The organism is Primorskyibacter aestuariivivens (assembly GCF_028023675.1).
GTDB classification, from domain to species: Bacteria; Pseudomonadota; Alphaproteobacteria; order Rhodobacterales; family Rhodobacteraceae; genus Marinovum; species Marinovum aestuariivivens.
Genome location: NZ_JAQIOZ010000013.1, coordinates 1 through 55,497 on the forward strand (window position 1 = coordinate 1; position 55,497 = coordinate 55,497).

Annotated in this window: 56 protein-coding genes and 1 tRNA gene (1 of these 57 only partly in view); 30 read left to right on the forward strand and 27 right to left on the reverse strand. The window is 61.1% G+C overall.

Annotated features, from left to right (window positions below):
• Window positions 1-40 precede the first annotated feature (40 nt).
• A tRNA-Met gene (locus PGB28_RS13745) sits at window positions 41-117 on the forward strand.
• A gap of 173 nt (window positions 118-290) precedes the next feature.
• Here the strand turns inward: PGB28_RS13745 and tkt are convergent.
• Window positions 291-2,240 carry a transketolase gene (tkt, locus tag PGB28_RS13750; RefSeq protein ID WP_271422204.1) on the reverse strand — a complete coding sequence of 650 codons (1,950 nt, stop codon included), beginning with the start codon at window positions 2,238-2,240 and terminating at the stop codon, window positions 291-293.
• Between the two features lies 1 nt (window position 2,241).
• A complete protein-coding gene (locus tag PGB28_RS13755) occupies window positions 2,242-3,582 on the reverse strand; it encodes an NAD(P)H-dependent oxidoreductase (RefSeq protein WP_271422092.1) in 1,341 nt (446 codons plus the stop codon).
• 186 nt (window positions 3,583-3,768) lie between these two features.
• Here PGB28_RS13755 and PGB28_RS13760 point away from each other — a divergent pair, with 186 nt between their 5' ends.
• Genes PGB28_RS13760 through PGB28_RS13775 form a run of 4 tightly spaced genes read left to right on the forward strand, consistent with a single transcriptional unit; the run spans window position 3,769 to window position 7,337 of the window.
• Window positions 3,769-4,620: a transketolase gene (locus PGB28_RS13760; RefSeq protein ID WP_271422093.1), complete on the forward strand. Its 852-nt coding sequence runs from the start codon at window positions 3,769-3,771 to the stop codon at window positions 4,618-4,620.
• Complete coding sequence (locus tag PGB28_RS13765; RefSeq protein ID WP_271422094.1) at window positions 4,617-5,663, forward strand: transketolase family protein; 1,047 nt, start codon at window positions 4,617-4,619, stop codon at window positions 5,661-5,663. The genes PGB28_RS13760 and PGB28_RS13765 overlap by 4 nt, the downstream gene beginning before the upstream one ends.
• Window position 5,664: 1 nt before the next feature.
• Window positions 5,665-6,552: an NAD(P)-dependent oxidoreductase gene (locus PGB28_RS13770; RefSeq protein WP_271422095.1), complete on the forward strand. Its 888-nt coding sequence runs from the start codon at window positions 5,665-5,667 to the stop codon at window positions 6,550-6,552.
• A 32-nt stretch (window positions 6,553-6,584) separates the two neighbouring features.
• Entirely contained in the window at window positions 6,585-7,337 is a 753-nt protein-coding gene (locus tag PGB28_RS13775) for an SDR family NAD(P)-dependent oxidoreductase (RefSeq protein ID WP_271422096.1), read from the forward strand.
• Between the two features lie 9 nt (window positions 7,338-7,346).
• Here PGB28_RS13775 and PGB28_RS13780 read toward each other — a convergent pair whose 3' ends face one another.
• Genes PGB28_RS13780 through PGB28_RS13790 form a run of 3 tightly spaced genes read right to left on the reverse strand, consistent with a single transcriptional unit; the run spans window position 7,347 to window position 9,884 of the window.
• Window positions 7,347-8,324, reverse strand: coding sequence for a LysR substrate-binding domain-containing protein (locus PGB28_RS13780; RefSeq protein WP_271422097.1), 978 nt, complete (start codon window positions 8,322-8,324; stop codon window positions 7,347-7,349).
• Between the two features lie 40 nt (window positions 8,325-8,364).
• A complete protein-coding gene (locus PGB28_RS13785) occupies window positions 8,365-9,210 on the reverse strand; it encodes a fumarylacetoacetate hydrolase family protein (RefSeq protein ID WP_271422098.1) in 846 nt (281 codons plus the stop codon).
• 11 nt (window positions 9,211-9,221) lie between these two features.
• Window positions 9,222-9,884 (reverse strand): GntR family transcriptional regulator, encoded by a 663-nt coding sequence (locus tag PGB28_RS13790; RefSeq protein WP_271422099.1) that lies wholly within the window; start codon window positions 9,882-9,884, stop codon window positions 9,222-9,224.
• A 258-nt stretch (window positions 9,885-10,142) separates the two neighbouring features.
• Between PGB28_RS13790 and PGB28_RS13795 the strand changes: the two genes are divergently transcribed.
• From PGB28_RS13795 to PGB28_RS13835, 9 genes are all read left to right on the forward strand, one after another.
• Window positions 10,143-11,114, forward strand: coding sequence for a TRAP transporter substrate-binding protein (locus PGB28_RS13795; protein ID WP_408636261.1), 972 nt, complete (start codon window positions 10,143-10,145; stop codon window positions 11,112-11,114).
• Window positions 11,115-11,246: 132 nt separating this feature from the next.
• Entirely contained in the window at window positions 11,247-12,053 is an 807-nt protein-coding gene (locus PGB28_RS13800; protein ID WP_271422101.1) for a TRAP transporter small permease subunit, read from the forward strand.
• Window position 12,054: 1 nt separating this feature from the next.
• Window positions 12,055-13,680, forward strand: a complete 1,626-nt coding sequence (locus PGB28_RS13805) for a TRAP transporter large permease (protein WP_271422102.1) — start codon at window positions 12,055-12,057, stop codon at window positions 13,678-13,680.
• A gap of 182 nt (window positions 13,681-13,862) precedes the next feature.
• Window positions 13,863-14,804, forward strand: coding sequence for a phytanoyl-CoA dioxygenase family protein (locus PGB28_RS13810; protein ID WP_271422103.1), 942 nt, complete (start codon window positions 13,863-13,865; stop codon window positions 14,802-14,804).
• A gap of 30 nt (window positions 14,805-14,834) precedes the next feature.
• The gene (locus PGB28_RS13815) at window positions 14,835-16,325 is read left to right on the forward strand and encodes a UxaA family hydrolase (protein ID WP_271422104.1); all 1,491 of its coding nucleotides are present in this window, start codon (window positions 14,835-14,837) and stop codon (window positions 16,323-16,325) included.
• Window positions 16,325-17,383 (forward strand): Gfo/Idh/MocA family protein, encoded by a 1,059-nt coding sequence (locus tag PGB28_RS13820; protein ID WP_271422105.1) that lies wholly within the window; start codon window positions 16,325-16,327, stop codon window positions 17,381-17,383. The genes PGB28_RS13815 and PGB28_RS13820 overlap by 1 nt, the downstream gene beginning before the upstream one ends.
• A complete protein-coding gene (locus PGB28_RS13825; RefSeq protein ID WP_408636259.1) occupies window positions 17,380-18,291 on the forward strand; it encodes an NAD(P)-dependent oxidoreductase in 912 nt (303 codons plus the stop codon). Before PGB28_RS13820 ends, PGB28_RS13825 begins: the two co-directional genes overlap by 4 nt.
• Window positions 18,288-19,010, forward strand: coding sequence for an SDR family oxidoreductase (locus PGB28_RS13830; protein WP_271422107.1), 723 nt, complete (start codon window positions 18,288-18,290; stop codon window positions 19,008-19,010). Before PGB28_RS13825 ends, PGB28_RS13830 begins: the two co-directional genes overlap by 4 nt.
• Window positions 19,011-19,023: 13 nt before the next feature.
• Window positions 19,024-19,911, forward strand: a complete 888-nt coding sequence (locus tag PGB28_RS13835; RefSeq protein ID WP_271422108.1) for a DMT family transporter — start codon at window positions 19,024-19,026, stop codon at window positions 19,909-19,911.
• A gap of 11 nt (window positions 19,912-19,922) precedes the next feature.
• Here the strand turns inward: PGB28_RS13835 and PGB28_RS13840 are convergent, their stop codons facing one another.
• From PGB28_RS13840 to PGB28_RS13850, 3 genes are read right to left on the reverse strand one after another with little or no spacing between them, the layout of a single operon-like run.
• A complete protein-coding gene (locus PGB28_RS13840; protein ID WP_271422109.1) occupies window positions 19,923-20,723 on the reverse strand; it encodes an NAD-dependent epimerase/dehydratase family protein in 801 nt (266 codons plus the stop codon).
• A 4-nt stretch (window positions 20,724-20,727) separates the two neighbouring features.
• Complete coding sequence (locus tag PGB28_RS13845; protein ID WP_271422110.1) at window positions 20,728-21,465, reverse strand: SDR family oxidoreductase; 738 nt, start codon at window positions 21,463-21,465, stop codon at window positions 20,728-20,730.
• 14 nt (window positions 21,466-21,479) lie between these two features.
• Window positions 21,480-23,261, reverse strand: a complete 1,782-nt coding sequence (locus PGB28_RS13850; protein ID WP_271422111.1) for an IlvD/Edd family dehydratase — start codon at window positions 23,259-23,261, stop codon at window positions 21,480-21,482.
• A 136-nt stretch (window positions 23,262-23,397) separates the two neighbouring features.
• Here PGB28_RS13850 and PGB28_RS13855 point away from each other — a divergent pair, with 136 nt between their 5' ends.
• The 4 genes from PGB28_RS13855 to PGB28_RS13870 are packed head-to-tail and all read left to right on the forward strand — an operon-like array spanning window position 23,398 to window position 25,624.
• Window positions 23,398-23,853: a hypothetical protein gene (locus PGB28_RS13855; protein WP_271422112.1), complete on the forward strand. Its 456-nt coding sequence runs from the start codon at window positions 23,398-23,400 to the stop codon at window positions 23,851-23,853.
• Window positions 23,850-24,563: an AzlC family ABC transporter permease gene (locus PGB28_RS13860; protein WP_271422113.1), complete on the forward strand. Its 714-nt coding sequence runs from the start codon at window positions 23,850-23,852 to the stop codon at window positions 24,561-24,563. The genes PGB28_RS13855 and PGB28_RS13860 overlap by 4 nt, the downstream gene beginning before the upstream one ends.
• Window positions 24,560-24,883 (forward strand): AzlD domain-containing protein, encoded by a 324-nt coding sequence (locus tag PGB28_RS13865; RefSeq protein WP_271422114.1) that lies wholly within the window; start codon window positions 24,560-24,562, stop codon window positions 24,881-24,883. Before PGB28_RS13860 ends, PGB28_RS13865 begins: the two co-directional genes overlap by 4 nt.
• Window positions 24,884-24,925: 42 nt before the next feature.
• A complete protein-coding gene (locus tag PGB28_RS13870; protein ID WP_271422115.1) occupies window positions 24,926-25,624 on the forward strand; it encodes an RraA family protein in 699 nt (232 codons plus the stop codon).
• A 23-nt stretch (window positions 25,625-25,647) separates the two neighbouring features.
• Here the strand turns inward: PGB28_RS13870 and PGB28_RS13875 are convergent, their stop codons facing one another.
• Genes PGB28_RS13875 through PGB28_RS13885 form a run of 3 tightly spaced genes read right to left on the reverse strand, consistent with a single transcriptional unit; the run spans window position 25,648 to window position 28,256 of the window.
• Complete coding sequence (locus PGB28_RS13875; protein WP_271422116.1) at window positions 25,648-26,541, reverse strand: phytanoyl-CoA dioxygenase family protein; 894 nt, start codon at window positions 26,539-26,541, stop codon at window positions 25,648-25,650.
• A 15-nt stretch (window positions 26,542-26,556) separates the two neighbouring features.
• Window positions 26,557-27,483, reverse strand: coding sequence for an NAD(P)-dependent oxidoreductase (locus PGB28_RS13880; RefSeq protein ID WP_271422117.1), 927 nt, complete (start codon window positions 27,481-27,483; stop codon window positions 26,557-26,559).
• A gap of 11 nt (window positions 27,484-27,494) precedes the next feature.
• Window positions 27,495-28,256 carry an SDR family oxidoreductase gene (locus PGB28_RS13885; RefSeq protein WP_271422118.1) on the reverse strand — a complete coding sequence of 254 codons (762 nt, stop codon included), beginning with the start codon at window positions 28,254-28,256 and terminating at the stop codon, window positions 27,495-27,497.
• Between the two features lie 125 nt (window positions 28,257-28,381).
• Between PGB28_RS13885 and PGB28_RS13890 the strand changes: the two genes are divergently transcribed.
• From PGB28_RS13890 to denD, 5 genes are all read left to right on the forward strand, one after another.
• Window positions 28,382-29,413, forward strand: coding sequence for an L-idonate 5-dehydrogenase (locus PGB28_RS13890; RefSeq protein ID WP_271422119.1), 1,032 nt, complete (start codon window positions 28,382-28,384; stop codon window positions 29,411-29,413).
• A complete protein-coding gene (locus PGB28_RS13895; RefSeq protein WP_271422120.1) occupies window positions 29,413-30,015 on the forward strand; it encodes a LysE family translocator in 603 nt (200 codons plus the stop codon). Before PGB28_RS13890 ends, PGB28_RS13895 begins: the two co-directional genes overlap by 1 nt.
• A gap of 63 nt (window positions 30,016-30,078) precedes the next feature.
• The gene (locus PGB28_RS13900) at window positions 30,079-31,230 is read left to right on the forward strand and encodes a fumarylacetoacetate hydrolase family protein (RefSeq protein ID WP_271422121.1); all 1,152 of its coding nucleotides are present in this window, start codon (window positions 30,079-30,081) and stop codon (window positions 31,228-31,230) included.
• The gene (locus PGB28_RS13905; protein WP_271422122.1) at window positions 31,227-32,165 is read left to right on the forward strand and encodes a sugar kinase; all 939 of its coding nucleotides are present in this window, start codon (window positions 31,227-31,229) and stop codon (window positions 32,163-32,165) included. The genes PGB28_RS13900 and PGB28_RS13905 overlap by 4 nt, the downstream gene beginning before the upstream one ends.
• A complete protein-coding gene (denD, locus tag PGB28_RS13910; protein WP_271422123.1) occupies window positions 32,162-33,127 on the forward strand; it encodes a D-erythronate dehydrogenase in 966 nt (321 codons plus the stop codon). Before PGB28_RS13905 ends, denD begins: the two co-directional genes overlap by 4 nt.
• A 140-nt stretch (window positions 33,128-33,267) precedes the next feature.
• Here the strand turns inward: denD and PGB28_RS13915 are convergent, their stop codons facing one another.
• The 11 genes from PGB28_RS13915 to PGB28_RS13965 form a co-directional block, all read right to left on the reverse strand.
• Complete coding sequence (locus PGB28_RS13915) at window positions 33,268-34,035, reverse strand: HpcH/HpaI aldolase family protein (RefSeq protein WP_271422124.1); 768 nt, start codon at window positions 34,033-34,035, stop codon at window positions 33,268-33,270.
• A gap of 9 nt (window positions 34,036-34,044) precedes the next feature.
• On the reverse strand, window positions 34,045-34,983 hold the full coding sequence (locus PGB28_RS13920) for a 2-hydroxyacid dehydrogenase (RefSeq protein ID WP_271422125.1): 939 nt from the start codon (window positions 34,981-34,983) through the stop codon (window positions 34,045-34,047).
• A gap of 31 nt (window positions 34,984-35,014) precedes the next feature.
• Entirely contained in the window at window positions 35,015-35,788 is a 774-nt protein-coding gene (locus PGB28_RS13925; protein WP_271422126.1) for a hydroxypyruvate isomerase family protein, read from the reverse strand.
• Window positions 35,785-36,435 carry a 3-oxo-tetronate 4-phosphate decarboxylase gene (otnC, locus tag PGB28_RS13930; RefSeq protein WP_271422127.1) on the reverse strand — a complete coding sequence of 217 codons (651 nt, stop codon included), beginning with the start codon at window positions 36,433-36,435 and terminating at the stop codon, window positions 35,785-35,787. The genes PGB28_RS13925 and otnC overlap by 4 nt, the downstream gene beginning before the upstream one ends.
• Window positions 36,432-37,703: a 3-oxo-tetronate kinase gene (gene otnK, locus PGB28_RS13935; RefSeq protein ID WP_271422128.1), complete on the reverse strand. Its 1,272-nt coding sequence runs from the start codon at window positions 37,701-37,703 to the stop codon at window positions 36,432-36,434. The genes otnC and otnK overlap by 4 nt, the downstream gene beginning before the upstream one ends.
• A complete protein-coding gene (gene ltnD / locus PGB28_RS13940; RefSeq protein ID WP_271422129.1) occupies window positions 37,700-38,608 on the reverse strand; it encodes an L-threonate dehydrogenase in 909 nt (302 codons plus the stop codon). The genes otnK and ltnD overlap by 4 nt, the downstream gene beginning before the upstream one ends.
• A 184-nt stretch (window positions 38,609-38,792) precedes the next feature.
• A complete protein-coding gene (locus PGB28_RS13945; protein WP_271422130.1) occupies window positions 38,793-39,536 on the reverse strand; it encodes a proteasome-type protease in 744 nt (247 codons plus the stop codon).
• A gap of 10 nt (window positions 39,537-39,546) precedes the next feature.
• Window positions 39,547-40,344 (reverse strand): transglutaminase family protein, encoded by a 798-nt coding sequence (locus tag PGB28_RS13950; RefSeq protein WP_271422131.1) that lies wholly within the window; start codon window positions 40,342-40,344, stop codon window positions 39,547-39,549.
• A gap of 3 nt (window positions 40,345-40,347) precedes the next feature.
• Window positions 40,348-41,289 (reverse strand): alpha-E domain-containing protein, encoded by a 942-nt coding sequence (locus tag PGB28_RS13955; RefSeq protein ID WP_271422132.1) that lies wholly within the window; start codon window positions 41,287-41,289, stop codon window positions 40,348-40,350.
• Window positions 41,290-41,293: 4 nt separating this feature from the next.
• Entirely contained in the window at window positions 41,294-42,718 is a 1,425-nt protein-coding gene (locus tag PGB28_RS13960) for a circularly permuted type 2 ATP-grasp protein (protein ID WP_271422133.1), read from the reverse strand.
• Between the two features lie 224 nt (window positions 42,719-42,942).
• Window positions 42,943-43,245, reverse strand: a complete 303-nt coding sequence (locus PGB28_RS13965; RefSeq protein ID WP_271422134.1) for a helix-turn-helix domain-containing protein — start codon at window positions 43,243-43,245, stop codon at window positions 42,943-42,945.
• Between the two features lie 240 nt (window positions 43,246-43,485).
• Here PGB28_RS13965 and PGB28_RS13970 point away from each other — a divergent pair, with 240 nt between their 5' ends.
• The 3 genes from PGB28_RS13970 (at window position 43,486) to PGB28_RS13980 (ending at window position 46,405) form a co-directional block, all read left to right on the forward strand.
• Complete coding sequence (locus PGB28_RS13970) at window positions 43,486-44,325, forward strand: LysR family transcriptional regulator (RefSeq protein WP_271422205.1); 840 nt, start codon at window positions 43,486-43,488, stop codon at window positions 44,323-44,325.
• A 94-nt stretch (window positions 44,326-44,419) separates the two neighbouring features.
• A complete protein-coding gene (locus tag PGB28_RS13975) occupies window positions 44,420-45,175 on the forward strand; it encodes a hypothetical protein (protein WP_271422135.1) in 756 nt (251 codons plus the stop codon).
• Window positions 45,176-45,241: 66 nt separating this feature from the next.
• Complete coding sequence (locus tag PGB28_RS13980) at window positions 45,242-46,405, forward strand: MFS transporter (RefSeq protein ID WP_271422136.1); 1,164 nt, start codon at window positions 45,242-45,244, stop codon at window positions 46,403-46,405.
• A 66-nt stretch (window positions 46,406-46,471) separates the two neighbouring features.
• Here PGB28_RS13980 and rfbA read toward each other — a convergent pair whose 3' ends face one another.
• Genes rfbA through rfbC form a run of 4 tightly spaced genes read right to left on the reverse strand, consistent with a single transcriptional unit; the run spans window position 46,472 to window position 49,790 of the window.
• Window positions 46,472-47,344: a glucose-1-phosphate thymidylyltransferase RfbA gene (gene rfbA, locus PGB28_RS13985; RefSeq protein WP_271422137.1), complete on the reverse strand. Its 873-nt coding sequence runs from the start codon at window positions 47,342-47,344 to the stop codon at window positions 46,472-46,474.
• The gene (gene rfbD, locus PGB28_RS13990) at window positions 47,341-48,183 is read right to left on the reverse strand and encodes a dTDP-4-dehydrorhamnose reductase (protein ID WP_271422138.1); all 843 of its coding nucleotides are present in this window, start codon (window positions 48,181-48,183) and stop codon (window positions 47,341-47,343) included. Before rfbD ends, rfbA begins: the two co-directional genes overlap by 4 nt.
• Window positions 48,180-49,232, reverse strand: coding sequence for a dTDP-glucose 4,6-dehydratase (rfbB, locus tag PGB28_RS13995; protein WP_271422139.1), 1,053 nt, complete (start codon window positions 49,230-49,232; stop codon window positions 48,180-48,182). Before rfbB ends, rfbD begins: the two co-directional genes overlap by 4 nt.
• A 3-nt stretch (window positions 49,233-49,235) precedes the next feature.
• Window positions 49,236-49,790: a dTDP-4-dehydrorhamnose 3,5-epimerase gene (rfbC, locus tag PGB28_RS14000; protein ID WP_271422140.1), complete on the reverse strand. Its 555-nt coding sequence runs from the start codon at window positions 49,788-49,790 to the stop codon at window positions 49,236-49,238.
• A 136-nt stretch (window positions 49,791-49,926) separates the two neighbouring features.
• On the opposite strand from rfbC, the gene PGB28_RS14005 reads away from it, so the two are divergent.
• Entirely contained in the window at window positions 49,927-50,931 is a 1,005-nt protein-coding gene (locus PGB28_RS14005; RefSeq protein ID WP_271422141.1) for a glycosyltransferase, read from the forward strand.
• Between the two features lie 14 nt (window positions 50,932-50,945).
• Here the strand turns inward: PGB28_RS14005 and PGB28_RS14010 are convergent, their stop codons facing one another.
• Window positions 50,946-51,767 (reverse strand): ABC transporter permease, encoded by an 822-nt coding sequence (locus PGB28_RS14010; RefSeq protein WP_271422142.1) that lies wholly within the window; start codon window positions 51,765-51,767, stop codon window positions 50,946-50,948.
• Window positions 51,768-52,095: 328 nt separating this feature from the next.
• On the opposite strand from PGB28_RS14010, the gene PGB28_RS14015 reads away from it, so the two are divergent.
• The 3 genes from PGB28_RS14015 to PGB28_RS14025 all read left to right on the forward strand — a co-directional run.
• Window positions 52,096-53,211: a sugar transporter gene (locus PGB28_RS14015; RefSeq protein ID WP_271422143.1), complete on the forward strand. Its 1,116-nt coding sequence runs from the start codon at window positions 52,096-52,098 to the stop codon at window positions 53,209-53,211.
• Between the two features lie 21 nt (window positions 53,212-53,232).
• Window positions 53,233-53,910, forward strand: a complete 678-nt coding sequence (locus PGB28_RS14020) for an ABC transporter ATP-binding protein (protein WP_271422144.1) — start codon at window positions 53,233-53,235, stop codon at window positions 53,908-53,910.
• Window positions 53,911-54,025: 115 nt separating this feature from the next.
• On the forward strand, window positions 54,026-55,497 hold the 5' portion of the coding sequence (locus PGB28_RS14025) for a glycosyltransferase (protein ID WP_271422145.1). Its footprint extends 52 nt past the window's final position; the window shows 1,472 of its 1,524 coding nt (coding positions 1-1,472); the start codon lies at window positions 54,026-54,028; its stop codon lies off the right edge, out of view.

Below are 55,497 nucleotides of genomic sequence, written 5' to 3' on the forward strand. Positions count from 1 at the left end.
TGCTCTAACAGCCGAATAGGCCGTAGCACACAAAAAGTGTCGCGGGATGGAGCAGCCCGGTAGCTCGTCAGGCTCATAACCTGAAGGTCGTAGGTTCAAATCCTACTCCCGCAACCAAACTAGTGCAGCAATATCAACGCAATAGCGCCCCACGGGGCGTCCGTCGCGTTTGTGCCCCCCAGCCCTGGAAGCACTGTGGAAGCAAATGGAAACGGCTTCACCTTCTCCCGTGACAAATTCCAAACTCAAAAAATATTATAATAAAATCAACCCCTGTAATCCGGACTCTGTTACCGGACAGGAGCCAATTGCTTGGCGACCTCGACGATCTTTTCAACTGTGATGCCGAAATGTTCGTATAGGGCGGGGGCTTTTGCGGACGCTCCAAATCCGGTCATGCCGATGAATTGATCTGTGGGTCTGAGCCACCGGTCCCAACCGAATTTCAGCGCGGCTTCGATGGCAATGCGCGGCTCTTGTCCTAGAACTGTGCTCTGATAGGTTTCGGGCTGATGTTCGAACAATTCCCAGCACGGCATCGAAACGACAGTCGTCGCTATTCCCAAGCCTTCGAGTTGTGTGCGTGCGCGCATTGCCAGCCCGACTTCGGTTCCCGTGGCGATCAGGGTGATGTCACGCTTCGATTCGGGGCCAGCGAGAACATAGCCTCCAAGGCGCGAGCGGTTTTCTGCGGTGTCAAAGCGCACTTGCTCCGTGTCTTGTCGCGACAACGCAAGCACCATTGGCGTGTCGTTGGTTTCAAGAGCAATTTGCCAGGCTTCGGCGACCTCAACTGCATCCGCTGGTCGGAAAACATGAATGTCCGGCATGGCCCGGAAACTTGCCAGTATTTCAACCGGTTGATGGGTCGGGCCGTTGCTGCCCACACCGATGGAGTCATGGCTGAACACAAAGAGCGCGGGCAGACCCATCACCGCGGCCATACGGATGGCAGCCCGTTCGTAATCGGCAAAGGCGAGATAGGTGACATTGACCGGACGCAGCCCGCCATGTGCTGCAATGCCGTCGACCATTGCCCCCATCAGATGTTCGCGAACCCCACAATGCACATAGGACCCGGCACGATTGCCGGGGGCGAAAGCGTCGCGGCTGCGCTTGTGATTTGTGGGCGCTTCGAGATCGGCACAAAGCACGACCATTTCGGGAAGGGTGTCCGCCAGCGCGTCGCATATGTCACCCGAGGACAGGATTGTCGCGCGCGGTTGGTGCGGCGCATCTGGCAGAACAGAGGCCCATCCTTCCGGCAGGTCTCTATTGATCCAGCGGCGAAACTCCGGTGCGTCCGGATGCACGCTCAGGCGCTCACCCCATGCCTCGCGCGCTTTCGTGCCCTGTTTCATTGCGTTGGTCCAGTCTGCATAGATGCCCGCGGGAATGTGAAAGGCGGGGTGCGGCCAGCTGAGATCCCTGCGCGCGTCCTCGGCATCCTGTTTGGTCAGGGGCGCACTGTGCCCGCCCCGCTGCCCCTGCAGCCGCGCGATGCCGCGCGCGATCGTTGTGCGGCAGGCAATCAGCGACGGGCGAGGGTCGGCCTTGGCCGCCGAGATGGCCGCATCAATGGCCTTGATGTCATGGCCGTCCACCGTGGCCACATGCCACCCGGCTGCACGGAAGCGGGCAGAGACGTCTTCCGAGATCGAAAGGGCGGTTTCCCCGTCATCGGTGATCTGGTTGTCGTCCCATAGGAACGTCAGTCGCCCCAGTTGCAGATGCCCGGCGAGAGAGATCGCTTCCTGCCCCATGCCTTCCTGCAGACACCCGTCGCCGACAAAAGCCCATGTGCGATGATCGACAAGATCGCGGCCAAAACGGGCCGCCAGCCGCTCTTCGGCCACAGCCATGCCCACGGCACAGGCAATGCCTTGGCCCAGAAGGCCGGTGGTAATCTCGATCCCGGCATCCTGCTCAATCTCGGGATGACCGGCACAGACAGAGTGCAGCGTTCGGAATGACTTGATCGCGTCAATGGACAGCTTCTCGTAGCCTGACAAATGCAACAACGCATACAGCAGCATCGACCCGTGCCCGTTGGACAGAACCACACGATCGCGGTCCGGCCAGAGCGGGTCACTCGGGTCTACCTTGAGGTGATTGGCGTAGAGCGTCGCGGCAATTTCGGCCATGCCGAGCGGCACGCCCTGATGACCCTCGCCCGCGTTCAGTATCGCGTCGATTGACAGGAACCGAATGGCGTCGGCCATGGTCTGAATATTGGGCATGTCAGCGGTCCAGAAGTTGGTTTTGCTCAACGCGAAGTGCATGGATGTCAAGATCGTCAACCACTTCGACATCGTCGAGCGTCACGATCTGATCGCGTTTGATCGGGCGTTTCAACCGGACGTGATGGGCAAGCCCGATGGGCAGGGCGTTGCATTCCGCCGCACGGGTGGCCGGGATCGCTTTGGCCCAGACCTTGAACCCGCCCTCGCCGTCCAGCATGTCGCCTGCCGCGAAATCCCCCTTGGCCGTCGCAACCGCATCGGCGCGGTAGCGTTTCGACATGCCGGTCGGTTCGTTCCGAAGGGCGGCGGATAACACGGACACGGATGTTTCAAGGCCAATCAGATGGAATGGCCGCCACATGCTGCCGTACCAGCCTGAGCGGTCCGTCATCAACCCATATTGGTTAAAGCACTGGCGCGTATACTCATCCGGCGCGCGGAAGGTGACGAACATGCCGTACTGGATATTGTTCAGAACGACGCGCCCGTCCGGTTCGCGACTGGCCGCGATATCCACGATGCCGGTTTTCTCCAGACGCCCGCCATCGCTTGCTGGTTTGAACACCTCGGCCAGGTCCTGCAACCCGGCCGGCGGAAATGCCAGCCCGTCTGTTGGGCAGTCCATCCCGGTGGCATTGGCCACGGCGGCCATTTCGATCGCGGCCTTGGTCCCGTCGGTAAAGGAGTTGTACATCTTCGGGTTGAAATCGCCCGACGCCACCTGTTCCTCGGAAAAGTCGAAATAGTCCCAGACGGTGTCCGGCGTGGAATACCGATAGCCGGGACAGAAATTCATGCCTTTGCCCGCCGCGATAAGCTCGAACCCGCAGGTATGCACCCAATCCACCAATTCGCAGATCGCCGCGGGTTGATCGCCATAGGCCATGGAATAGACGACACCCGCCTGCCGCGCGCGTTCGGCGATGACCGCGCCGCACAAAACATCAGCCTCGACATTGACCATGACGACATGTTTGCCCGCTTCGATGGCGGCAAGCGCGTGGCGCACACCGGCGATGGGATGCCCGGTGGCCTCGATGATCACCTCCACCTCGGAGCACGCAAACAGCTGCGCGACATCATCGGTCAAATGTGTTGCTCCGGAGGCGACCGCATCCGCCATCGACCGGGCGGCGTAGCGTTCCGGTTCCCAGTGCACCCGGGAAAGCGAGGCTTTGGCCTTTGCCATATTCAGATCGGCGATACCCACCACATGAAGCCCGGCAATATGCTTGGCCTGAGCAAGGATCATCGAGCCGAACTTGCCCGCTCCGATCAGGCCGACCCGGACCGGTTTATCCTGGGCAACGCGCTCGGCAAGAAGTGCGGACAGGTTCATATGTGATCCCCTTGGTCACGTTCAACGGGTTCACGATACCGGGGTTGAGAGGCAATGAACCATCATTTTTTCCAAGGGTACTATTAAGCTGTACTAAAGAATGCTTTATGATTTCCCGCTTGTCGGACACCCCTTTCTGCGGTGATCGTCTGGCAGACCAACGCCAAATGAGCGAGGAGCTTAAGATTGCAAAATCGCCGTGAAACAAGTGGATCCAATGTCAGTCTTGCCCAACGGGCCTGGGCGATCCGGCGCTATGCGCTTCAAATGGCGGAGGTGCAGGGGCAGGGCTATATCGGTCAGGCGCTTGGGGTCGCGGATATGCTGGCGACCTCGTATTTCCATGCGATGGACTACCGCCCCGATGACCCGGAATGGGAGGGGCGCGACCGGTTTTACCTGTCCATCGGGCATTATGCCATTGCGCTCTACGCGGCGCTGATCGAGGCGGGGATCCTACCCGAGGACGAGATCGAAACCTACGGCATGGATGACAGCCGCATGCCGATGTCCGGCATGGCGGCCTATACGCCGGGGATGGAGATCACTGGCGGGTCGTTGGGCCAAGGGCTTGGCATCGCGGTCGGCGCGGCGCTGGGGCTAAAGCGCAAGTCGTCGAAATCCTTCGTCTACAACATGCTGTCCGATGGCGAGTTGGGCGAAGGATCGACCTGGGAAGCGGTGATGTCCGCGGTCCAGTGGAAGCTCGACAACCTGATCGCGATTGTCGATTTCAACAACCAGCAGGCTGATGGCCCGACGCTGGAGGCGCTGGCCACTCCGGCAGAGGCACCGAAATGGGCGGCCTTTGGCTGGTACGCGCAAGAGGTGGATGGCAATGACCTTGCCGCGCTGGTCGAGGCCTTCGACAACGCCCGCAACCACCCTGATCCACAGCCGCGCGCGATCATCTGCCATACCAAGATGTGTAAGGGCATTCCGTTTCTCGAAGCGCGGGAGAGCACGCATTTCATCCGGGTCGAGGCCGATGAATGGGCCAAGGCGATTGCCATTCTGGACGAGGATAAACCGCTATGATCATACCCCCGTCGTCCCGCCGCAAATCGAAATACACGCTGCGCAGCGTTCCCGAGGCCGGAGACCGCGTTGCCACAAGCGCCATGATCGCCTCGCTCGATGCCGAAGGGCGCGACACCATTGCCGCCCCGTTCGGGCACGCGCTTGTCGATCTGGCAAAGACACGTGAGGACATTGTCGGCCTGTCCGCCGACCTGTCGAAATACACCGACCTGCATATCTTTGCCGAGGCCCACCCCGACCGGTTTTACCAGATGGGCATGGCTGAGGCGCTCTTGATGTCCGCCGCTGCAGGACTCGCGCGAGAAGGTTTCGTGCCCTTTGCCACCACCTACGCAGTGTTCGCGGCGCGCCGGGCCTATGATTTCATCGCCATGGCAATTGCCGAAGAAAACCTGCCGGTCAAAATCTGTTGTGCGTTGCCCGGACTGACCACTGGCTACGGGCCCAGTCATCAGGCGACTGAAGATCTGGCCATTATGCGCGGCATGCCGAACCTGACCGTGCTGGACCCCTGCGACGCGGTCGAGATTGATCAGGCCACGCGCGCCATCGCCGACACGCCGGGCCCGGTCTACATGCGCCTGTTGCGGGGCAATGTGCCCAATGTGCTGGGCGAATACGGTTACAAGTTCGAGCTTGGCCGCGCGCAGATGATCCATGAGGGTTCGGACGTGCTCATCATCTCGTCCGGCTTCATGACCATGCGTGCGCTGGACGCGGCCAAGGCGCTTGCCTCTGATGGCGTATCCTGTGCCATCCTGCATTCGCCGACGATCAAACCGCTGGACGCGGACACGATCTGTTCTGAGGCTGCCAAGGGCGGGCGTCTGGTGGTCACTGCCGAAAATCACTCGATCATCGGCGGTCTGGGCGAAGCGGTCGCGGGCGCGCTGATGCGGGCGCAGGTCCATGTCCCGTTCCGCCAGATCGCATTGCCGGATGAATTCCTCGATGCGGGCGCATTGCCGACCTTGCATGATCAGTACGGGATCACGGTTGAACAGATTGCCGCCCGGATCAAATCCTGGCTGGAGGCGTAACATGGCGGGCATTGCAATCATCGGTCTGGGCATGATGGGGCAGGGCATGGCCCGCAACATCATGGCTACGGGCATTCCCCTGCGCGGATTTGATCTGTCGCCAGAGGCGCGCACCAGATTTGTCGAGGCTGGCGGCACGACATCGGAAAGCGTGACGGACGTTGTCGCAGGCTGCGATCTGCTGCTGGTCATGGTGGCCACCGCCGCACAGGCGGAAGCCGCGCTGTTCAATGGCGTTTCCAAGGCGTTGGCACCCGGCGCGGTTATCATCCTGTCATCCACCGTTGCGCCATCCGAGGCGCGGGCGATTGCCGCGCGACTGGAAGCGGCGGGGCATCTCATGCTCGATGCGCCTGTTTCCGGCGGGCAGGTCGGCGCAGATGGCGGCACGCTCACGATTATGGCCTCAGGTCCCGAAGAGGCCTTCGCGCGCGCCGCTCCCGTGCTCGACGCGGTGTCGAAAAAGGTGCACCGGCTGGGCGATGCGCCGGGGATGGGGGCAACCTACAAGGTCGTTCACCAACTGGCCGCCGGGGTGCATCTTGTGGCCGCTGCCGAACTCCTGGCCTTTGGCACCAAGGCCGGGTGCGATCCCCGGACGCTTCTGGATATTGTCTCAAGCTCTGCGGGGCAAAGCTGGATGATGGACGACCGCGCCCCGCGCATGATGCAGGAAAACGCTGCCGCAACCTCGACGGTCGATATCTTCATCAAGGATCTCGGCCTTGTGGTGCAATCCGCACGGGACAGCGGCGCGCCGGTGCCTTTGGCGGCGGCGGCCTATCAGATGATGGTCGGAGCCGGGGGCATGGGGTTGGGACGGGCCGACGACAGTGCCGTGATCCGCGCCTACGAGGCGCTGACCGGTTGCAAGGTTTATGACAACTGACGCGGGGCACAACCGCAAATAGGGCGAACACGATGAAGCTATTGGACGGACAAACCGCGATCATCACCGGAGCAGCCAGCGCGCGCGGATTGGGCAAGGCGACGGCAAGGCTCTTTGCCGAGCACGGGGCAAGGGTTGCGATCTTTGACCTCGACGCGGCGCAGGCCGAGGATGCCGCTGCCGATATCGGCGATGGTCATATCGGCCTTGCCTGCGATGTGACGCGCAAAGCAGACTGCGAAGCGGCCGTGGCCACGGTGCTCGACGCCTTTGGCCAGATCGACATTCTTGTGAACAACGCGGGCATCACGCAGCCGCTGAAGATCATGGAAATCAGCCATGAAAACTATGACGCGGTGCTGGATGTGAACCTTTTGGGGACATTGAACATGAGCCAGTCCGTGATCCCCCATATGCGCGACCGCAAAAGCGGAAAGCTCATTAACATGTCCTCCGTGTCGGCGCAGCGTGGCGGTGGCATCTTTGGCGGTCCGCATTATTCGGCGGCCAAGGCGGGTATTCTGGGGCTGACCAAGGCCATGGCGCGCGAGCTTGCCCCCGACGGCATCCGCTCCAACGCGATCTGCCCGGGCTTTATTGCCACCGACATCACTGGCGGCAAGCTGACCCCGGAGATGATGGAGCAGATCCTCAACGGCATTCCGATGGCGCGCGCCGGGGAAGCCTCGGACGTGGCGGGCTGTGCGCTGTTTCTTGCGTCCGATCTGTCGGCTTATGTCACGGGGTCCGAGATTGACGTGAATGGCGGATCGCTGATCCACTGAGCGGATGTGTCAGCGTGGCGAGAATTGGCCGTTTTCAAGCGTCAACTCCGTCACTGACAATCCGTGGTGCGCCAATACGTCATCAAGCTGGGCGGAATGGGCCGCTACCTCTTGCTCTAGCCAAGTCAGGAACAGCCTGACTGCACGGCGGTTCAGATACCGCGCGGGACAGATCGCCCAATAGGACGGAAAGGTCAGGACCGGGATCGCCGGCAACACCGGGACAAGGCGGTTTTCGGCGACTTCCGGCAATGCCAGCGCCAGCGACTCAAGCACGATCCCCGCCCCGTCCAGCGCCAGTTGCAACGCCATGGAGGACCGGTCCATAAGGATGGATTTGCGGTTGCCGCGCGTTGCGATGCCGTAATGCGTGAGCCAGAAATCCCACTGGCACAGCGCCCGTGCGCTATCAATCAATCGCGCCTGATCCAGCAAGGCACCCGGGTCCTGCGTCGTGTCGAGCCGGGCCAGATAATCCGGGCTGCAAAGTGGCAGCACATGGTCATGCACCACCGCGCGGGCATGAAGGCCCTGCCAGTCGCCTGTGCCGTAACGAATGTCGAGATCCATCACCTCGCGCTCGAAATCTGTCGGGTCGGGGGCCGCATCCACCCGCAAATCCCAATCCGGATGCTGCGCGACGAAATCGGCCAGTCTGGGCGCCAGCCATCTGACCCCAAAACTCGGTGTGACTCGCAGGTTCAGCCGGTGCGTTTCGCGGGTTTTGCCAAGATGCCGACCCGCATCGCGCAACAACCGCAGCGCCGTGGTCGAGGACTGGAACAGCTGCTCCCCCTCCAGCGTCAGGCTCAGAACCCGCCCATCCCGGCGGAAGAGTTTCACGCCCAACCGCTGCTCCAGAAGCTTGACCTGCTGGCTGACCGCTGATGGGGACACGGACAGCTCTTCGGCGGCGCGGGTGATCGTTCCGCGCCGCGCGACGGTTTCAAAATAGAGATAGGCGTTCAGGTTTGGCGTCAGCGCCATGGGGTCACCACCGCCCGCACGTGAAAGCCGGAGCCGGGCATCACCCTGCGGCGACGGTCTCTTGCCGTTGGCGGCCAAGCCCTTCGACCTCGACCTCCATGACATCGCCGGGTTTCAGGAAACGCGGCGGTTTCATCCCCAGCCCCACACCGGACGGCGTTCCGGTCGCGATGATATCTCCGGGCATGAGTTCCATGAACTGGCTCATGTGGCTGATGATCTGGCGCACGGTAAAGATCATGTCGTCGGTGCTGGAATCCTGCACGGTCTCGCCATTCAGATCGAGCGACACGCGCAGGTTCTGCGGGTCGCTTACCTCGTCCGCCGTCACCAGATAGGGGCCGACGGGGCCGAATGTCGGGGCGGATTTGCCCTTGATCCACTGACCCTGATGGTCGAACTGGAACGAGCGTTCGGACACGTCATTCACCGTGCAATAGCCCGCGACATAGTCCAGCGCGTCGTCTTCGCTGACGTAAAGCGCGGTCTTGCCGATCACCACGCCAAGCTCGACCTCCCAGTCGCTTTTGACGGATGTGCGGGGGATGATCACGGGATCGAACGGACCCGACAGCGCGGTGCTGGCCTTGGAAAAGAGGATCGGCTCCGGCGGTTCCGGCATGTTGCTTTCCTTTGCATGCAAGGCATAGTTCAACCCGATGCAATAGAAATTCGGAACCGAGGCCAGCGGACAGCCGATCCGCCCCGGATTCTCAACCACGGACAGTGCGCCCAAATCAAGCGCGCGGATCTGGTCCAGCGCCTCAAGCGATACGGAGGCTCCCGCGAAATCATCGACCTTGCCCGACAGGTCACGAATGTTTCCATCGCCGTCGAGAATGCCGGGTTTTTCCTGGCCCGCGGGCCCGAAACGCAAAAGCTTCATCGCTGTGTTCCTTATTCGCTTTCAGTTGCTGTTTCCTGCTCGATCACCGAGCGGATGTCTCTGGCCAGATGCTGGAGGTGATTGTCGATGGCGTCTCTGGCGGCGGTGCCGTCGCCTGCGCGGAGCGCGTCCAGAATAGCGGTGTGATGGTTCACCACGCGGTCGCGGTTGCGCTTTTGGATCGCAGACAGATATCGCGCACGCCATAAGCGCCGCAAAAAAGTTCCGTGCGTATCGGCCAGCGCCTTGTTGCCCGAGGCGGCGGCAATCGCGGTGTGAAACGACATGTCGATTTCGAACATATCCAGCGGATCGGTGCTGTCAAAATGGTTGGCCATGTAGTCCGTGATGTCGGACAGGTGCTTGATCTCGTCGCTGGACGCGTTTTTACAGGCAAGTTCCGCAGACAGCTTTTCGAGCGCAACCAGAACTTCAATCTGGTCCGAGACCTCGGACATGTCGGACAGTGCAACGATCGGGCTGCGCGACGGGCGCAGTTCAACCAGACCCTCCTTGGACAGGATGCGGATCGCCTCGCGGATGGGGGTCCGGCTCACCCCGATTTCGGCTGCGATGTCACGTTCCTTGACCGACATGCCGGGAAGCAGTTTCCCGCGCAGGATATCTCGGCGCAGACGGTTTGCAATTTGTTCAGCGAGCGATTCTTTCGACATTCGGTATTTTCTGCACAAACCAACGTGACAGGGTACGTGCTGCTGCCCGGAGCCGGGAATTTTCAGCACGTTCAGATTTGGTATACCAAAATATGTTGCGAGTCGAGATTTCATTCGCTACGTTTTTCTCCGATGGTATACCATCTTTCGCGGTGCATGATTGTGCACCAATGTGAGACCGGCGGTTGAGGAGAGCCGCCCAGGGAGGAAACAATAATGAAATTCACATCAACCATTTTGGCGGCCGGTGCACTTGCGATGACGGCTATGGCCGCCGTCGCGGAGCCGGTAACTCTGCGTATCCAAACCCACTACGCGACCGAGCACCCCACCGGGAAAATGATCGCGCAGTGGATCGACGACGTCCAGACCATGTCCGGCGGCGACATCACAATCGAGATGTTCTATTCATCCTCGGTTGTCGCTTCGGTGGAAACGTTTGACGCGGCGATCAATGGCATTCTGGACTGCGACGCCACGGGCGGTGCATACCAGACCGGCAAAAACCCGGCCTTCCAGTTCGTGGGCGATATCATGGGCGGTTATGACACCCCGTGGCAGCAGTATTCCTGGCTCTACTATGGCGGCGGTTATGATGCGGCTCAGGCGCTCTACAACGAGCATAACATGCAGCTGATCGGCTGGGCCATCTATGGTCAGGAAAGCTTTGCATCCTCCAAGCCGATTGCAGGCCCCGAGGACCTCAAGGGCTGGAAATTCCGTTCGCCCCCGGGCATGGAGACCGAGATTTTTGAAAAACTGGGCGCTTCGCCCATCGTGATGGACTTCACCGAGATCTTCACCGCGCTTGAAACTGGTATCATTGACGGTGCCGATGCCTCGGGCCTCGCAAACAACGTGGGTCTTGGCCTGTATGACATCGTGAAGCACGCCAACTACCCGGGCTTCCATTCGATGCCGTCGGACCACCTCGCCTGTAACAAGGACGTTTGGGAAGGTCTGACCGAGCAGCAGCGCCGCATCATGGAAACCGCGTGGCAGAAACTGTCGTTCCAGATCGCGATGCTGAACGAAAAGGCCAACACCGAAGCCGCTGCCATGCTGCAGGAACAGGGTGTGACGCTCTATGAATGGTCGGCAGAAGATCGCGCCACGTTCCGCGCCGCGGCCCAGGAAGCCTGGGATGACTGGGCTACACGTAGCCCCGAAGCCGCGCCGCTTGTGGAAAGCCACAAAGCCTATCTGCGCCAGCTTGGCCTGGTGAAGTGATCAGGGATGCCGTGACCATGTGGTCGCGCATCTAGGCTGAATCAAATGCGGGCTCCGATTACGGGGCCCGCGCTTTCGACTTACCAAAAATACCGAACGGCGCGCGCCGGAGGCTTATCGGGGAGGATGAGCATGGATACTCGCGAAAGCGTTTGGCTGGGATCATTGCGGCAACCAGTCAAATTGGCCGCCATCGGATTGACCGGCTTGGCATTGGCCCTGTTCACGTGGCTCGTGCTCAACAGGATATTCGCCGCCGAGTCGATCGGCATGCATGAAATGATACGCCCCGAGGGGCGTCCCATCGTGACAATCACGCTGCTGGCCATCGCCGGAGCGATCCTCTTGGTCTCGCTATACCTGTCTGACACGAGAGAGAGTATCGAGCATGAACCCTCCGGGTTCTTCGATGTTTTCTCTTTGATCTGTTCGCGCATCGCCATGATCATGACCGTACTGGTCGTGATCGTGATGTTCTATGAGGTCGTGTCGCGCTACGTCTTCTCTCGTCCGACGCTTTGGGCAAATGAGCTGTCCCTGTGGATCGCAGCTTTTGTTTTCCTGCTGGCCGGGCAATATGCCATGCAACAACGCAGCCATATCCGTATCTATGTGATCTACGACATGATGCCGCGCTGGATGCAGAAAACCTCTGATGTCATTTCGCTGCTGCTCATCTGGTTCTTTACCTTCGCCATGGTCTGGGGCGGCTATGACGACGCGATGCGTCGTTTCCTGCGGATGGAAACCTTTGGAACGGCATGGGATCCGCCCATTCCGGGCATCGTAAAGCCCGCCATTCTTATCATTATCTGCCTCGTCGCGATTCAGGCCCTGTCAAACCTGATCTCGGACTGGAACAGGGCGCCCGAACATCACGGGCTGGACGATATCGACGAAGTCGAAATCGAAAACATCCGCAAGGCGTTGGAGAAATAGCATGGAATTTCTTGAGCTTTTCTCCTGGATCAAGACCGGGGATATCGGCACGCTGAGCCTTGTGCTGCTGCTGAGCATGTTTGCGCTTCTGGCCATCGGCATGCCGCTTGGCTTTGCCTCGGCCTTCCTTGCCGTGATGGTGCTGTTGATGAAGTTCGGTCCCGAATTGCTGTTCCGGGACTTCGGCAAGGGGCCATTATCGGTCCTGTCACAGGCGGTTTACCGACAGATGACGAACTACGTACTCATCTCGATCCCGCTCTTCATCTTCATGGCGGCGCTTCTGGAACGCTCTGGCATCGCCAAGGATATGTACAACTCGCTCAATGTCTGGCTGTCGCGGACGCGGGGCGGGATTGCCATCGTGACCTCGATCATGGCCGTGATCATGGCTGCCATGTCCGGGATCATCGGCGGTGAAGTGGTGCTGCTGGGTCTGATCGCCCTGCCACAGATGCTGCGGCTGGGCTATAACCAGAACCTCGCCATCGGGACGATCTGTGCGTCTGGCAGCCTCGGCACGATGATCCCGCCCTCCATCGTTCTGATTTTTTACGGTCTGGTCACGGAAACCTCGATCAAGGCGCTGTTCACCGCGTCCTTCCTTCCGGGTTTCATGCTGGCGTCGTTCTTCATCATCTACATCGTCGTGCGGACCCGGATGAACCCGGATCTTGCCCCGCTTCCCACGCCGGAACCGGGGGAGCCGGAAGGCCGCGAAAAAGGGCTGATGTTCCTCGGCTTCTTGTCTCGCTTTGCGCTCTGGATCATCGGGGTGCTGTTTCTGCGTGCGCTGTTCTTTACGGTGACCGGCCAGAACCAGTTGCAGGAGGGAGAAGACCCGATCGCGCTGGGCATGGTGTCGGACTTGCCCTGGATCGCTGGTGCCTTTGTCATCGCGGGTGTGGGAATGTTCATGATCGGACGCGACCGTACGGCGCGCGGCTGGGACATGGGCAAGGGGCTGATCGCACCGGTTGTGGTGATCGGCGTGGTGCTTGGCTCCATCTACATGGGGATCACCGGCATTACCGAGGCGGCGGGCATGGGTGTTATCGCCGTGTTCACCATCGGGTTGATCCGCCGCGAAATGACGTTCGAGATTGTCTGGGACGCGCTTGTGCGTACCCTTAAATCGACCGGAACGATCATCTGGGTCACCATCGGTGCCGCCGCACTGGCCGCAGCTTACACCCTTGCTGGTGGGCCGACCTATGTGGCCAATATGATCCTCGCGGCCGAGTTGCCGACCATGTCGATCATCCTTGTCATGATGTTCATCTTCCTGATCATGGGGATGTTCATGGACTGGGTCGGCATCGTGCTTCTGATCATGCCGGTCTTCCTGCCGATTGTGCTGAAACTGCCGGTCGAGGAACTGGGCGTGTTCGGCGAGTTGAACCCGCGTCACGTGGCGATCTGGTTCGGCGTGGTGTTCTGTATGAACATGCAGGTCAGCTTCCTGTCGCCGCCCTTTGGCCCGGCGGCGTTCTACCTCAAATCGGTGGCTCCGCCGCATATAACGCTGACGCAGATCTTCCGTGGCTTCCTGCCGTTCATCTGCCTGCAGCTTCTGGCGCTGTCAGTGCTGCTGATCTGGCCGCCCATTATTTCCGTGTTCCTCTAGAGGGACACATAAAACACAGCCCGGGCGGGGTCACCCGCCCGGGTCTGACCGAATAAAGCTGCCGCAATCATCCCTGTTCCGACCGCAGGCCGTCATGGTGTGGGGCAATGTCTGATCCCGCTGTCCGGGCCATGTGGGGAAGGGTGGGCAGGGTCAGTGTCCGGGTTTGAGGAGCAATTGTCATGCTGACACAACAACAGATTGACCTATTCCATTCTGACGGCGTGATTGTCGTCCCCGATGTGTTGCCCATGCCCGTTCTGAGCGCGGTCAAACAGGAATACGAGGCACTACTGGACGCGCTCTATGACGGCTGGCATGCCGAAGGGCTGGTCCCGGCACCGGGTAACATGGATTTCTGGCAAAAACTGCGGGTCAGCTACGATGCCGGATGTGACTGGTTCCAGCCGATGGACATCTCCCTGCCGGGGGGCGAAATCGCGCCTGACACGCCGTTCCATTTCGGCCCTGCCGTGTTTGACATGATCACAGCACCGCGCTTGCTTGATCTGGTGGAATGCCTGATCGGCCCCGAAATCACGTCGAACCCGATCCAGCATGTGCGGCTGAAACCCCCTGCCCCAACCCTGCGCGACACGGAAAACCGCGCGCATGTCATGGCGACCGACTGGCATCAGGACCGCGCCGTCGCCCATGCAGAGGGCGACCAGACCCAGATGGTGACGGTCTGGCTGGCCATTTCGGATGCGACCGAAGAAAACGGCTGTCTTCAGGCGATCCCCGGAAAACCGCAGATGTATCCGCATTGCCCCAAGAAACAGACCGCCATCGCCGATGGATTCCTCGACTTGGACAAGGCACAGCCGCTGCCGGTCAAGGCGGGCGGCGCGGTGATCTTTCACCCGCTGACGCCGCATGCCTCGCTCGACAACCGCTCGGACCGGTTCCGCTGGTCGTTCGACATTCGCTACAACGTGACCGGCCAGCATACTGGCCGCGCCCATTTCCCGGACTTCATCGCCCGCTCCCGCGAGGCACCGCAGAGCGAATTGCGCGATTGGTGCGTCTGGAAAACCATGTGGGAAGAGGCCCGTGCGCGGCTTGCGCCGGAGCCGCATATTCCCATTCACCGCTGGACCTCTGACAGCCCCGCCTGCGCCTGACCTGCTGCGCCTGCAATTCGAGATACACGCATGAACACCGTCCGACTTTCACCCGAAGACAATGTCGTCACCGCTATCGCACCGTTGGAGGTCGGGCAGGAGGGGGCGATCCAGCTGATCCCGCGCGGGCACAAGATGGCTACGGCGGATATCGCCAAGGGCGCGCCGGTTCGCAAATATGCGCAGGTGATCGGTTATGCCGCCGAAGACATCGCAAGGGGCGCGCATGTCCACACGCATAACCTTGAGTTTCGCAATGTGGACAGGGAATACGAATTTTCCACCAACCTGCGCGAGGCGGCTCCTGCGGCGCACCAGGACACGTTCATGGGCTATCGCCGCCCGACCGGTCGGGTCGGAACGCGCAACTATATTGCCGTGCTCACATCGGTGAATTGTTCCGCTACCGCCGCGCGGATGATTGCCGAGCATTTCACGCCGGACCGGCTTGCGCCCTATCCAAATTTGGACGGGGTCACGGCCTTTGTGCATGGCACCGGCTGCGCCATGGGCGGCGACGGCACCGGGTTCGAGCTGTTGCAGCGCACGCTCTGGGGCTACGCGCGTAATCCCAATGTCGGCGGGGTGCTCATGGCCGGTCTGGGCTGTGAAATGATGCAGATCGACTGGCTGATCGAAGCCTATGGGCTGACGCCCGGCCCCCTGTTCCAGGTGATGAACATTCAGGATGTGGGCGGGCTGCGCGCCACGGTTGATATGGGCATCAGGAAGATCGAGGCGATGTTGCCGCTCGTCAACGAGGCCGAGCGCGAGGCATGCTCGGCATCCGAGTTGATGGTCGCCCTGCAATGCGGTGGATCGGACGCATGGTCCGGGATCACGGCCAACCCGGCAGTTGGACATGCCTGCGATCTGCTGGTGGCCCAAGGTGGCACCGGCGTGCTGGCCGAAACGCCCGAGATTTACGGGGCGGAGCATCTTCTGACGGCACGTGCCGCGGATCGCGCCATCGGGGACAAGCTGATCGACCTGATCCGATGGTGGGAGGATTACACCAGGCGCAATCGTGGCAACATGGACAACAACCCCAGCCCCGGCAACAAGAAGGGCGGTTTGACCACAATCCTTGAAAAATCACTGGGCGCGGCGGCCAAGGGCGGAACGACGCCTTTGACCGGTGTGTTCAAATATGCCGAACCGGTGACGGCGCGCGGCTTCACCTTCATGGACAGCCCCGGCTATGACCCGGCCAGCGTGACCGGTCAGATCGCCAGCGGCTGCAACCTTGTGTGTTTCACCACCGGTCGCGGGTCTGCTTTTGGCTCGAAACCTGCGCCGACGATGAAGGTCGCTACCAACACGCAGATGTATGACCGTCTCACGTCCGACATGGACGTGAATGCGGGGCGTATCCTGTCCGATGGGGCCAGTGTCGAAGAGGTGGGGCGCGAAATCTATGAGATGTGGTTGCGCATGGCGAGCGGCGAACATTCGAAATCCGAGGCGCAGGGTCTGGGCGATTACGAGTTCGTCCCGTGGCAGGTCGGGGCCGTGATGTGATGCAACTTCCGCTTGTCATCATCGGCGCAGGATCCATCGGGATGCGCCATGTCGAGGTCGCGCAGACCTGCCCCGACACCTGTATTTCCGCTGTTGTGGAGCCTTTCGGGCCGAGACGCGCCGAATTGCGGCAGATGGGGTTGAACGCTGTCGAGACACTCGACGCCGTCCCCCCCAAGACACGTGCGGCGGTGATCGCCACCCCCACGCCGGATCATCACCTGTCGACGATGGCCTGTCTTGATCGGGGGTGGCCGGTGCTGGTGGAAAAGCCCGTGACCGCGACGCTCGATCAGGCCAATCAGGTGGTGGAAAGCGCCGCCGCAAGGGGCCTCCCGCTGATCACCGGTCATCACCGGCGCTGCCATCCTTTTTCGCGCGCAACGCGCGCGGCGCTGGGCGAGATCGGTGAACTGGTCGGCGTTCAAGGCCTTTGGTCCCTACGGAAGCATGACAGCTACTATGATGCCGAGTGGCGGCGGCAACCCGGCGCAGGCCCGTTGATGACCAACCTCTCGCACGAACTTGACCTGCTGCGCTTTTTCCTTGGCGATATCGAAGAGATATCGGCGCTGACCTCAAACGCACGGCGTGGGTTGGTGATCGAGGATACGGCCGCCATGGCGCTGCGCTTTGCGGGTGGCGCGCTTGGTTCGTTTCTGATTTCCGACGCGGGCGCGTCACCCTGGTCGTTCGAGGGGGCGTCCGGTGAAAACCCGGCCATTGCCGCATCGCATCAGGACTATCTGCGCTTTGTCGGGACCGAGGGGGCGCTGGAATTCCCGTCACTCACGAATTGGGGGCGATCCGGGCCGGGGGAAATCGAATGGTCCAGGCCGCTGCGGCGCACAGATGCGCCCGCATTTGAAAAGATTGACCCGCTGCTGGATCAGCTGGCGCGCTTCACCGACCTGGTGAACGGCGGCGGGGATGATGTTTTGTGCACCGGAGAGGACGGCGCAAGGGCATTGGAAATGACACTTGCCGCGGCGCTGTCCGCGAAACAGGGGCGACCGGTTCGTGCCGGAGAGGTGCCGGGCCATTACACCGGCGTATGAAGGAAGGGATTGTGATGACGAAACCGACGATCGGATTCATTGGCCTGGGCCTGATGGGCCGGGCGATGGTCGAATGCCTTCAGGGCGCGGGCTATCAGATGACAGTCCTCGGCCACCGCGACCGCACCGGTGTCGAAGAGGCGATCGCGCGGGGCGGCACCGAGGCGGCATCCGCGCGGGCACTCGCCGAAAGCAGCGATATCGTCATGATCTGCGTCGGCACCTCGGATCAGGTGGAAAGCCGGATCTATGGCGATGAGGGCGTGCTGGCAGGGGCGCAACCGGGGCAGGTGATCCTGGATTTCGGCACGTCTCTGCCCGAGTCGACCAAGAGGATCGGTGCCGATCTTGCCCAGAAAGGCGCGATCTATCTCGATGCTCCGCTGGGCCGCACGCCCGCCCATGCCAAGGACGGGCTGCTCAACATCATGTGCGCGGGTGACAAAGAGGGCTATGATCGGGTGAAGCCCGTGCTGGACACACTGGGCGAAAACGTCTTTCACCTTGGTGCGCTGGGCAACGGGCACACGATCAAGCTGATCAACAACTACTATGCCATGACCACGGCCTGCGCCATGGCCGAGGCCTTTGGTGTGGCCGACGCCTCTGGCATCGACCGGCAGGCCCTGTTCGAGGTGATGGCGGCGGGGCCGAACCATTCCGGCATGATGGGCTTTATCCGCAACTACGCGGTAGAGGGGCAGATCGACCTTGCCTTCTCGGTTGCAAATGCGGCCAAGGATGTCGGCTATTATCGCCAGATGGCGCAGGACCTGGGGCTCAACAGCCGCATGTCCGGCTCTGCTGATACCACACTCCGAGAGGCCCGCGATGGGGGCGAAGGTGACATGATGGTCCCCGCTATGGTGGATTGGATGCACAAGCATTTGGGGGACAAACCGCAATGAGACTTCAGGGCAAAACCGCCTTCGTGACCGCCGCCGGACAGGGGATTGGCCGGGCTTGTGCGCAAACACTGGCGCGCGAAGGCGCCAAGGTGGTCGCAACGGATATCAACGGTGATTTGCTGCCCGGGCTGGATGTGGCGCAGGCCTTTGCACTGGACGTAACGGACAAGGCCGCGCTGGTTGATGCGGTGGAGACCGCGCAGCCCGATATTCTCGTGAATTGTTCCGGAGTGGTTCACAACGGCACGATCCTCGACGCAACCGACGATGAGTTTGACTTTGCCATGAACCTGAATGTGCGCGCCCATATGCATGCCATTCAGGCGGCGCTGCCCGGTATGCTGGACCGCGGCTCAGGGGCAATCGTTGGCATTGCCTCGGTGTGTTCAACTTTGCGGGGGCTTCCCAACCGGTTCATCTATGGCACGTCCAAGGCGGCGCTGATCGGGCTGACCAAACAGGTGGCGGCCGATTTCATCACCCGGGGCATCCGCTGCAACTGTATCGCGCCCGGCACGGTGGACAGCCCCAGCCTTCACCAACGCCTGCACGATACCGGCGATTACGAGACCGCGATGAAGAATTTCATCGCCCGACAGCCCATGGGCCGGATTGGCGAGGCGCAGGAGATTGCCGATCTGGCGGTGTACCTGTCCTCGGACGAAAGCCGCTACATGACCGGGCAATGCATTGCCATCGACGGGGGGATGACCGTCTGACAGGGCGCAACACATGAGCATACCGATCCCCAGAGAAGACCGCGCCGCGGCGGGCGTCCTCACGATGTTTTTTGCCGTGGTGTTCTTCACCTGTATCGACACATCCGCCAAATGGTTGGTGCTGGCGGGCCTTCCAGTCATGCAGGTGGTCTTCATCCGCTACTTTGGCCATTTCGTCTATGCGATGATCCTGTACCTGCCACAAGAGCGGGGAGAGGTCTTCCTGTCCCGTGCGCCGCTCAAACAATTGCTGCGCTCGACCTTTCTTTTCGGAGGGACGATCTGTAATTTCTTCGCGCTTCAGTCGCTTCCGATCACCGTGACCACGACCATCATGTTCGCGGGGCCAATCGTAGTTACCTTGCTGGCGATCCCGGTTCTTGGCGAACAGGTCGGCATACGCCGCATTGCTGCGGTTTGCGTCGGGTTCGTCGGCGTGTTGATCGTGATCCAGCCTTGGGGAACGGAGTTCCACCCGGCGATGTTCTTTTCGCTGGGGGCGCTGGTCATCTCGTCGCTCTATTTCATCATGACGCGGATGTTGGCGGGGGTCGAGACCAACGCGACCCAGCAGGTTTGGTCCTCTGGGCTCGCCTCAATCGTGCTTGCGCCTGTTGCCGCCTCGGTCTGGGTCTGGCCCGAGACCGGCATGCAGTGGCTGGTCATGTGCCTGATCGGCGGGTTTGGCATTTCGGGTCATATCCTCGCCACGGTCGCGCATCGCTGGGCGGACGCGTCCATCCTGGCGCCGATGATCTACAGCCAGATATTCCTTGCCGCGATTGCCGGGGTACTGGTGTTTGCGACATGGCCAACGATCTGGACGCTGGCGGGCGGGCTGATCATCATCGCCTCGGGGCTCTATATATGGAACCGTGAACGCCATAAGCCAAAGGGCTGAGCGGGAGGTGCTTAATCCTCGAAATGCCGGGCCTTGGCGAACATGCCGCCCTGATAGATCACCGCCGTGTCGTTCGGATCCTGAGCCGGGTCATCGGCAAAGAGATGCCCGAATTGCGCCGAGCTGTCCTGTGGTGTCCATCCCAGATAGGCGGTTTCCGAGTTGTCCCACCAGGATTCGTCGTTGTCGGACACACCGTAGACGATCGGACAGCCCAGCCGCGGTGCGTCCAGCATGCAACCGATCAGTCGTAGCATGTCGCCCGCGCTCATCCAGGTAGCCATCATGCGGCGGTCTTTCGGGGCCGGAAAGCAGGAGCCGATGCGTACGATCAGCGTCTCGATCCCGTATTTGTCCCAATACAGGCTGGCCAGCGCCTCGCCATAGACTTTGGATACGCCATAATTTGAATCCGGGCGGGTCAGAGAGGACGCGGTCAGCCGGGTTTCGCGGGTGTGGAAACCTATGGCGTGGTTGGAGCTTGCGAAGAGTATCCGTTTGACGCCCTCTTTGCGCGCAGCTTCATAGAGGTGATAAACACCATCTATGTTCACCCGATGGATCAACTCGGCGGTATTTTCCGTCGAGATACCGCCGAAATGCAGGATTGCGTCGCAGTCCCTGACCAGACCGCGCAAGGCGGGCGTATCGGTCAGATCGCAGGGTGCGATTTCCTCTCCGGGACCTGGCTTCCCTAGGTCCTCGACATCAGATAGGCGCACATGGGTGGCCAGATCGCGCAGGCCTTGGCGGATTTGCTGGCCGATGATCCCGGCGGCACCTGTCATGAGAATGCGGTTGGTCTTGGCCATTGGATCAGCCCCGTCCGATATAGGGCATGTTGGTGGCCATCACGGTCATGAACTGGACATTCGCATCGAGCGGCAGGTTGGCCATGTGGAGTACGGAACTGGCCACATGCGCGACATCCATCACCGGTTCTACCGCGATGGAACCATCGGCCTGTGGCACACCCTTGGTCATCTTGGCCGCCATTTCGGTCAGGGCATTGCCAATGTCGATCTGGCCACAGGCGATGTTATAGGGGCGACCGTCCAGCGAAATGGACCGGGTCAGCCCGGTAATCGCGTGTTTCGAGGAGGTGTAAGGCGCCGATCCCCAGCGCGGCACATAGGCCGAAACCGAGCCGTTATTGATGATCCGCCCGCCCATCGGGTCCTGCGATTTCATGTGCTTGAACGCCGCGCGCGCACAGATGAACGATCCGGTGAGGTTGATGTCGATGCAGCGCCGCCAATCCTCCACTGAGACCTCGTCAATCGTGGCACCAAGCGCGGAAACACCGGCGTTGTTGAACAGCGCGTCGATCCGGCCCCACTGCTTTGCCGCCTTGTCAAAGGCCGCATCCACCGCCGCCTCGTCACTTACGTCACAAGGCATGGGCAGGGCGTTTTCGCGACCTGCGGCGGCCTCCTCCAGCGCGTCCGGATTGCGGCCCACGAACCCCACGCGCCAGCCAGCGTCAAGAAAGGCATCCGCCGTCGCCTTGCCGATGCCCCGGCCCGCGCCGGTGATGATGATGGATTTGGTCATGGGCTTCCCCCTGTTCAGTGATTGTCGCGCGGCAGGTCGCGTCCGACCTTCTGATACGCGGTGGCAAGCTCAAGGCATCCGCCTTCGGCCAACTGCCCGACATGAGTGCGGTAAATCTCCTGCCACGGGGTTTGATGCACCAGTTCCGGCGCTTCCCATGTGTCGATGCGTGCCTGCCATTCCTCATCAGGTACCAGCGCATCCATGCGGCTGGCGTTCAGGTCCAGCCGCACCATGTCCCCGGTCTGCAAATGGGCCAGACCGCCGCCAACCACTGCTTCCGGTGAGGCATTGAGGATCGACGGGCTCTCGGACGTGCCGGATTGCCGACCGTCACCAACTGTGGGCAAATGGTTCACCCCCGCCTTGATCAGCGCATCGGGCGGCTGCATGTTCACCACCTCGGCACTGCCGGGATAGCCGACACAGCCGACGCCCCGAATGAACAGCATGGTTTTTTCGTCGATCTTGAGTGCCGGGTCGTTGATCCGGTCGTGATAGTCCTCGGGGCCTTCAAACACGACGGCGCGTGCCTCAAGTACGCCTTCGTTGCCGGGTTCGGACAGGAACCGTTTGCGGAAATCGTCGGAAATCACGCTCGTTTTCATCAGGGCCGAGTCAAACAGATTGCCGGACAGGACCTTGAACCCCGCATTCTTGCGCATCGGAGCGTCATAGGTGGTGATTACATCCGTATCGGCGCTTGCCACACCGGCGAGGTTCGCGCCCATGGTATTGCCCGTCGCGGTCATGACATCCGCATGAAGCCTTCCGGCTTTCATCAACTCGCCCATGACCGCAGGCACACCTCCGGCTCGGAAAAAGGATTCGCCCAGATATTCACCGGCGGGCTGCATGTTGACCATCAAGGGCACGTCAAAGCCGATGGTTTCCCAATCGCGCACATCCAGATCGACGCCGATATGCCGCGCGACAGCCTGAAGATGCGGCGGTGCGTTGGTTGATCCACCGATGGCGGCGTTCACGACAATGGCGTTCTCGAACGCTTCGCGTGTCATGATGTCGGAAGGCTTCAAATCGTCCATCACCATTTGCACGATGCGCCGCCCGGTCTCATAGGCCATGGCCATACGCTCGCGGAACGGGGCGGGGATGGCGGCATTGCCGGTGAGCGACATGCCCAGCGCCTCGGCCATGGCATTCATCGTGCTGGCCGTGCCCATGGTGTTGCAATGTCCCAGCGACGGAGCAGACGAGCAGACCCGGCTGATAAATTCGTCATAGTCGATCTTGCCTTCGGCCAGCAGGCGGCGGCTTTCCCAGACAATCGTGCCGGACCCGGCGCGCTTGCCTTGCCACCACCCGTCGAGCATCGGCCCGCCATTCAGAGCAATCGCGGGCAGGTCCACCGTCGCCGCGCCCATAAGCATGGCAGGCGTGGTCTTGTCACATCCGGTGGTCAGCACGACGCCGTCGATGGGATAGCCATGCAGCACCTCGACCAGCGACAGATAGGACAGGTTGCGGTCCAGCGCTGCGGTGGGCCGTTTGCCGGTCTCCTGAATCGGGTGCACCGGAAATTCCATGGGAATACCGCCCGCCTCGCGGATGCCCGCCTTGATCCGGTCCATGAGGAAAACATGGATCTTGTTGCACGGGGCAATGTCGCTGCCGGTTTGCGCAATGCCGATGACCGGACGATCCCCCTGCAATTCGCCGCGCGTGTATTCCTGGTTCTGGTAGCGTTCAACGTACAGTGCGGTCATACCGGGGTTGTTGGGGTTGTCGAACCATTCCTGGGACCGAAACCGTTTGTTGGCGCGCGTGTTGGACATGTCTCTCCTCCGATGGGCCCAAAGCGGGGCCTTGGCATAGCTTCTTTAAATGGTATACCAAATGCAAGTGGTAAGATGGGCAAATAAGTCAGGACCTGCCGTAATGCGAGCACGCTATGCATTTTTTCCTTGGGCCATGGCCGTCCTGATGGTTTGGATCGCCGCCGCGGCCAAGGCCGATGTCGCGCTTGATCGTGTCGATGCCTGCCTGGCCGAACGGATGGCCGCCGGGCAGCCCGCGATGCCTTGTGTTGATGAGGCTCACGCCGCCTGCATGAACGTCGATAATGAGACACCCGCCGTCGCAACGCTTTGCTTTGTCGAAGCCGGGAAGGCCTGGAACAACGGTATCGCAGGGACCATGGCGCGTATCGCGACCAAGGCCCCCGATGAAATCACCGCGATCGCTCGTATCGAGGTGAAATACGATCTTTTGTCCGCATTGCTGCAATGCAGCCGGTTGGAAGAGCTGGCGCTCAGTGTGGGGCGCGACAGCGAAGAGAAAATCCTGCGCCAGAATGCCCGGTGCAAGGAAAATGCCACGGGGCTGACCTATGCGCGCCTGTTCCTGCGGTCTCAGGATCTGAGATGACCCCAAGACAGGCGTTCTGGCGCGGGTATCTCGATTGCGCGCCCTTCATCGTGATCGTTGTGCCCTATTCCATGCTGTTCGGCGTGGTCGCGCGGGATGCCGGGCTGGATCTGCTGCAGACCATGTCAATGACCGTTCTGGTCATCGCTGGCGCGTCACAGTTCACGGCGCTGGCCTTGCTGCAGGATCAGGCGCCGGTTTTCATTGCACTGCTGGCTGCGCTGGCCGTGAACCTGCGCATGGCGATGTATTCCGCCGCCCTTGTCCCCCATGTGGGGCACGCCCGGTTGGGGACACGCGCGTTGATGGCTTATCTGATGGTGGATCAGGCCTTTGCCGTCGCCGTGCGCACCTATGAAGACCACCCGGACATGCCGCAATCGACCAAAGTTGCCTATTACTTTGGCTGCATGATGCTGATCTGCCCGGTCTGGTACGGGTTCACTCTTGTCGGGGCCTTGGTGGGGCAGGCCATCCCGGCATCGTTCAGCCTCGATTTCGCAGTCCCCGTCTGTTTCATCGCGCTGACCGCGCCGCTGTTGCGCTCTGCGCCGCATGTGATTGCGGCCTTTGTCGCCGGTGGCGCGGCCCTGGCTTTTGCCTGGGTGCCATGGTCGCTTGGGTTGATCATCGCGGCGCTGATGGGCGTGTTCGCAGGGGGACAATCGGAGCTGTACCTGACCCGGCGGCGTGAGAGGCTGGGCGCATGATCGACACCGCTGGCTTCTGGACGCTGACCATCCTGCTTGGGATCGGAACTTTTCTGATCCGGTTTTCCTTTCTGGGATTGCTGGGCGGGCGGCAATTGCCCGACCGGGTGCTGCTCTATCTGCGCTATGTCGGAGCGGCGGTCTTTCCCGCGCTGTTCATGCCACTGCTCGTCTGGCCTGAAGCGACGGGCGGAACGCCGGACCCCGCGCGCCTGATCGCGGGGCTGGCGGCCTTTGCTGCGGGGCTGCGCCTCGGCGTGATCTGGGCCATCGTGGCGGGCATGGGCGCGCTTTACCTGATGCAGTTTCTTTTTGCCTAGGTCGTGGATATCCGCGCCCGTTGACCAAACAAAGGATTCGCCATGATCGAAGAACCCCCCAAACTACAAATCCGGGCCAATGTCCGCCGCCCGACGGCTGAACAAGTGGCGGCCTTTCGGGACATTCCCACCGGGTTCCTGTGTGACGCGATGGAAGGGCAGGGCGCACTGTGCCAGTCCATCCAGCATATTTCCCAAGGCCGCGACCTGCCATCCCATGCCTATGGTCCGGCGCTTGTGGCGGATAATGGCCCGGCCGAGATATTGGCGACCATGGGCGCCATGCATATCGCGCGGCCCGGAGACATCATCGTTGCGGCGTTGCATGGCCACAAAGACTGTGCTGCGGCAGGAGATCGGTTCTGTGGCATGATGCGCAACAAGGGGGTCGCGGGCTTTGTCACCGACGGAACGATGCGCGATTATGACGGGATTATCGCGGCGGGGCTTCCGGCTTGGTGTGCGGGGCTGAGCCCGAATTCCCCCTATTCCAATGGCCCGGGCAAGGCCGGGTTTGGTGCGGTGGTCGGCGGGCGGTATATCGCATCTGGCGATATGATCGTGGCGGACCGCGACGGTGTGGTCGTGGTGCCGTTTGACAGGATTGATGCGGTCATTGCCCAGCTTGAAGAGATCAAGGCGCTAGAAGCCAGTCTTGATGCCAAGGTACAGGACGGATTCTGCGACATGCCCAAGGTCACGGAGATGCTTGAAAACGGCACCGCGAAACTTGTGGAGTAAGCAGGCGTTCCGGGGCGCTGCGCTTAGCTTGAAAACGCGCTTTTGGCCCCGGCGCTTTCCTGTGTCTTGAAAATCGACCCGGTGTCCGGCGCGGGTGGCATGGGCATCCGGATCGGCACATCGGCCATGCGTGGGACAAGCTGCGGCTCACCGGTGATCTGGCGCTCCTGAATGTCGGCCCAATAGGCGCGCTGCCCCAGCGAATGGATGTAGCTGGACGCGCCCAGGATCGGCCAGGCATCGGACGCGCTGCATTCATAAAACAGGATCAAACGGTTGCGGTCGCTCATATTCGGGGCAGAGCCGTGCAGGGCGCGCACGTGATGCACCGTCATGTCCCCGGCCTTACCCGTTAGCGTGACCGCCTTGTCCGGTTCAAACAGCGGGTCATCGGGATTGATGGCCCCCGCGAAATAGCCATTCGCCTGATGGCTGAGCACCGGGCCTTTATGAGTGCCGGGGATCACCATGAGCGGGCCGTTTTCCTCTGTCACGTCCTCCAGCATGAGGCCAAAGGCCAGCAGGCTGTCATTGGTGGCCGGGTAAAACGCCCAGTCCTGATGCCATTCCACCGCCCGCCCGCCGCCCGGTGCCTTGGTGTTGAGCTTTGACGTCAAAAGGTTGGTATGCGGCCCCAGCAGATCGGTCAGAACCTCGGTCATGCGCGAGTTGCGGATCAGCTCCCAGAAATACGGATCGCGTTTATGCGGCAGCTTGATCCGGGTGAGGCGCGGGGCCTCTGCCGAATGCCCCTTGTCGAGGTCATAGACCTCGTTGCTTTCCGTCACCTCGCGAGAGCCGTCGATCAGCCGATAGGTGATATCGCGCAGGCGGGCCAATTGCTCGGGCGTGACGGCATTCTCAACCAGAAGATAGCCGTTCTCACCGTAAAACGTTTTTTGCTCCGCGCTCAGCATTGGCCCGCCCTTTCCTCAGTCCGTGTTGCCCTTTTCGACCGCCGCAGGCAGGTCAAAGCCGTTCAGTGCCGCGATATGGTTGGCAATTGTCGGCACGAAATCCGGTCCTTTGCCGGCGGCTTCGGCCTGATCGAAATAATTGCGCACTGCCGCCCCCATCGGGTTCATCACACCAGCAGCCATGGCCATATTGGCGACATAGCGCACATCCTTGGCCGCGTTGGCGATGGCGAATTTATGGGCATTCGGATCGCCGCCCACGGCAGCCGAGAAGAACGTATCAAAGAACCCGCAGCCCATGCGCGACGGCCCCATGACATCACGTACCGATTGCGGGGTCAGCCCGGATTTCACCGCGATGCTGAGCGCTTCGGCATAGACCGAGGCATAGGACATCGACATGAAATTCATGATCAGCTTCATCTTGTGGCCCGACCCGACGGGGCCGATATGATTGATCGACCCGGTCCAGCATTCGATCACCGGCTTGACCCTGGCAAAGGCCTCGTCCGAGGCGCCGACCATCGCGTCCAGCATCCCCTCTTCGGCCTCTTTCGGGGTCCGGCCCAGCGGCGCGTCGACCATGTGAACGCCCTGTGCCGCCATTTCTTCAGCCAGCGCCATGGTCGAGGTTGGATCGGCGGTGGTTGTGTCCACCACGATCAGCCCCTCACGCGCCCCGGCAAGGATGCCGTCGGGGCCCCGGATGATGGCCTCGACCTGGGGTGAATTGGACAGGCACAGGTGGATGATATCGCATTTTTCTGCCATCTCGCGCGCGCTCTGCACTTCGCTGGCACCCATGCCGATCAGGCTGTCCACGGGCGTGCGGTTGCGGTTACCCTTGATGATCAGCTGGTAGCCGCCCTTCAGAATGTTCTTGGCCATGCCATGGCCCATCAGGCCCACGCCGATAAAGCCGACAACTGGTTTCTCGCTCATATCATTCTCCCTCAAAGACTTGCCGTGATGCCGCCATCGACAAACAGCGTGTGCCCGTTCACAAAACTCGCCGCATCCGAGGACAGGAAGACACAGGCCCCCACAAGCTCCTCGACCTTGCCCCAGCGCCCGGCGGGCGTACGTTTTTCAAGCCATGCGCTGAACTCGGGGTCCGCGACCAAAGCCGCGTTCAGCGGCGTGTCGAAATAGCCCGGCGCAATGGCGTTGCAGTTCAGCCCGTATTTCGCCCAATCCGTCGCCATGCCCTTGGTCAGGTTGGCCACCGCGCCCTTGGTGGTGGTGTAGGGCGCGATACCGGGGCGGGCGAGCGCGGTTTGAACGCTGGCGATATTGATGATCTTGCCGTGTCCGCGCTTGATCATGTGGCGCGCGACGGCCTGCCCGACATAGAACACCGAATTTACATTCGTGCGCATCAGCGTCTCGAACATATCCGGTGGAAAATCCTCCAGCGGCGTGCGGTGTTGCATCCCGGCGTTGTTGACCAGAATGTCCAGCGCGCCGTGATCAGTCTCGTACCCGTTGATGGCGTCCTGTGCGGCCTTGGGGTCGGTTACGTCAAAGGGCAGCACCGCCACTTTGGCCCCTTCGGCCCGGAGCGTTTCGGCGGCCTCTTCCAGACGTGCGGCATTGCGGGCGTTCAGCACGAGGGTCGCCCCCGCCTGGGCCAGACCACGCGCCAGCGCAAAGCCGATCCCCATGGATGAGCCAGTCACCAATGCGGTTCGCCCGCTCAGATCGAACAGTTTCATTCATCCTCCCATGTGCCGGTTGTGTTCGTGGCATTGACATTGCAAGGCAAACCCGGCTTTCTAAAATGGTATACCATCTTGGGGGCAATGCAAGCGCTACCCCGGGGAGGGGGAGGAGACTTGCCATGAACGCCCTGTATGCACATGCCGCGCATGATCTGCGTCTGGAGCCGTGTGAAACGCCCGCGCCCGGTAAGGGAGAGGTCGTCATTCGCATGCGGCGGGGCGGGATCTGTGGCTCTGACCTGCATTACTACAACCACGGTGGATTCGGGGCTGTGAGGCTCCGAGAGCCGATGATCCTTGGGCATGAAGTGGCCGGGGATGTGAGCGCGGTTGGCGAAGGCATTGAGCATCTCAAGGTCGGTGACCTCGTCGCTGTGTCACCATCCCGGCCCTGCGGCGCATGTGCAGAATGCCTGCGCGGGTTGCCGAACCAATGCCTGAACATGCGGTTTTACGGATCGGCCATGCCCTTTCCGCATATTCAGGGTGCGTTTCGCGAGACCCTGATTGCCGACGCCGCGCAATGCGTGAAGGCGGATGGGCTGAGCGCCGCACAGGCCGCGATGGCCGAACCGCTGGCGGTATGCCTGCATGCGGTACGCAATGCCGGGGAACTGCTTGGGCGGCGCGTGCTCGTCACCGGCTGCGGCCCCATCGGTGTGCTGACGATCCTTGCCGCGCGCCGCGCCGGGGCGGCAGAAATCATTGCGACCGATATTGCCGATACCGTGCTGAACTATGCGAAATCTGCCGGGGCGGATGTGGTGCTGAATACGCGGGAAAATCCGGACGCATTAGCGCCGTATCAACAGGCCAAGGGCAGCATGGATGTGCATTTTGAATGCTCCGGTGCTGAAGCTGCGCTGGCCGCCGGGATCGCCGCCTTGCGCCCGCGCGGCGTGCTTGTGCAGCTTGGACTGTGCGGTGACATGAACCTGCCGATGATGCAGGTCACGGCCAAGGAACTGAACCTGCGCGGCTCGTTCCGCTTTCACGAGGAATTCGCCATTGCCGTCGATCTGATGCGCAAGGGGCTGATTGATGTTGAACCGCTGATCACCCACAGCTTTCCGCTGGCGGAGTATGAGACAGCCTTTGCCACCGCATCCGATCGCAGCCGGGCGATGAAGGTGCAGTTGGAGTTCACCTGATGCTGACTTTCGCCGCCGCTGTGTTGTTCCTGATCATCACGCCGGGACCCGGGGTGATGACAACCGCTGGTTTCGGGGCGGCCTATGGGTTCCGGCCGTCCCTGCGCTATGTGCTGGGGCTGTTCATCGGGACGAACCTCGTCATGCTGTCGGTGATGACCGGTTTGGCCGCGATTATCCTGTCGGTGCCTTGGTTGCGCATGGCGCTGATGATCGTGTCCGTTGGCTATCTGCTCTACCTCGCGGCGCGTATCGCCTTTGCCGGTGCGAAGATTTCCTTCATGGAGGCCAAGACCGCGCCGGGGGTGCTGGGCGGTGTCATGCTGCAGGCAATCAACCCCAAGGCATACGCGGTGAACAGTTCGCTCATCCTTGGTTTCAACTACGCCCCGGACAATTTCCTGTTCGAGATGGTGACCAAGGCGCTGATCCTGAATGCGATCTGGATCCCCATTCACCTTGCCTGGCTCTGGGCTGGCGTGTCGCTGCACCGGCTCAACCTGCCGCCGCGCACCCAGCGGGCGATTAATATTCTGATGGCGCTGTCGATGCTTGGTGTCGTGGCGCTGGCACTGTGGTCGGCCTCGCAGAGCGTGACATGACACAGACCGCCGAACGCAAACCCCGGGCGCGATGCCGCTCGCTGATAGTATTGGAGGCCGATCATGCTGCCAGACCTTAGCCCGCACTCTCAGGCCTCGCTGGTCGGACGTGTCTGGCGTCCCGGGATTGGACCCGCGATCGTGCGTGTAGACGGTGACGATGTGGTGGATATCACATGCCGGGACTTTCCGACCATGTCAGACCTGTTGGCGGGCGATGACCCCGTATCAGCCGCGCGGACCGCGTCCGGGGAGCGGTTCTGCTCTGTGTCCGAGTTGTCGCGGGCGTCGACGCCCGAAGCGGGGCCGGATGACCTGCGCTGGCTGGCACCCTGCGACCTTCAGGCGATCAAGGCCTGCGGTGTCACCTTTGCCGCCTCGATGGTGGAACGGGTGATCGAAGAACAGGCGGCGGGGGACCCTGACCGGGCCGAGGCGATCCGCGCCAAGGTGGGCGGTATTATCGGCGACAGCCTTGCCGGGCTGGTGCCGGGATCGCCCGAGGCGGTTGAGGTCAAGCGCGTGTTGTTGGCCGAGGGGCTCTGGTCGCAATATTTGGAGGTGGGGATTGGTCCCGATGCCGAGGTTTTCACCAAATCCCAGCCCATGTCCGCCGTAGGGTGGGGCGCGGCGGTGGGCCTACATCCAGTGTCCACATGGAACAACCCTGAGCCGGAAATCGTTCTGGCGGTCAGCCCGGCGGGACGGATCGTCGGGGCGAGCCTTGGCAATGACGTGAATCTGCGGGATGTCGAAGGGCGGTCGGCGCTGCTCCTGGGTAAGGCCAAGGACAACAATGCCTCTTGCTCGATCGGCCCGGTGATCCGGTTGTTCGACGATGGTTTCAGCCTTGATGATGTGCGCAAGGCGGAACTGACCATGACGGTCAGCGGCGCGGATGGGTTCGAATTGAATGGCGCATCTTCGATGTCAGAGATCAGCCGCGATCCCGCCGATCTGGTCGCGCAGACCCTTGGCGCGCATCATCAATACCCGGACGGGTTGATGCTGTTCTGTGGTACGATGTTCGCGCCGGTTCAGGACCGCGATGCGCCGGGGCAGGGGTTCACGCATCACGTCGAGGACGTCGTTCGGATTTCCGAACCCGCGCTGGGCAGTTTGCAGAACACGGTGCGTTTGTCGCCGGATTGCCCGGAATGGGCGTTTGGCACACGTGCCTTGATGCGCAACCTGGCGAAAAGGCAGTTGCTGTGACGGTCTCCTCTTTGCCCAAGCGGTTCGTCTCTATCGGGGAATGCATGGTGGAACTGGCGCAGATCGGCGCGGAAACCTACCGGCGCGGGTTCGCTGGCGACACGTTCAATACCGCGTGGTATGCGCGCAGGCTTTTGCCGGACGAGTGGCAGGTCGGTTACCTGTCCGCCATTGGCACCGACGCGGTCAGCGGGGAAATGCGCGCCTTCATGGAGGCCAGCGGCGTCGATACCTCGGCCTTGCGGGAAATTCCGGACCGGACCGTCGGACTCTACATGATTTCCACCGACAAGGGCGAGCGCAGCTTTTCCTACTGGCGCAGCCAAGCCGCCGCGCGCCTGCTGGCCGAGGACGAGCGCTGGCTTGATGACAGGCTTTCCAATGCCGGGATGGTGCATTTTTCCGGCATCACCCTTGCGATCCTGTCCCCGGAGCATCGCCAGCGCCTGTGCAACGCACTGAACCTCGCGCGTGCCAATGGGACAATCGTGTCCTTTGACACCAATCTCAGGCCGCGATTGTGGGAAAGCCCCGAGGCGATGAAAGCGGGGCTTCTGTTGGGGGCATCCGCCGCCGACATCGTCCTGCCCAGCTTTGACGAGGAAACCGAATTGTTCGGCGATGGGCTGCCCGATGACACGATCCGGCGTTACGCGGAACAGGGGGCCAAAATGGTCGTGGTCAAGAACGGTGAGGCTCCTTTGACTGCCTATTCCGAGGAGACGGGCCAGTTCACCCTGACCCCGACCCCTGTCGAAAACGTCACCGATACAACGGCAGCAGGGGATAGTTTTGCCGCCGGGGTTCTGGCGCAATTGGCTATGGGGGCGACGCCTGAACAGGCCGCGGAAACCGCAATGGCGCTGGCACGGCGTGTCATTCAATCGCCCGGCGCGCTGGTGCCGGACATCTTCGAGGAGGGATTCGAGACATGAACATTCTCATCATTGGCGGCGGCGGTGTCGTGGGCCAGAAGCTGGCGGCGAAACTGGCCGAACGCGGCACGTTGCGCGGCCAGCCCATCAGCAAGCTGACATTGGCCGATATCAACGACCCGGCTCCTGTGGAGGCGTCGTTTCCGGTGGAGGCGACGACCTGCAATATCGCGGACCCGGCCTCGGTCGCGCAGGTCGTGACCGAGGAGACGCAGGTGATCTATCTGCTCGCCGCCATTGTCTCGGCCCATGCCGAGGAGGATTTCGACGCCGGCTGGCAGATCAACATGATGGGCACCATGCATGTGCTGGAACGGGCCCGTGCGCTGGGCACGAAACCGGTTGTGGTGTTCACATCCTCAATCGCGGTATTCGGTGGCGAGGTCCCGGACCCGATCACCGACAACACGCTGCTTAATCCGCAAACTTCCTATGGTGCGCAAAAGGCGGTGGGCGAGTTGCTCATCACCGACTATTCGCGCAAGGGCTTTATCGACGGGCGCGGCTTCAGGCTTCCGACGATTTCGGTGCGGCCCGGCAAGCCAAATCGCGCGGCGTCGAGCTTCATGTCCTCGATCCTGCGCGAACCGCTGAACGGGCAACCGGCCAATTGCCCCGTGGATGAAGACTTCCTGCATTACTATCTCAGCCCGCGCAAATGCGTCGAAAACCTCATCAAGGGGGCGGAAATTCCCGAAGAGGATCTGGGCCAGAACCGCTGCATGATGATGCCCGGGCGGATGTGGTCGGTGCGTCAGCTGATCGACGCGATGACCGCCGTGGCGGGGCCGGAACCGGCCAAGCTGATCACCTGGGACGCGCAGCCGGAAATTCAGGCCATCGTGAAAGGCTGGCGCTTTGACCTGCGCCCGGAAAAGTCCATCCGGCTGGGGTTGGAAGCGGATGACAGTTTTGAGGATAACATCCGCTACTACCTGGAAGACGACAAACCCGCAGGGTGAGCGATGAAAATCACCCGTATCGCAGCCCGGTCGCAAAATCGGTTCCGGGCTGCGCAATTGCGGTGGCGGCCGCTGTTCTGCCGGACCGGGTCAACGGTGATCGTGCCAGATCGGGCGTTTCCGGATCACGGCAGGATCGCCTAAGCCTTCCAGTGGCGGCAGGCGTCAAGCCTGTCCCGCGCGGCGCGCTGGAGCGCAAGGAAATCAATGTCCACCGCGGTAAAGACGCACCCGGCCTCGACCACCGCGTCCAGCATGCCCTGATTGGCGGACAAAAAGCCCGCCGGTTTGCCCGCTGCGCGGATCCGGCGCATGGCCGACACGATGGCCTCCATCACGTCCGGGTGGGCGGGGTTGCCCGGGTGGCCCATGGACGCGGCAAGGTCGGCCGGGCCGATGAAAATCCCGTCGATCCCCGGTACGGCGGCAATATCCTCAAGTTGCTCCATTGCCGCGACGGTTTCGATTTGCACGATCAGGCAAATCTCGTCGCGCACCGTTTCGAAATAGTCCGGAACAGTCCCGTAGAGGCTGGCCCGCGATCCGCCGGACACGCCCCGGATGCCGCCCGGCGGGTAATCCACCGCTGCGGCGGCCAGTTCGGCCTCTTCCACGGTCTGCACATAAGGCACGATGATCGACTGCGCGCCCACATCCATCAGGCGTTTGATTTCGGCCACGTTCAGACAGGTGGGCCGCACCACCGGCATGGTCGGGCTGCCGTTGAGGGCCTGAAGCATGGCCAGCAGATCGGCCTCGGAATTCGGCGTGTGTTCACAATCGATGACCAACCAGTCGAACCCGCATCCGCCCAGCATTTCCGTGATCTGCGTATCCCGGGTCATGTGCCAGATGCCGATTTGCTGACGACCTTGGGAAATCGCCTGTTTGAACGTGTTTTTGCGCATCGAAGCCTCCTAGTTCACGGGTGTCAGCAGGTCAGCGCCCGCATGAAAGGCCGCGATATTGTCGCGCTGCAATTGCCCCATGGCGGCTCGTGTCTGGACCGTGCCGGAGCCTTGGTGCGGTTGGATGACAACGGTGTCGAGCGCATAGAAGCGCGGGTCGATATTTGGCTCATTCAGGAACACGTCCAGCCCGGCCCCGGCGATCCTGCCGCTTTCCAGCGCGTCCAGCAACGCGGCTTCATCCACGGTTGTCCCGCGCGAGATATTGATCAGGACGCCATTGGGTCCCATGGCTGCGATCACCTCTTTGGAGACGAATTTTTCGGTGTCCGCGCCGCCAACCAGGGCAACGACGAGAAAATCCACCGCTTGGGCAAGCGATACCGGATCGCCGTGATAGGTCCAGCCGGGCGTGTCCTTTTCGGACCGGGCGTAGTAATGGATGTCCATCTTGAACGCGGCCAGCCGGTCGGCGATCTCGCGACCGATCCGGCCCAGCCCGAGAATGCCAACCGTGCTGCCCGAGACCTTGCGGTTCAGACGGTATTCACCGTTTTTGGCCCAATCACCCGAGCGCGCCCAGGCGCTGGCCTGCATCATCTCACGCCCCTGGCACAGCATCATGCCCACAGCCAGATCGGCCACGTCGTCATTCAGGACATTGGGTGTATTGGTCACCTTGATGCCCCGCGCGCTGGCGGCGGTGGTGTCGATTGCATCATAGCCGACGCCATAATTGGCGATGATTCCGAGATTGGGCAGCATGTCCATCTGGTCCCCGCCAAAAGGGGCATGACCCTTGTAGGCAACGGCTGTGATCGCGCTCCGGGCCTCCGCTTCCAGACCGGCAAGCTCATCCGGGCCGCCCAGAAAGACAGGATCGAATTCGGATGTCAGAGCGGCGAAATCGGTGTCGCTATAGCCGCCAATGGCAAGTGTGGTGGTCATGGAACTCTCCCCGGTTCTCTGTTCGTTTTGATTATGCAAGACGATCCCTGGCTGACGCCAACCATCCCAGCGTGTCGTCGGTCGGTTTGTCAGACTTGTACTCGGCGCCCAGCGGAACCTTCCAGCCCATGTCGCGGATCGCTGCGAACAAATGGTCGTAGTTCAGTTCGCCGTGGTCCGGCGTGCCCCGGTCAGGTACTGAGGCAAACTGGATATGGCCGATATGAGGCAACAGCGCGTGCAATCGCGTGGTCACGTCGCCCTCAGTGCGCTGGACATGGTAGCAATCGAACATGAGCCGCAGATTGTCGGCACCGACCGCTTTGATGATCCCGATGGCCTGATCCGTGGTTTGCAGGAAATAACCGGGCGCATCATGGCGGTTCAGCGGTTCAATCAGAATGATGATGCCCTGCGCGGCAGCCGCGTCACAGGCATAGCGCAGGTTGTCGGCAAATACCGCACCGGCCTCATCCCCGCTGGCAAATCCCGCCATGACGTGAATATTGCCCGCCCCGATGGCGGTGGCATAGGTCATGGCTTCGTCGATGGCGCGGCGTGCGTCTGCCTGACGACCGGGAAGGGCGCTCAAACCGCTTTCCCCCGCCGCCACATCGCCGCGCCGCGTGTTCAGGCCCAGCATTGGCAAACCGGTCTCGTCCAGCGCGGCTTTTACCTCTTGGGGCGGGATGTCATAGGGCCAGTGGCATTCGACGGCGTCAAAGCCTGCCACCTTGGCCGCACGGATCGCATCGGGCAGGGGCCTGTCATTCCAGAGAAAGCCAAGGTTGGCGGAAAATTTCATGCGTCCCAATCCACGTCGAATTTTGTGACCACGGCGGTCACCTGTTCCGGTGTCAGCATCTTTGCATCATAGCCGCGCATGAGGATCGCCAGGCGCGCGGTGTCTTCCAGTTCTTCAATTGCATTGCAGGCGGATTCCACATCCTTGCCCGCCACCACGGGGCCGTGATTGGCCAGCATCACCGCGCTGCGTTTGCCCGCCAGCCCGCGCACCGCGTCGCCCATCGCCGGATCACCGGGCAGGAAGAACGGCAGCAGTTTGACCTTGCCCAGCTTCATGATCGCATAGGGTGTCAGCGGCGGCAGGAAATTGTCCGCGTCCACGTCGGGCATGAGAGACCACGCAACGGAGTGGCAGGAATGCAGGTGGACCACGGCCCCCGTGCCGCTGCGGGTGTCGTAGAAGGCGGAATGCAGCGGCATTTCCTTGGTCGGCTTGTCGCCGTCAATCAAATCGCCCTTTGCGTCGAACCGTGAGAGCCTGCCGGGGTCCAGCCGCCCAAAGGATGTCCCGGTTGGCGACACCAAAAGTCCGCCATCCGGCGTCCGGGCCGAGATATTGCCCGTCGACCCACCGGTCAGCCCCCGATCAAACATCGACTTGGCCAAAAGGCAGATCTGTTCGCGCAGGCGTGTTTCCTCGGTCATGCGCCCTCCAGCTTGTCCAGAGCGTCTGTGAAAAAGCGCTCGGCCCCGAAATTTCCGGATTTCAGCGTCAGTGCGATGGGCGTGCCGTCCGAGGTGGCAAAGCACCATGGTACGCCCGGCGCGATCTCGGCCCCGATATCAAGCCGATCCACGCCAAGCGCCTGGGTCACCGCGCCCGAGGTCTCGCCGCCCGCCACGACAAACCGCTGCGCGCCAGCGTCGCGGGCGGCAATGGCACAGGCGGCAAGCGCCTGTTCCACGATCTCTCCGGCGCGCTGCACGCCAAGCTTGTCCTGTGCGGCGCGGACCGAGGTAGGTTCGGCCGTGGCGTAGATCAGCGGTGCTTTGCTCAGGTCCTGCGCCGCGAGCCAGTCAACCGCTGCCGCATGACCATCATTGGCAAGGCTCAGCGGGTCCAGCTGGAATGCGGGCCGCCCCGTCGCCTTGTACGTCGCAACCTGTTTGTTGGTCATGGCCGAGCAACTGCCCGACAATATCACAGCGCCCTTGCCCAATTTCGGTGTTTCCAGCCCGGGCGCATCCGCCGCCAAAAGCCCATCGGCGGCGAACAGCGCGGGCAGCGGCATGGCCACGGCGGAGCCGCCTGTCATCAGCGGCATGTCGCGGCATGCGGCGGCGATGGTGGTCAGGTCCGCATCCGCCACCGCATCGACCACCACATGCGCCGTGCCTTCGGCGGCAAGCCTGTCGAGTTCCGCGCGAAGCGCATCAGGGCCTTTTGCGACGGTCAACCTGTCGGCCAGCCCGACGGGGCGGGTGACCTGTGGCTGCAAAAGGCGCATCAGGTTGGAATCGCGCATGGGCGTCAGCGGATGATCCTTCATCGGGCTTTCCGCCAGCGGCGTCTGACCGACAAAAAGCGTGCCCATAAAGATGGCGCGTCCGTTTTCCGGAAATGCGGGGCAATAGATCGTCTGATCCGTTCCCAGTGCGGCCATGAGCGCCTCGGCAACCGGTCCGATATTGCCTTGGGGCGTGGAATCGAAGGTGGAACAGTATTTCCAGAAAAACCGCTCCGCGCCCGCCGCCTTGAGCCAGTCCAGCGCTTTCAGGGCCTGCTCCACGGCCTGATCGGCCGGGACCGTGCGGATTTTCAGCGCGATCACCTCGAACGGCGCGGTGTCGCTGGGCGCGCTGTCGGGGACGCCCATGCGCAGCGACACCTTGACCCCGCTGCGCGCCAGAAGCCCGGCAAGATCGGTCGCGCCGGTGAAATCGTCGGCGATGCATCCCAGAACGGTTGTCATTCATTCTCCTCCCCGGGCAGTGTCAGACCTGCCTGACGGGCATAGACCTTGGCCACTGCGGCATCATCGACGCCGCCCAGACCCATTTCAACCGCCTGCCTGTATTGCGCGAGCGCGGTCGCCGTGATGGGCGCGTCGAACCCGGCAGAGGCCGCGATATCCAGAACGATGCCAAGATCCTTGGGCCAGATATTGACCGAGCTTCGGGGGGTGTAATCACCTTCCACGACATGCGGTGCACGGTTTTCCAGCATCCAGCTTGTGCCGGCGCTTTTCGAGATCACCTCAAGAAATGTGTCGGGCGAGACGCCCTGCGTCATGCCGAATGTCAGCGCCTCGGCCATGGCGGCGATATGTACGCCCGCCAAAAGCTGGTTCGTCGCTTTCATCGCCGATCCCGGACCGGCGCAGTCACCCAGCTCGAACACGGTCGCTGCGATCGTGTCGAGGAGCGGGCGCGCCGCTGCAAAGGCCGCGTCCGTGCCAGAGGCCATGATGGTCAATTGCCCAGCGGCTGCCTTGGCCGCGCCACCGGAGATGGGCGCATCAAGATAAAGCACGCCATGTTCGGCGCAGCGCGCCTCCATGTCGCGCGCGAACTGCGGCGGAACCGTCGCGCAGGACAAGATCACCGACCCGGGCTTTAGCCGCGGCACAAGTGCGTCGGCTCCAAACAGGACATCTTCGGTCTGCGCGGCATTGAGCACGACCACAGCCACGGCATCGAATTCCCCGGCAACCTCGGTCAAAGCCCCCTCGGACCCACCTTCGGCGCGGAACCTGTCCATCTGCGCCGGGTTGATGTCATATCCCCACACGCGGTGCCCGCCACGAAGCGCGGAGGCCGCAATGCCATATCCCATGGACCCAAGCCCAATCACGGCGATGCTTTGCGATCCGGTCATGTCTGGTCCTTCCCCTTATCGAGAGATGTGCGTCTGGCGCGGGTTCTACGCGGCCAAAGTCAGCGAGACCTGCCGCTATTTGGTATACCAAATTTTCCAGGGTGGTATACCAAAATTTCCGGGCTGCCCGGACACAATCGGTCAGGGACGTTGCAGGCCGTATGATCAAGTTGTGAAGGTCGCGTCAGCGCCCGGTGTCCAGCGTGAAATCGGGGAGCATGTCGAGCGCCTCGCGCAGCGCTTCGCCCCAGCCTTGCGAGATCGACTGGAAATACGGATCGTTCCCTGCAACCCGTCCGGTCTGGCCGGTGCGCAGGCTGTCTTTTTCATAGCAATGAAAATCAAACGGCGCGCCAACGGTCAGGTTGGCCTTGAGCGTGGAATCGAAGCTAACCAACAGCAGCTTCATGGCAGCCTCAAAGCTCATCTCGCGATCATAGGCGCGGACAAGGATCGGGCGACCGTATTTCGTTTCGCCGATCTGGAAAAACGGCGTGTCCCCCGCGGCTTCGATGAAATTTCCTTCGGGATAGATGAGGAAAAGCCGATGCGGACCGCCCTTGATCTGTCCACCCAGAAGAAGTGTGGCATTGAACGTGCTGTCGGCGCGCTGGCCGGTATCGGCATGTTGCGCGATGACTTCCCGCAATGTGTCGGCCACCATGCGCGCAGCCTGAAACATGGAGGGAACACCCAGTAACGAGGGCGTTCGATCTTCCGGGGATTTGCTGCGCTCGTCCAGGAGGCTGACAACCGCTTGTGTCGTTGCAAGGTTCCCAGCAGATAGCAGCGTGATCGAGCGCTCGCCCGGATCTTCCCAGATCGCCATTTTGCGAAAGGTCGAGATATTGTCGAGCCCGGCATTGGTCCGCGTGTCCGACATGAAGACCAGCCCGCGTTTGAGCATCATCCCTACGCAATATGTCATTCAGGTCGTCCTATTGCTGCACCACGTCAATCGCGACGGACAGGGTCTCGCCCATTCCTCCGACACGCGTGCCAGATACCGGAGCGGCCTCGGCATAGTCCAGACCGGTCGCAACGCGCACGTAACGTGTATCAGGCGAAATCCCGTTCGACACGTCGAAACCGACCCAGCCCAACCCTTCGACATGTGCCTCGGCCCAGGCATGCATCGCCTCTTGCGCGGTGCGGTCGTTCAGCATGAGGTAGCCAGACACATAACGTGCCGGGTGTCCCAGCGCGCGGGCGCAGCTCAGAAAGATATGGGTATGGTCCTGGCAGACCCCCTTGCCCGCGGCAAGGGCCTCTTCAGCGCCCCAGTCGGGATGCGATGCGCCGACTTCGAAAGCGACCGTGTCGCGGATCACACCGGCAAGCGCGTGCAACTGATCCAACGGGTCGAGCTTTGGTGTTCCGTCCAGGATCGCCTTGACCCCTTGGCCGGGTTCGGTGCGGGGGGTGGATTGTTGGAAAAGCCAAAGCGGGGCCACCCCATGATGGCGCCCGACAATCCCGTGATTGTCGCTGAGGTCCACCTCCCCTTCGCTGACAAGGGTCACGTCCTGTACATCACGGGCAAAACTGATCAGTTCGACAGTATTGTTGTGGTGATCTTCATAGCTCAGTTCGCGTTGGCCGCCGGTGATATCGGTGCGCCAGCTCAGAACCGTCTGTTGATACGACGATTTTGGCGTTTTGCGCAATTGCTGCAACCCGTGTTTCACCGGTGTTTCGAACTGATAGCGTGTTTCGTGGCGGATGGTCAGGCGCATGGGTCACTCATAGAACCGGAAATCAGTTTCAATCTGGGCCGACAACTCGGCCAGCAGCTTAAGGACTTTCTGAATGAACTCGTGCAGCCCGTAGTCGAACACCGCGTCTATATCATGGCTCAGATAGGTCCGTTCGATATGCTGCGCCTTGAGCTGTGCCGGCCCGGGCCGCATCTGACCCTTGTTGAGGTAGCCAAGATTATCGCCCAGCTTGCGCACGCAGAATGCCAGAGAGCGGGGCATGCGCCTGTCCAGGATCAGGAAATGCGCGATGTCGCGGGTGCCTGCGCCCGCGCCGTATTCCATGCGAAAGCCACCGCGCGCGGACACGGATCGCAGGATCGATTCCCATTGCACATTGTCGAGCGACGACCCCACCGCGCTGGCCGAGGGCAGCAGCACGTAATATTTCACGTCAAGAATGCGGGCGGTGTTGTCGGCCCGTTCGATAAAGGTGCCGAGCCGCGCGAAATCGTAGATATCATTGCGCAGCATCGTGCCATGAGTCATTCCCCGGACAAGCGAACTACGACGGCGCATCGAGCCCAGCACGTTTGGCAGATCGCGCTCTACCACCTTGCGCGCCAGCATGTCGCGCGCGCTCATATAGGCGGCATTCGTGGCTTCCCAGACCTCGTGCGTCAGCGCCGTGCGCACGAGCCGGGCGTTCTGACGTGCGGTTTCGATGGAGGATAGAACAGAGGAGGGGTTGGCCCTGTCACGCAGCAACCAGTCGATGGCGGCGTCCTTGGTCAGTTCTTCATGCGTTGCGTCGAACTGGTCCAGTGTCCCGGCTGATTGCAACACAGAGCGCCATTCGCTCTCGCCCAGTTCAAGCCGGGTCAGCGCAATGCGTTGCCCGGTCTCAATCAGGCGCGCGGTGTTTTCCGCCCGCTCCAGCGAACGATACATCCAGTAAAGGCCATTGGCGGTCTTGCCCAGCATCGCGTCAGTCCTCCACCACCCAGGTATCCTTGGTGCCGCCGCCTTGGCTGGAATTGACCACAAGCGAGCCTTTCTTGAGCGCCACGCGCGTCAGCCCGCCATCGGTGACCTTGATCCCCTCCGGGCTGACCAACACGAAGGGTCGCAAATCCACGTGCCGGGGCGTCAGACCCTGACGCGCGAAGATCGGCACGCTCGACAGGTTCAGCGTGGGCTGCGCGATATAGTTGCCGGGCCGCGCCTTGAGCTTGCGCCGGAATGTGGCGATGTCCTTCTTGGTCGCAGTCGGTCCGATCAGCATGCCGTAACCGCCGGAGCCGTGGACCTCTTTCACCACCAGCTCTTCCAGATTATCGAGCACATAGGCCAGTTGATCGGATTCTGAGCAGCGCCATGTCGGTACGTTCTGGAGCAGCGGTCGTTCGCCGGTATAGAACTCCACGATCTCGGGCATATAGCTGTAGATCGCCTTGTCATCGGCAATGCCGGTTCCGGGCGCATTGGCAATGGTGATCCCGCCCGCGCGGTAAACATCCATGATCCCGGGCACGCCAAGCTGGCTTTCGGGATTGAAATTCAGAGGGTCGAGGAATTCGTCATCCACGCGGCGATAGAGAACGTCAATCGGCGTATACCCCCGCGTAGTCCGCATCGCGACGCGCCCGTCCACGACCCGCAGGTCATGGCCCTCGACCAGTTCGACACCCATCTGGTCGGCCAGAAACGCGTGTTCGTAATAGGCCGAATTGTAAATGCCGGGGGTCAGCACCGCCACGACCGGTCTGCCCCCGGTCGCGTCCGGCGCGCATGCGGCCAGCGAACGGCGCAGGTCGGTGGGATAGCTTTGCACCCCTTTGACCCGGTTTTGCGAGAAAAGCTCGGGGAACATCTGCAGCATGGTCTCGCGGTTTTCCAGCATGTAGCTGACACCGCTGGGGGTGCGTGCATTGTCTTCGAGCACAAAGAAATCATCCGGTCCGGTGCGCACCAGGTCGATGCCCACGATATGGGTGTAGATCCCACCGGGAGGGGAAACACCAATCATGCGCGGTTCAAATGCGGAATTCCGGCTGATCATTTCCTGGGGAATGCGCCCGGCCTTGATGATTTCCTGGCGGTGATAAATATCGTGAAGAAACGCATTAATAGCGCGGACCCGCTGTTCAATCCCTCGTGTGACGCGCGACCATTCGCGCTCAGAGATGATACGGGGAATGATATCGAAAGGGATCAGGCGTTCTTCGGCCTCGGCGCGGCCATAGACATTAAAGGTGATACCGGTCAGCCGGAACAGTTCCTCAGCCTCGCGCTGTTTGGCCCGCAGCCGTTTGAGGTCTTCGCCATCGAACCAGCTGTGAAACTTTTGATACGGCTGCCGGAGCCGCTCATCGCTGCCCCACATTTCGTCGAATATCGGCGTGTTCTCCATTCCTCACCTCGCCAGACGCTTCATGAATGAGGTGGGTCCCAGCGTGAGAAGGCCAGTTTTCAAAGGGCTTCACCACAGTGTTTTTAGCTGCATGCTTTGTTTTTGCGCGCATCGCATAAATTTTGCGCAGAAATTGTGCGGGGCTTGGGGCAATATGAGGCTCGAGGCAGTGGCTGCTGCTTGTGCGCCCTGCAATCCAGCCGGCGCGATGTCAGAAAGTTGGGTTATTCCGTATCTTTGACGTGTGACGGGGTGGATGTCGCCGGGCGGTCGCCCCGATAAGGTCCTCGTCGCGCCTTTTTAGAGAAGCCCCGATAGAATTCGGCAGGTGCGACATCGAAAACAGCACTGAAACGCCATAGTACAGCGCTGGGCACAGGCGTGCTTCCGATTTCATATTGTTCGATCTGGTGTTGTTTAATTCCGGCAGAAATGGCGAGTGTTCTTTTGCTGACCCCCTTTGCCCGGCGGATATCCCGAAGCCTGGCACCGACATGAGTGTCGATTTGGGTTTGATCAGACTTCAAGGCGTGCCCTCCTGTTCGATCCTGTATGATTCCCGTGGTATGCGGGAATCCTTGAATTTGCTTTCATGCCTTGGTTGTTTTAATTGCTCATACCAAGTGTTGAAAATTGGCTATTTTTTATGCGCTTGCGTATGAATTTTCATTCTGGGTTGGGTGATATATCATACACATGGGCAAGGGCAGTGTAGGAAGGGTACGCGAGTGACAGGGCCAAAGGGCGGACGTTCGATCACTGTAGATATGTTGCGAGCCTTTGTTTTGCTCTCGGACTGTCTCAACCTGACGCAGGCGTCAAGACAACTGGGTGCAACGAGGCAGACCGTTCGGCGGCACATTACGGATCTGGAAACGATCAAGGGCGGTTCGTTGTTCGAACTGGATCGTCAGGGATATGCACTAACCCCGCTTGGTCGGGAAACGCTGCCCGATGCCCGCGATATACTGAGAAAGATCGATCATTGGGTCGGGACGGAACGCCTTGCGCGGCGTCATTCCAATGGCCTTGAAATCGCGAGCTTCGTCGACGGCGGTGGTCGGACCTTCTTTTCACAGCAGCACCCGATCAATTCACTGGGTATGACCGGATTGCCGATTATGAAACGGGCGCTGGCGGCATGGGGCGGTGCCGGGACCCAGATCGAACACCCGGCCATGGCAGACATCCGGCCGTATCTGGTGATTTACCGGAAAAGCCCCGAAGGCTGGATCTGTGTCGAAATCGGAGAGAAATCGGCCTATGCGCGCTGGTTCGGCTGGACGTGGTCCAAAAGCGCCATTGGACGCCTGTCGCATGATGACAATGCGGGGGATGATTTCAACGATTTCATCGCGGGGGCCTATGCCGGCATCTATCAAAAGGGCGGTGTGCGGCTTGACCATCTGTTCGCTTATCTGCCGAGCGGCACAAGCGATCAACCGATCCCGGTCAGCTTTCAAAGGCTCCTGTTGGGCTGTGTCCTACCGGATGGCACGCCCGCCCTCGCCGTCCTTGTTTTAATGACGAATCAGGTTCGAATTGATGACCTTCCGCCGGATCATGAACGGGTGCCGGACGATCTGGTCATGGAATTCGACATCTGACATTCGCGTTGCGTGAAAATGACAGCAAGTAAAAGGCGAAAATCCTGCTAACTTTCCGCCCGTGGTTGTCCACGGAAACTGGAAAGGAAAATCTATGTCAGCACTTGGTCTCTATACGATGATACGAAACGTCTCCAACATCATGAACGAGGTCTCCGCCGCTGGGATGCGGCTGGAGGTCGGTGACGATTTCGCTGTCTACCGAAAGCTGAGAAACGCGCAAGCAGACCGGTCCGCCATTTACCCGATGTTCGATGTCGCCTGTTCCTATGTCGACCGGTCCAACGCGTTCTGGGTCTGTGGTTTCAACACCGACGGTGAACTGGTGCACACACAGGCGATCAGACGGCTGGACCTGAATAACACGTCGCTTGCCGAGCATCTTTACGATCACCGGCACAAATATATCACCCCCGCCTCCACACCGGATCCCGATCATACCGCCTTTTCGCGGGTCAAGGCGCTGGAGCACATCACCGGTTCGGTCTGTTACCACGGCGAATTCTGGCTCAAGGCGGGGGATGGCGGGCACCGGAATCAGGGGTTCACCGCTCTGTTGTCGCGGATCGTGTTCGAGATCGCGCTCAACATCTGGTCGCCGGATTTCATCTTTGGGCTGGTGCCCCAGCCATTGGCGTTCAAGGGCATTCCGGCGCGCTACGGATATACCCATAGCGAACCCGGCGTGTGGCGCGGTCCCGGCGGGGTCATCACCGCCGAGGAAATGCTGGTCTGGATGAGCCGTTCCGACATGGTGCAGTTCCTCGACACCGTTCCCAAGGCGTTGTCGGGCGAACGTCACCTGCCCAACCGTAGGGAACTGGGCACCCATATCAGTGCTGTCGCGTGAAACCTCAAAAGGGCCAGGGCGCCCGTCGCCCTGGTCGTGTTGCGTTGAAAAGTAAGGAATTGGTTTATGATTGAGAATGGCATCGGCAAAACGATCATGGTGGCAAGCCCGATTATCGGCAGCGTCGCCTTCGTTCTGGAATTGACGCTGGTCCCGCTGGTTCTGGTTTCCATCAAGGAAAGCCTGCTGTTGTCCACCGATGACATCGCGTGGGTCTTCAATGGCTATGCCCTTGCAGTCGCCGTCACGGTTCTGCTGGGCGGATATGCCGGAGACCACTGGGGCGTGAAAAGGGTGTTCCTGTTGGGTTTAAGCTTGTTTGTCATCGGCGCTGTCGTGGCGGCGCGCGCCGATGATTTCGCCTGGATGCTCACCGGGCGCATCATCCAGGGCGCAGGGGGCGGCTTGTTTTCGCCTCTTGTCCCGGTGCTGCTGACCAGGGCCAACCCCGGGCGGCCGGGCAGGATCCTGATGATCTGGGGCAGTATCGCGGGATATGTCGCGGCCATTGCTCCGCTTGCCGGCTCTTCCCTGCTGCCGCAAAGCGATTGGCGGTCGGTATTTGTCCTTTTGGCCGGAATGGCGGTCATCGGGCTGGGCATGATCTTTGCCAAAGAGCCGGAGCGGCAAGCGCGCGGCACGACCATGGCGGGGAATATCCGTGCTCTCTTGCGCTCCCCAGCGCTCTGGTTGGTGTTTCTCTACGTGTTCTGCACTTATGGCTGCATCATGTTCTTTTTGTTCAGCGTGCCGTTGCGCATGGCAGCGATCGGCATGTCGTCTTATGCGACGGGTCTGGTCTTGTGCGCGATGTGGCTGAGTTTTGCGGTTGTCGGGACGTTGCTTCGAAATACGGTGGATGGCAGCCTTTTGCGTGTGATCACTCTTGTCGCGCCGGTCTTTATCCTTTTGGGGATCGGATTGGCGCACTTGGTCGACGCGCCGGTTACGTTCGTTCTGGCAGCCATTGCCATGGGGGCCGGGTTTGCCTGTAGCAACGCGCCCTCAACCCAGCTTGTAATGAAATTCGCGCCCGAGGCGTCACGCGGCCTTGCGTCCAGCGTTGACATTACGCTGGCCCGCCTCGGCGGGGTGGTTTCGGTTGCGTTTTTGGCCGAGGCGCGGGCCGGGGATGTGGTGGCGTTTGCGCTGGCGTTGTCACTCATGGCCGTGGTCAGTGCGGTGATCTTCGGCAGAACGCCCGGCGCCGATCACAGTGTGGAGGGCTGATGCTCCTGCATCTTCCCGTCCGGCGACGCGGCCGACGTGTCGCTGCGAACTGGTGGGAACCTGCCGCTATTTCAGCAGTCTCTTGAGGTACTGGCCGTAGCTGTTCTTGGCAAAGCTGTCGGCCCGCGCCTGTAGCGCCCCGCTGTCGATCCAACCTTTACCAAAGGCAATCTCTTCGGGGCAGCCCACCTGCATCCCCTGCCGCTCGGACAGGGTGCGCACGAAATTGCCGGCATCCAGAAGCGAGCCATGTGTGCCGGTATCAAGCCAGGCATAGCCGCGCCCCATCTGGCGCACGTCCAACAGCCCATCTTCGAGATACATTTCCAACAGCGACACGATCTCCAGCTCCCCGCGCGCCGAGGGCGTGACGGCGCGCGCGCGTTCCGGCGCGGAGCCATCGAGGAAATACAGACCCGTCACTGCAAATGGGGACGGCGCGACGTTAGGCTTTTCGACAATTGCATGCACGGTGCCGTCCTGATCGAAATCCACCACGCCATAGCGTTCGGGGTCCGCCACCCGGTAGCCAAAGACCGTGCCGCCGTGGTCGCGCGCATCCGCCGCCGCCAGTTCTTCGGGCAGGCCGTGACCAAAGAAGATATTGTCACCAAGGATCATCGCGCTGGGCGCGCCGTTCAGGAAATCCTCGGCCAGCAGATAGGCCTGCGCCAACCCGTCTGGTGACTGTTGCTCGATATAGCTCAGCGAAAGCCCCCACTGCGCCCCGTCGCCCAGCGTGCGCTGGAACTGATCGGCATCCTGCGGCGTGGTGATCACCGCGATGTCGCGGATGCCCGCCAGCATCAGTACCGAGAGCGGATAATAGATCATCGGCTTGTCATAGACCGGCAAGAGCTGTTTCGACACGCCCATGGTTATCGGGTAGAGCCGCGTGCCGGAGCCGCCGGCGAGGATTATGCCTTTGCGTTTGGTCATGAAATCAACTCGTTTACTGTCTCGGTGAGGGCAGCGCGCCAGTCGGGGGGCACAATGCCGAAATCCGTCTCTAATGCAGAGCAATCGAGCCGGGAATTGAGCGGGCGTTCGGCCGGGGTCGGGTATTGCGATGTGGGAATGCCGGTGATGATCACGTCGCGTTTCGCAATGGCAAATGTTTCGCGCGCGAAACATTTCCAGCTGGTGGGCGGTTGACCGGCATAGTGATAAGTGCCGCCCCGCGCACCGTTTCGCAGCGCATCGGCCAGCGACAGGCAGGCCGTGGCAATGCCCGAGGCCGGGGTCGGGCCGCCGATCTGGTCCTCGACCACGTTCAGCGCATCGCGGGTTTCAGAAAGCCGCAGCATGGTTTTCACGAAATTCGTCCCATGGCGGGAAAACACCCAAGATGTCCTCAGGATCACATGCGCACAGCCCGCCGCGCGGATGGCATCCTCTCCTGTCAGTTTCGAGCGCCCATAGGCCCCCAGCGGGCCGGTCGGCGCTTCGGGCCTCCAGGGGGTGTCGCCCGAGCCGTCAAAGACGTAGTCGGTTGAGATGTGAATGAGCGGGATGCCCAGCCCGGCACAGACATGCGCCATGGCACCGGGGCTTTCGCCATTGATCACCGTGGCCAGCCTCTCTTCCTCTTCGGCGCGGTCCACGGCCGTGTAGGCAGCAGCGTTGATCACCACCGAGGGATTGGCAGCCAGAATCCCGGCGGCACAGGCGGCCGGGTCCGACAGATCGGCCTGATCGCGCCCCAGCGCGGAGACATCGCCCTGCTGCTGCAGTTCGGTGGCGACCTGCCCGGTTTTGCCGAACACGAGGATCGTCATGCTTTCACGCCCAATCTCTGTCCAACCCCATGGCGGCCCTGCAGCGCGCGCCACCAGCTTTCATTGTCGAGATACCATTCGACGGTCTTGCGCAAACCTTCCTCTACCGTGACCGAGGGGCGCCAGCCCAGTTCGGCGCGGATGCGCGAAGGGTCGATGGCATAGCGCGCGTCATGGCCCGGACGGTCGGTGACAAAGGTGATCTGCCGGGCGTAGGATTTGCCATCTTCGCGGGGGCGCAGGGTGTCGAGAATATCACACAGCGTTTCCACCAGCTCCAGGTTGGAGCGCTCATTCTCGCCGCCGATATTGTAGGACCGGCCCGGCGTGCCGCGCTCCGCCACCAGCAGCAGCGCGTCGGCGTGATCCTCGACAAAGAGCCAGTCGCGGATGTTTGAGCCGTCGCCATAGATCGGCAGCGGCTTGCCCGCCAGCGCATTGAGGATGATCACCGGGATGAGCTTTTCGGGGAAATGGTAAGGGCCGTAATTGTTCGAGCAATTGGTCAGTACGACCGGCAGGCCATAGGTCTCGAACCAGGCGCGTACCAGATGGTCCGAACTGGCCTTGGACGCCGAATAGGGAGAGCGCGGGTCATAGGCGGTGTCTTCGGTGAACAGCACCTCCGGGTCTGCGGGCAGCGATCCATAGACCTCGTCGGTGGAGATGTGGTGAAAGCGGAAGCGCTCGGGCTTGCCCTGTGCCTGCCAATAGCTGCGGGCGGCTTCCAGCATGTTGTAGGTGCCGGTGATATTGGTCTCGATAAAGGTGCCGGGCCCGTCGATGGAGCGATCCACATGGGATTCGGCGGCCAGATGCATGACCGCGTCGGGCTGATGCGCGGCGAAGACGCGGTCAAGCGCGGCACGGTCGCGGATATCGGCCTGTTCGAACGCGTAGTTCGGGCTGTTTGCCACACCGGCCACATTGTCGAGACAGGCCGCATAGGTCAGCGCGTCAAGATTGACCACGGCGTGTCCGCGCTGGATGGCCAGACGCACCACCGCCGATCCAATAAATCCCGCGCCGCCCGTGACCAGCAGTTTCATGGTTTACCCCTCATACACAAACGGGCTTTCAAACCCGGCCAGCGGCGGCGCTGCGGCGTCCTTGTCCGACAGGATTGGCGTGCCGTCAAAGCCCCATTCGATGCCGCAACTGTCCCAGCGGATCGCGCCATCGGCCTGCGGGGCGTAATAGTCGGAACATTTATAGACCACTTCGGTGTCGGGGTCCCGGGTGATGAAGCCATGGGCAAAACCTGCGGGGATCAGCAATTGCCGTCCATTGTCAAAGCTCAGTTTGACGCCGACCCATTGACCGTAGGTCGGCGAGCCGCGCCGGATATCCACCGCCACGTCATAGAGCGCGCCACGCCCGCAGCGCACCAGCTTGGCCTGGGCATGGGGCGGGGCCTGAAAATGGAGGCCCCGGATCGTGCCAGGATATTGCGACAGGGAATGGTTGTCCTGGCAGAAATCGATTTCAATCCCGGCCGCTTCCATACGGGCACGATTCCAGCTTTCGCTGAAAAACCCGCGCGCGTCGCCAAAACGTGCGGGTGTGAGGATCAAAACCCCCGGCAAAGCGGTCTTTTCTATCTGCATCCTTGTCCCTCCGGAACAGTCCCTATCCGGCCGTTGCCGGGTTCAAGCAAAGGACTACGGCTATAGTTTGACACTCGTGCGCATTTGTGACCACTGGTGCGGCAAACGCCACAGTGAAATTGTCCCGGAGATGAGCATGCCGGCCCAAGCATATCTGAACGACAGCACCGGTGCCGGACGGCTGGTGGCCGTGGTCGTGACGTATAATCGGTTGGACAAGCTCAAGATGACGGTGTCGCGACTTCTCGAGAGCCCCCCTGAACAACTTGAGGCGGTTGTTGTGATTGACAATGCCTCGAGCGATGGCACCGAGGTTTGGCTAGCTGATCACGACGATCCGCGGCTTGATGTCTTTCGATGCGAAACAAATCTTGGAGGGGCCGGGGGGTTTGAGACCGGCATGAAGCGGGCCACCAGACTGTTCGATCCGGACTGGATGGTGGTGATGGATGACGATGCCCGCCCGGAGCCCGGAACGCTGGCCAAGTTTCATCGCGCGGACCGTTCGGTTGCCGAGGCCTGGGGCGCAGCGGTGTTTCACCCGGGTCCCGAGCGGCGCATCTGCGACATGAACCGACCGGCGATCAATCCGTTCTGGCATCGGGATGCGATGTGGCGCACGTTGACGGGACAGGGGCGGGACGGGTTCCACATGGGCCCCGAGGATTTCAGATCCGACGCGCCGCGCCGCGATGTCGATGTGCTGTCCTTTGTCGGCTTCTTTGTCAGCCGCGCAGCGATTGCCCGGGTGGGCTATCCCGATGGCGACCTGTTCATTTATGGTGATGACACGTTGTACACGCTTGGGTTGGCGCGGGCAGGCGGACGGATCGTTTTCGATCCCGCTCTTGTGTTCGAGCACGACTTCTCGACCCACAGTGTGACGGATAAGCGCTTCAGACCGCTGTGGAAGAGCTACTACCATTATCGCAACCTGATGATGGTTTACCGGCTTTGTTCCGGTTGGTTGTTCGTTCTGGTCGCACCGGCGGCGTCGGTCAAATGGCTGGCCAAGGTGCGTCACCATTCCGGCGAGCGGTGGACCTTTCTGGCTTATGTTATGCGGGCATTGCGCGACGGTATTCTGCGGCGCACGGATGTGTCACATGATACGGTTCTGGGCTGGGGCGCGCGGCGCTGACGTCGCGCGGACCATCATTTGCTACTGAGAATCTCGCGGTGATAGCGCCCCATCAGCAACACGCCGAAAAACAGTGTCACCAGACCGAAACCGACCATGAAAGTGATGTCGATGTAGTCAGGCCTGTAGGTCGGATAAAACCCTTCCCGGAACAACCCGGTCACATGCATCAACGGGTTATACCACAGGATCGACTGGGCCATGGGCGGGAGATCATCATAAAGAAAGATCACCCCGGAGGCGAGGAACAGCGGCCGTGTCACGATCCCCCAGATCTGGCTCCAGATCGGATAAAGGCCGAAAAGCGCGCAATTGAGCACCCCGACCCCTGCCGCGATCAGCATGGCCAGAAACATCGCACCCAGAATGGGCGGCAGATCAAGAAGCACTCTGGAATCCGTGAGCGACAGTAGAGCCGTCAGGAGGATGAGGCTGACCAGCAGCCCGGTCAGCGAATTGAGCAGGAACCGCGCGAGAGCAGCATCGACCCATGTGACAGCGGGATATTGCAGCAGCGGACGGGAGAATCCGAGGCTCTGTGCCACCATGGCTGACACATTCATATACATCGAAAACGGCAGGAAACCGGTTGCGTAGAACAGGATAAAGGAATTTCCGAGTGGCGGATTGCGCAGCAAAAGCGAAAAACCGACCCCCAAGAGCACGATGCTGCCCAGCGGTTCCAGCAGCGCCCAGGCAAAGCCACCGGGCGAATTTCCGTAGCGCGTAGCCATTTCCCGCAGGATCAGAGCCGAAACCGCCCGAAAGGTGGCAAAGCGCCTGACCACGCCCGTTCCCGGGGCCGGTTGTGCGGCGGGCCGCAGGTCTTCGCTCATGACAGTTGGCCTCCGGGTACTGGCATTCGCTTCATGGTTTAGGTAAAAGCTGGAGAAACATCAAATCTTCCGTGGCAGGTAAGCGTTCATGAATGACGAGTTCCCCAAAGCGGGTCAGCCCCGGATGACACTGAGCATGCCCAGTCCCAAGCCTCAGCAAGCTGGGCAGGGCGGCGGCAGTGGGCAAAACGCAGTACCGAACAAGGGAGCCAACGCTGGCGGTCCGGGGCCGAATAAAGGCAAGTCCCCCCAAAAGGGTCCGAAACAAGGTGGGGTCAAAAAGCTGGGTCCTGCGGGTACGCTGCGCAAGACGGTCAGCCCGGCGCGCATGAAGCGCCGTCATTGGGGTTTGGTCCTGTCCTTTGGCGCATTGGTTCTCGTTCCGTTTTTTATCGTTTCTTTCTACATGCTGGTGATCGCCGAGGATCAGTATTCTTCGGTTGCGGGTTTCACCGTCCGCAAAGAGGAAAGCGGCGGCGCCTCCGAGCTCTTGGGGGGGCTGGCCGGGTTGGCAGGCAGCGGATCAACCGGGTCTGACAGCAATATCCTCTACGAATTCATTCTCAGCCGGTCGCTTGTGCAAAAGGTCGAGGACGAGATCGGCCTGATCTCTCACTACAGCGAAAAACGGAACTCGGACCCGGTATTCGCATTGTCGCCCGACGCCAGTATCGAGGATCTGGAGCAGTATTGGCAGCGCATCGTGCGCGTCTCTTATGATCAGAACTCGGGCCTGATGGAGCTTCGCGTCCTGTCGTTCGAGCCGACGCGCGCGCAGGCGATCGCCAAACAGATCATTTCCGAGAGCCAGAAGATGATCAACGCGCTGAATGAGCAGGCGCGTGAGGATGCGATGCGCTACGCGACCGCGGATCTTGAAGAGGCGGTGGCACGGCTCAAGACCGCGCGCGAGGCGCTGACCGCGTTCCGCACGCGGACCCAGATCGTCGATCCTGACGCTGACATTCAGGGCCGCATGGGGGTGATGAGCAGCCTGCAGCAACAGCTGGCCCAGGCACTGATCGAATACGACCTGCTGCGCGAGCAGACCTCGGACAACGATCCGCGGCTTTTGCAGGCCCAACGTCGCATTGAAGCCATCCGCAGCCGCATTGCCGAGGAGCGGCGCAATTTCGCCAGCGAAAATGCCAACAACAGCGCCGATGGCGATGACTATCCCAGCCTGATCGCTGAATACGAGGGGCTTGAAGTGGATCGCGAGTTTGCCGAGGAAAGCTATCGTGCCGCCCTGGCTGCTCTTGATGTGGCGCGGGCGAAGGCATCCCGCCAGAGCCGATACCTGGCCACTTATGTGCAGCCGACGCTTGCCGAAACAAGCGAGTATCCACAACGTGGAACGATCATCGGGTTGGCGGGGCTGTTCCTGCTGTTGGGGTGGTCCATTCTGGCGCTGATCTACTATTCGATCCGCGATCGGGCCTGAGACCGGCAAGGGAGGTCAGGCATGATCCGCTTTGAGAACCTGTCCAAGAGCTTCTGGGTGCGTGGTGAATCGAAGGTTGTCATCGACCATCTCAATACCACGTTGCCGACTGGGTCCTCACTTGCGCTTCTGGGGCGAAACGGGGCGGGTAAATCCACGCTGCTTCAGATCGTGGCCGGCACGTTGCGCCCGACCACGGGCCGCGTGATCTCGGACGGGACAATCTCGTGGCCGGTGGGTTTTGGCGGATCGTTTCACGCTCAGCTGACCGGGGCTGAAAACACCCGCTTCATTGCCCGCATCTATGGCGTGGATGCCGACGAGCTGGTGGATTTCGTTGCCGAGTTTGCCGAGCTTGGCAAGCATTTCCACATGCCGGTTCGTACCTATTCCTCGGGGATGAAATCCCGCCTGACTTTTGGCGCGTCGATGGGCATTCGGTTTGACACCTATCTCGTGGATGAGGCGACAGCCGTTGGCGACGCATCGTTCCGGGCCAAGAGCCAGCTGTATTTCGCGGATCGGGTCAAGAACGCCTCGGCCATTCTGGTCAGCCATGACATGAGCCAGGTGCGTGATTTCTGCGATGCCGGGATTATCCTGAGCGATGGCAAGCTGCGTTATTACGAAGATATCGAAGAGGCGATCGAACTGCATCTTGAAATGTCCAGGGCAGATTGGCGTGCAAAAAACGGTTAAGGTATTTAATTCAGCGATTTAGGAGATATTTCCGGGTTGCTTGAAACTTGTATGTACCTCCGTCATAAGGCCCGGAAACTGCACCCTTCGAAGGGCAGAAGCTGGGAGGAGCGGCTTGCGCATTCTCTATTACAATTGGGTTGATTACCTGGATGACGAGCGCCGCGGCGGCGGCGTCAGTGTTTACCAGCGCAACCTGATGACCGCGCTGAAGGCGCAAACCGGAACCGAGGCTGTGTTCCTGTCCTCCGGTACGGCGCATGACCTGCGCGGGGGTGCCCCGCGTTGGGAAGCGCAGCGCTTTGGCTCCGACGATGACCGCGACTGCCGCTTCGAGATTGTCAATTCCGCGACGGTTGCGCCCGCGCATCATGGGTTCGGGAGCCCCGCGCAAATACATCACGCGGCCACTGAAGCCGTGTTTTTTGATTTTATCGACCAGACCGGCCTATATGACGTGGTGCATCTCAACAATCTTGAGGGTATCCCGGCCGCAGTGCTGGCGTTGAAAGAGCGCTGGCCGCAGACAAAGGTGATTTTGTCGCTGCACAATTACTACCCGTTCTGCCCGCAGGTGAACCTCTGGCATCAGGAGCGCGAGACCTGCTCCGACTTTGACGAGGGGCGGGCCTGCGTGCATTGCTTGCCCCATGTGCATGATCCGCGCCACATGCGCCTTTCAGGCGGGTTGGCTTATACGCTCAAGGGGGTGGGATTGCGGCCGGGGACATGGGCCTTTGACACGGCCTATCGCTGGACCATGCGTCTGGGCGGTCGCGGGGCGCGAGCGATGCGAAAGCTCAAAGCAGCCGGTCCCAACATGCGTCCAGCACGCCGCTCCGCACCGGGCAAATTGCAAAAGATTACGCCGGTGGATGGCGCGCCCTTTGCCGCGCGGCGCAAAGCGATGGTTGAACTGATCAACGCGCATTGTGATGCGGTGCTCTGCGTGTCGGATGCGGTCCGTAAACTGGCCGTGGCACATGGTGTGCGCCCGGAGATCGCCCATACCTCCTATATCGGCACGCGCGAGGCCGAGGCCTTTGACCGGACCGAACCACGCCCATTTCCATCACGCGAGGACGGCACGCTGACGTTTGCCTATCTGGGCTATATGCGGCGGGACAAAGGGTTCTATTTCCTGCTCAAGGCGCTGGAGGAGATGCCGCCGGAAATGGCGTCTCGGATACGTCTTGAAGTGGCCGCCAAACGCGGCGACAGGGCCACAATGGCCCGGTTGACCGATCTCGCGCCAAAGCTTGCCGGATTGACCCATGCGGATGGCTATTCCCACGACGATCTGGAGCGGTTGCTGTCCGGTGTCGATGTCGGGTTGATCCCGGTGCTGTGGCACGACAACCTGCCACAGGTCGCGATCGAGATGCATGCAAGGCACATCCCGATCCTGTGCGCGGACATGGGCGGGGCCGAGGAGCTGGGGCGTTGCACGGACATGGTGTTTGCTGCCGGGGACATCGCGGATTTCCATGCGCGGATTGCAGCGCTTTTGGAGGGCAAGATTGATATGGCCGCTTATTGGCAAGGCGCAATGGCGCCCGTTGGTATGGAAAGCCACCTGAATGATCT

Bases quoted from the DNA above. Each gene is read 5' to 3' on its own strand.
- PGB28_RS13805 (WP_271422102.1), top strand. From the start codon at position 12,055: ATGGAATTTCTTGAGCTTTTCTCCTGGATCAAGACCGGGGATATCGGC.
- PGB28_RS13845 (WP_271422110.1), bottom strand. From the start codon at position 21,465: ATGACCAAATCCATCATCATCACCGGCGCGGGCCGGGGCATCGGCAAG.
- PGB28_RS13870 (WP_271422115.1), top strand. From the start codon at position 24,926: ATGATCGAAGAACCCCCCAAACTACAAATCCGGGCCAATGTCCGCCGC.
- PGB28_RS13820 (WP_271422105.1), top strand. From the start codon at position 16,325: ATGCAACTTCCGCTTGTCATCATCGGCGCAGGATCCATCGGGATGCGC.
- PGB28_RS13970 (WP_271422205.1), top strand. From the start codon at position 43,486: ATGTTGCGAGCCTTTGTTTTGCTCTCGGACTGTCTCAACCTGACGCAG.
- PGB28_RS13885 (WP_271422118.1), bottom strand. From the start codon at position 28,256: ATGAAACTGTTCGATCTGAGCGGGCGAACCGCATTGGTGACTGGCTCA.
- PGB28_RS13945 (WP_271422130.1), bottom strand. From the start codon at position 39,536: ATGACATATTGCGTAGGGATGATGCTCAAACGCGGGCTGGTCTTCATG.
- PGB28_RS13835 (WP_271422108.1), top strand. From the start codon at position 19,024: ATGAGCATACCGATCCCCAGAGAAGACCGCGCCGCGGCGGGCGTCCTC.
- PGB28_RS13975 (WP_271422135.1), top strand. From the start codon at position 44,420: ATGTCAGCACTTGGTCTCTATACGATGATACGAAACGTCTCCAACATC.
- rfbD (WP_271422138.1), bottom strand. From the start codon at position 48,183: ATGACGATCCTCGTGTTCGGCAAAACCGGGCAGGTCGCCACCGAACTG.
- PGB28_RS13980 (WP_271422136.1), top strand. From the start codon at position 45,242: ATGATTGAGAATGGCATCGGCAAAACGATCATGGTGGCAAGCCCGATT.
- PGB28_RS13790 (WP_271422099.1), bottom strand. From the start codon at position 9,884: ATGTCGAAAGAATCGCTCGCTGAACAAATTGCAAACCGTCTGCGCCGA.
- rfbB (WP_271422139.1), bottom strand. From the start codon at position 49,232: ATGAAACTGCTGGTCACGGGCGGCGCGGGATTTATTGGATCGGCGGTG.
- PGB28_RS13920 (WP_271422125.1), bottom strand. From the start codon at position 34,983: ATGACCACCACACTTGCCATTGGCGGCTATAGCGACACCGATTTCGCC.
- PGB28_RS14020 (WP_271422144.1), top strand. From the start codon at position 53,233: ATGATCCGCTTTGAGAACCTGTCCAAGAGCTTCTGGGTGCGTGGTGAA.
- PGB28_RS13800 (WP_271422101.1), top strand. From the start codon at position 11,247: ATGGATACTCGCGAAAGCGTTTGGCTGGGATCATTGCGGCAACCAGTC.
- PGB28_RS13950 (WP_271422131.1), bottom strand. From the start codon at position 40,344: ATGCGCCTGACCATCCGCCACGAAACACGCTATCAGTTCGAAACACCG.
- PGB28_RS13955 (WP_271422132.1), bottom strand. From the start codon at position 41,289: ATGCTGGGCAAGACCGCCAATGGCCTTTACTGGATGTATCGTTCGCTG.
- PGB28_RS13875 (WP_271422116.1), bottom strand. From the start codon at position 26,541: ATGCTGAGCGCGGAGCAAAAAACGTTTTACGGTGAGAACGGCTATCTT.
- PGB28_RS13960 (WP_271422133.1), bottom strand. From the start codon at position 42,718: ATGGAGAACACGCCGATATTCGACGAAATGTGGGGCAGCGATGAGCGG.
- tkt (WP_271422204.1), bottom strand. From the start codon at position 2,240: ATGCCCAATATTCAGACCATGGCCGACGCCATTCGGTTCCTGTCAATC.
- PGB28_RS13810 (WP_271422103.1), top strand. From the start codon at position 13,863: ATGCTGACACAACAACAGATTGACCTATTCCATTCTGACGGCGTGATT.
- PGB28_RS13890 (WP_271422119.1), top strand. From the start codon at position 28,382: ATGAACGCCCTGTATGCACATGCCGCGCATGATCTGCGTCTGGAGCCG.
- PGB28_RS13770 (WP_271422095.1), top strand. From the start codon at position 5,665: ATGGCGGGCATTGCAATCATCGGTCTGGGCATGATGGGGCAGGGCATG.
- PGB28_RS13840 (WP_271422109.1), bottom strand. From the start codon at position 20,723: ATGGCCAAGACCAACCGCATTCTCATGACAGGTGCCGCCGGGATCATC.
- PGB28_RS13825 (WP_408636259.1), top strand. From the start codon at position 17,380: ATGAAGGAAGGGATTGTGATGACGAAACCGACGATCGGATTCATTGGC.
- otnC (WP_271422127.1), bottom strand. From the start codon at position 36,435: ATGACCGAGGAAACACGCCTGCGCGAACAGATCTGCCTTTTGGCCAAG.
- PGB28_RS13785 (WP_271422098.1), bottom strand. From the start codon at position 9,210: ATGAAGCTTTTGCGTTTCGGGCCCGCGGGCCAGGAAAAACCCGGCATT.
- PGB28_RS13765 (WP_271422094.1), top strand. From the start codon at position 4,617: ATGATCATACCCCCGTCGTCCCGCCGCAAATCGAAATACACGCTGCGC.
- PGB28_RS13865 (WP_271422114.1), top strand. From the start codon at position 24,560: ATGATCGACACCGCTGGCTTCTGGACGCTGACCATCCTGCTTGGGATC.
- PGB28_RS13855 (WP_271422112.1), top strand. From the start codon at position 23,398: ATGGCCGTCCTGATGGTTTGGATCGCCGCCGCGGCCAAGGCCGATGTC.
- PGB28_RS13755 (WP_271422092.1), bottom strand. From the start codon at position 3,582: ATGAACCTGTCCGCACTTCTTGCCGAGCGCGTTGCCCAGGATAAACCG.
- PGB28_RS14005 (WP_271422141.1), top strand. From the start codon at position 49,927: ATGCCGGCCCAAGCATATCTGAACGACAGCACCGGTGCCGGACGGCTG.
- otnK (WP_271422128.1), bottom strand. From the start codon at position 37,703: ATGACAACCGTTCTGGGATGCATCGCCGACGATTTCACCGGCGCGACC.
- PGB28_RS13915 (WP_271422124.1), bottom strand. From the start codon at position 34,035: ATGCGCAAAAACACGTTCAAACAGGCGATTTCCCAAGGTCGTCAGCAA.
- rfbC (WP_271422140.1), bottom strand. From the start codon at position 49,790: ATGCAGATAGAAAAGACCGCTTTGCCGGGGGTTTTGATCCTCACACCC.
- PGB28_RS13795 (WP_408636261.1), top strand. From the start codon at position 10,143: ATGACGGCTATGGCCGCCGTCGCGGAGCCGGTAACTCTGCGTATCCAA.
- PGB28_RS13895 (WP_271422120.1), top strand. From the start codon at position 29,413: ATGCTGACTTTCGCCGCCGCTGTGTTGTTCCTGATCATCACGCCGGGA.
- ltnD (WP_271422129.1), bottom strand. From the start codon at position 38,608: ATGACCGGATCGCAAAGCATCGCCGTGATTGGGCTTGGGTCCATGGGA.
- PGB28_RS14010 (WP_271422142.1), bottom strand. From the start codon at position 51,767: ATGAGCGAAGACCTGCGGCCCGCCGCACAACCGGCCCCGGGAACGGGC.
- PGB28_RS13830 (WP_271422107.1), top strand. From the start codon at position 18,288: ATGAGACTTCAGGGCAAAACCGCCTTCGTGACCGCCGCCGGACAGGGG.
- PGB28_RS13880 (WP_271422117.1), bottom strand. From the start codon at position 27,483: ATGAGCGAGAAACCAGTTGTCGGCTTTATCGGCGTGGGCCTGATGGGC.
- PGB28_RS13775 (WP_271422096.1), top strand. From the start codon at position 6,585: ATGAAGCTATTGGACGGACAAACCGCGATCATCACCGGAGCAGCCAGC.
- PGB28_RS13780 (WP_271422097.1), bottom strand. From the start codon at position 8,324: ATGGCGCTGACGCCAAACCTGAACGCCTATCTCTATTTTGAAACCGTC.
- PGB28_RS13925 (WP_271422126.1), bottom strand. From the start codon at position 35,788: ATGAAATTTTCCGCCAACCTTGGCTTTCTCTGGAATGACAGGCCCCTG.
- PGB28_RS13850 (WP_271422111.1), bottom strand. From the start codon at position 23,261: ATGTCCAACACGCGCGCCAACAAACGGTTTCGGTCCCAGGAATGGTTC.
- PGB28_RS14015 (WP_271422143.1), top strand. From the start codon at position 52,096: ATGAAGCGCCGTCATTGGGGTTTGGTCCTGTCCTTTGGCGCATTGGTT.
- PGB28_RS13815 (WP_271422104.1), top strand. From the start codon at position 14,835: ATGAACACCGTCCGACTTTCACCCGAAGACAATGTCGTCACCGCTATC.
- rfbA (WP_271422137.1), bottom strand. From the start codon at position 47,344: ATGACCAAACGCAAAGGCATAATCCTCGCCGGCGGCTCCGGCACGCGG.
- denD (WP_271422123.1), top strand. From the start codon at position 32,162: ATGAACATTCTCATCATTGGCGGCGGCGGTGTCGTGGGCCAGAAGCTG.
- PGB28_RS13860 (WP_271422113.1), top strand. From the start codon at position 23,850: ATGACCCCAAGACAGGCGTTCTGGCGCGGGTATCTCGATTGCGCGCCC.
- PGB28_RS13900 (WP_271422121.1), top strand. From the start codon at position 30,079: ATGCTGCCAGACCTTAGCCCGCACTCTCAGGCCTCGCTGGTCGGACGT.